Here is a 55,451-nt window from a genome sequence, read left to right as displayed (position 1 = left end):
ACAATCCCGATGGCATCGTCGGCGATCTCGGCGGCGGTTCGCTCGAACTGATCGATGTGAAGAAAAGCCGGGTCCACAGCGGCGTCACGCTGCCGCTGGGAAGCCTGGCGCTGCAAGATCTCTCGGAGAAATCCTTGAAGCGCGCCGAGCGCATCGTTCGCGACGATCTGTCCGGCGTCGCCCAGCTCAAGGCCGGCCAAGGCCGCACCTTCTATGCGGTCGGCGGCACCTGGCGCGCGCTGGCACGTATTCACATCGTCCAAAGCGGCTATCCGCTGCGCGTGATGCATGGCTATTCGTTACCTGCCGCCGACGCGCTCGATTTCGCCCGGCGCCTGCGCCGGCTGGCGGCCGCCAACATGCTCGCGGACATCGAAGTGGTTGCGGACGCCCGGCGCCCGCTCCTGACCTATGCGGCACTGGTGCTCGAATACATCATCCGCGTCGGCCGGCCGAAGACGATCGTGTTTTCCACCTTCGGTGTCCGCGAGGGCCTGCTCTACGAGATGCTGCCACCGCAGGAGCGCGCCAAGGACGGATTCATCTGCGCAGCCCAAACCTTGAACGGACTGTTGTCGCGCTCCGCACGCCACGCCGAGGAACTGGTCGCATGGACCGATCGGCTGGTGCGGGTCGTGAAGCTGCGCGAGACCGAGGAGGACCGCCGCCTGCGCCACGCCGCCTGCCTGCTTTCCGATATCGGATGGCGCGTGCACCCCGACCACCGCGGCGAGGAAACGCTGAGCCTGATCACCAACGGTAATTTCGGCTCGATCAGCCATCAAGGCCGCGCCTTTGTCGCACTGTCGGTGTTCTACCGCTATGCGGGCTTAAGCGAAGAGAACGAGCCGCCGGAACGCGTTCTCGGGCTGGTGCCGCCGGCGATGGACGAGCGCGCCCGCCTTCTCGGCGCAGCGTTCCGCGTCGCGCACCTGATATCGGCGGCGCGCACCGGTGTGTTGCCCGCGACGCATTTCCGCACGCAGGGCCGCAAGCTGATGCTGGTGTTCGAGCATCGCATGGTCGATCTCGTAGCCGACCGCGTCGGTAGCCGCTTCAAGCAACTGGCGCGGCTCGTCGGGCGCGCTGGATCGATCGTGCGAAAGTAAGACGGACGCAACAACACCCGGCTACTTCTTTTTTGGTGTCGACCAGTCTTCGTCTTCCAGGGACGGTGCCCGCCTCTGCTGTTCCAGGATTTTCTTGTACTCCTCGGGGATCACCTGACTGCGGGATGCCTCGTTCAGCGTCTGCGGGAACCAGGTCGCGATGCCGGGGAAGGCGATCATCAGCCCTATGCAGATCACTTGCAGGATCATGAACTGGAGCATGCCGGCGTAAATCGTCGCTAGACTCCAGCCCTTGACCACCTGCTTGAGATAGTACGCCGACATGGCGACCGGCGGCGACAGGAAAGCAGTCTGCAGCACCACCGCAACCAATGCTCCGAACCATATGAGGTCGATGCCCATGCCCTTCACGACGGGGTAGAAGATCGGCAGGAACACCAGGATGATGGCTGGCCACTCAAACGGCCAACCCAGCAGGAAAATGAGCAACAGCACGACGATCAGCATGAGGCTGGGCGGCAACTGGAAGCCGAGCATCGTCTCGGTGATCCAGTTCGCCGAGCCGAGGCGGGCGAACACCGCACCGAAAATGTTCGACGTGACCGCCAGTAGCAGGACCATGCTCGACGTCGCCATCGTCGAGATCAGCGCCCGTTGCAGTCCGCCGAGCGAGAACCTGCGATATGCGATGGACAGGATCAGCGCGCCGGCGCTGCCGATGCCGGCAGCCTCCGTCGGCGTCGCAAGCCCGCCGATGATCGAGCCGAGCGTCGCCGTGATGAGCCCGAGCAGGGGCAGTATGCCGATGACCACCTCGCGCGCAATGTACCCCACCGAGTAGATCCGCTCGTCCATTGGCACCGGCGGCCCCAGTTTGGGGTTCAGGAAGGCGCGGCCCATCAGATAGGCGATGTAGAGGCAGGCCAGCAGCAAGCCCGGCCCGAAGGCTGCCGCATAGAGATCGGCGACCGACACCCCGAGCACCGGCCCCATCACGATCAGCATCACCGACGGGGGAATGAGAATGCCGAGCGTGCCGCCCGCAGTGATGGTGCCCGCTGAAAGCTTGGCGTCATAACCGGCCTTCATCATGATCGGCGAGGCCATGATGCCAAGAACAGTGACGGCTGCCCCGACGATGCCCGTCGCCATCGCGAATACGGCCGAGGTCAGGATGACGACGAGGAAGAGTGCGCCGCGCACTGGCGCAAGCAGCATGCGGAACGCCGTAAAAAGGCGCTCCATGAGTCCAGCCTGCTCGGTGATGAAGCCCATGAAAATGAACAGCGGCACGGCGGCCAGTATCTCCTCCTTCATCAGGCCGATGGTCTGGAAGTAGGCAAGGTTGAAGACTGTCTCGCCCATGCCCACGTAGCCGAACGAAAAGGCGAGAAACAGCAAGGTGAACGAGATTGGCACGCCGATGAAGATCGCTCCAAGCAGGACCAGAAGCATGATGAGGCCGATGAGCGCTTCTGCGGTCATATCTCGACCTTCTCCTTGTGCTCGAGCTCGACGCCGGTGCGCACCATGTAGATGCTCTTGATCAACTCGGACACGCCCTGGATCAGCAGCAAGAGGCAGGCGAGCGGCACGACGAACTTGAACGGCCACAGCAAGGGCCGCCACGGCGTCTGGTCCGACATCTCGTTGATCTGCCAGGAGTAGTGAAACTCGTTCCAGCTGATCAGCAACAGCATAAGCATGCTCGGGAAGAAGAAAACGATATAGGAGATCGTGTCGATCAAGCCCTTCCTGCGGATGGAGAACTTCTCCCAGAAGAAGTCGGTGCGGATGTGAGCGCCCTTGTGCAGCGCGTAAGCGGCGCCGAGCATGAACAGCGAGCCGTAGAGCATGTAGGTTGCGTCGTAGGCCCAAATGGTCGGCGCGTTGAACAAATAGCGCGCCCCAACCTCGTAGGCGACGGCCAGAACAAGCGGCACCGACAGCCACGAGATGATCGTGCCAGTCCGATCCGTGAAGCCGTCGATGACCCGGATTGCAGCCAGCAGCGCCGGCGACTGCCTGTCTGTCGTCTCAGCCATCCCTCACCCCACCGCCGACCGATCGCCTTGCGGCGTGACGCAGGCCGCCCGCGCGCGAATGGAGGGCGGCCGAACCGGCCGCCCTCGGATGAAGCCCTATTTCTCGACGGGGAAGTAGTAGTTTGCCATGAAAGAGTATGGCGGGAAATAGGACCGCTTGTACGGCACCACAGCGCTGGCATAGGCCTTCTGCGAGTCGTGCACCTTCTTGAAGAACGGGTTCTTGGCGCTCTCGGCCGCCGCGATCTCGTCCCACTTCTTGATAAAGGTCAGCAGGATCTCGGGCGGCGTGCGCAGGATCTGCACGCCGTGCTTCTGCTGCATCTCAGTCAGCGCATCGGCGTTTTGGCGCTGCCACTTGGTCCACCAGACGAGGAACGTCTCGTTGGCCGCCGACTTGATGATCTCCTGGTGCTGAGCGCTGAGCTCCTTCCACACATCGCCGTTGATCACGATTTCGCCGACCGTCACGTTCTCGTGCAGGCCGGGCGAATAGTGGTACTTCCAGACGTTGTGGAAGCCGAGCCGCATGTCCTCGATGCCGCCGACCCATTCCGCGCAATCGATCACGCCGCGCTGCGCGGAGGGAATGATTTCGCCGCCCGGCATGTTGACCACCGTGAAGCCGAGCGCCTGCCACACTTCGCCGGCCATGCCGGTCTGGCGGCATTTCATGCCCTTCATGTCCTCGACCGTCTGGATCGGCCTGTTGAACCAGCCGAACGCCTGCGGCCCTGCAGGCAGGATGGGGAACACGACGACGTTGAGGTTGAGCTCCTTCTGATAGAACTCGTTGTAAAGCTCGAGGCCGCCGCCGTGATAGAGCCAGCCCATCACGTCCATGAAGTCCATGCCGAACGTGCCGCCGGGACCGCCGGTGAAAAGGATTGCGGTCTTGTTCTTGCCGGTCCAGTAGCCGGCCCACGCATGCGCTCCGTCGAGCACCTTCTTGTGGGTCGCATCCAGTACCTCGAACGCCGGCACGACCTGGCCGGCGGGCATTGCTTCGATCTTCAGCGCGCCGGCCGATAGCTTGTTCACCCGCTCTGCGAAATAGGTGAAGTTATCATAGAGCGTAAGCGACGCCGGCCATGTGGCCTGCATCTTCAGCACCTTCGTCTGCGCCATGACTGCAGTGGTGGATCCGACGAACGCCGATGCGATAAGGGCAACGGCGACTAATCCCAGAAACAAGCGTTTCATGAGCAATCTCCTCCCTTGGACGACGTGACCTTGGCGATCGCTTCTCTTTGTTTCTTGTTAGTCGCCAAGCTTGAAACCACGTCTGCCACCATTCTGCCACCATCGCCTCAGGTTGTCATCTTGCTTTCTGACCGCAGCATGCGCCGGCAGACTGCTGCAGCGTGGCTGTGCGTTTGCGCGGAGTCGCGCTGATGGATTTCACCGCTGCTTGTTGCACCGCACGATTTTCCTGCCTACGTCAGTCGTAGAGCGTGCGGCGAAAGGCCTTGGAAAACAACTTGAACAAAAGGACTTGGACGATATGTCTCTGCCGCCGCCCGGCGGAGTGGCCGGCTCTCGATGCTGCACCGGCCGCCAGCACCACGTAGACGATCCAATGTCTTGTCGCGCGAGGCGCCGACCGCGCTACAGCCCCCGCACGAACGCCTCGAGCGCCGCGTTAGTCTCCTCTGGCGCCTCCTGCTGCACCCAATGTCCGATACCGGGGATGATGGTGGATCCGCGGAAAGCGGAGCAAGCTACTCCGGGGTCGGCATAAAGATCCACGCCCGGGACGAAGGCGCGCACGGGGTCACGCTCGCCGGCGATGAAGGCCGATGGCTGCTCAATACTGCGTCCGCTCAATTCGGCCAGCTCGGCAAAGTCGAGTGTCTGTGCGCGGTATCGGTTGAGTGGACCGCGAAAGCCGCCGGCCCGAAACGCTTCGACATAGACCGCCAGATCGGTCTCACCCATCCAGCCTGGAAAGGGCTGCGGATCGACGAGCCCATCCAGCAGCCGTGCCTCCGCCAGCTTCGGCTCGAGCCACTTGTTGTGAGGCGCCGCCCCGGACAGTGCAAAATACACCTTGCGCAGGGCACCGGCGATGTCCGTCTCCAGTTCGGCCTCCGCCACGCCCTCTTGCTGGAAATAGATCTGGTAGAAGAAGCGTCCCTTGTAGATGGATCGCGCAAGTTCGATGAAGGGCACGGGTCCGCGCGGACGGAACGGCACGCTCAAACCAGCCACCGCCCTGATTTTGTCGGGGTGAAACAGCGCCGTGTGCCATACGATGGGCGCGCCCCAGTCGTGGCCGAACAGAACGGCCGGGCCATCTCCCATATGCTCGATCACAGCAACGACGTCCGAGGCGAGATGACGTAGCGTGTATGCCGTGATCTCTCTCGGCTTAGAGCTCTGTCCGTAGCCGCGCACGTCAAGCGCGGCTACCCGAAAACCTCCTGCCGCAAAGTGCGCGATCTGGTGCCGCCAGGAGTACCCGAGCTCCGGGAATCCATGTACGCAGACAATCAGCGGGCCCGAGCCGCTGACGGCCACGTTGAGCTTGATCGCTCCGTTCGTCACGGTGACAAAGTCCATCGCGGTCCCCCACATTGCCCGTCATATTAGCGACATCACGCGCGCCGCGAGCGCTGGCTCACGCAGCGCAGCCTGCGGCTTGAGGAGCTGCGAGACTTCTACGGTCAGCCGGTGCACCTCGGGATCCTGCGCGGCGAATTTGGTCAAAGCCATACCATATTGCAGGCGCTGCGCGAGATCGGCGGGCCGCACGCCGCGCGTGGCGGGATAGACAAAATCGTTGACGGCAACGCCCCATGGCGTCGCGATGGTGTCCTGGATGGCAGCGAAGAAGTCACGTGCCAGGCGCTCCATGGGGCATCTTCCGTCAACAACCGGTCCAGGATCACGGCTTCCTGCGCTGCCACGCTCATACCCTGGCCGAACACTGGATTGAAGCGGCAGAGGGCATCGTAAAATCTGACACGTGTTCCTCCTGGAAAGGAGTACGTCAATGTGATCGGAAAAAATTCAAAAGGTCACGTACGCCCGACGCAGTTGCTCGGACCGACCAAGCTTATCTGATCCTTTTTGGGGCAATAGTGAAAGGCGTCACAAGTTTGGGGTGGCAGCCCGCCACCAAGAAGCGACTCTTTGGGTCATCGCACCGCTTCGCTTGCCTGCGCACCAACTGGCCACTTTGGGGAACAGCAGCCGCCTGGGACAAGGATCGTGGCAACTACTTCCCAGTCGCCTTCCGCGCGGCGAGTCTGATCTCGTCGGATGCACCGGATCGATCGTCGGAGCTTCATCCTCGCGCGGCATGCTGCCGACCCTGTCCGCGCCTGCAACTTGAGGGACGTGGCTCGTCCGAACGCGTATCAGAAAATGTCGAAAAGGCTTTCAAGACAGTACTTTGGCGTTACAACCCAGCGCTCCAATTAGCGGCTTGGTAACGGCGGGCTGGTAGTAACGAAAGAGGCCGTCATCAAGGGGCCGCCAGCCGGAAGGTATCCCCATGCATTCGAAGCGCGAGGCCCTTTCGGGCACACTCACCGTCAAGACCACCCTCGCCGTGATCGTCGGGGTGCTCGCGGTACTGGTCCTGATCTCCTGCGCCATTAACGGCGCAGATGCCTGGCGCAGCTACACGGCCGCCGTCCGCGTTGCCGAGGTGAATGCAAACGCCGATCACCTGCTCAAGGGATTAGAGAACATTCAGCTTGAACGCGGTCAGACCAACACGGCCTTGCAGGCGCCTGCCCCGGCAAATGCTCAGACCGGCGAAGTGATCCAGAAGCGCCGTTCGCAGGGCGATGCCGTGCTGGCCCCGGCGCTCCGGCAGATTGCCGCCACCGCGACGCCGGAAGGCAAGAAGCTGATTGCCGACGTCGAGCAGACCTATGAACGTGTCAAGCAGCTCCGCCGCAGCGCAGATTCCGCCCTTCAAATTCCGAAGGAGCAGCGCGATGCCGAACTGCTCAAATCCTGGTACCCGGCCGTCTCCGACCTCCTGACCCGGATTCAATCGCTCTGGACCATTGCCTCGCGCGAAATCAGCAGGGAAGACGCCATCGTCGGCGAGCTTACGATGGTCAAGCAGAGCGCTTTCTTGATGCGCGAATATGCCGGCCGCGAACGCGCCGTTCACGCCGGCAATATCTCGGCCGGCCGCGCGCTATCGGCCGAGCAGCAGCGTGACATCGCCAATTGGCGCGGGCAGGTGCAGTCGAACTGGCAGACGATACGCGATCTAACCGCCGGTGCGGCGTCGCCGCTTGTCTCTGCCGTTGCCGCCGCCGAGCAAAACTTCCTCGGCAATTTCAAGGCTCAAACCGATACGATCTACAAGGCAGGCATCGCGGGCGCCGGTTATCCGATGACGGTCCAGCAATGGTACGACGCGTCGAACCCTGCGCTGGAATCCATCGTCCGGATCAAGGATGCCGCGGTCGACGTCACCAATGTCCACGCGGCGGCCAAGGCTGCGGCGGCAAGAACCCAGCTCATTCTCGTCGCCCTCGTCACGCTGCTCGGTATCGTTGTCGGCATGGGGTCGATCTGGATACTGTCCCGGCGCGTGATCCGTCCCCTGACCGCCATGACGGCCGCCATGCAGCGCCTTGCCGGCGGCGACCTGTCGATCGACATTCCTGCGCTGGCGCGGGCTGATGAAGTTGGCGAGATGGCGCGATCAGTCGCAGTCTTCCGCGACAATGCCGTCAGGGCGAACGCACTGGCTTCCGAACAGCGAGCGGAGCAACAGAAGAAAGAGCAACGTCAACAGGTGATGGAGACGCTGACTTCAGGCTTCGACCAGAGCGCCAGCCGCGTGCTCGATGCCGTCGCGACATCGATCATCGAAATGCGTGACACCGCCGAGAGAATGGCGGCGGTCGCAACCGAAAATACCAACAAGGCCTCGGCCGTGGCGTCGGGCGCGCAGGAAACGTCGAGCAACGTGCAGACGGTAGCCACCGCCACGGAGGAATTGTCCGCGTCCGTCACCGAGATCAGCCGGCAAGTCAGCCAGTCGGCGGTGATCGCGGCAAAAGCCGTGCAGGAAGCACAGGGCACCAACGCCGAAATTCAGGGCCTTGCAGCGATGGCCCAGCGGATCGGCGACATCGTTAAGCTGATCAACAACATCGCTTCGCAGACCAATCTGCTGGCGCTCAATGCCACCATCGAAGCGGCGCGTGCCGGCGACAGTGGCAGGGGCTTTGCCGTGGTCGCGGCTGAGGTCAAGAGCCTCGCCGAGCAGACGTCAAAAGCCACCGAGGAGATCGCCTCCCAGATATCGGCGATCCAGGGAGCCACGCAGAAATCCGTCGTCTCGATCGAGGCGATCGGCAAGACCATCGGCGAAATCAGCGAGATCGCAACAACCATCGCCTCTGCGATCGAGCAACAGGGCGCGGCAACCCAGGAGATCGCGCGCAATGTGCAACAGGCTGCGGCCGGCACCCAGGAAGTGTCCGCCAATGTCGGCGGCGTCACCGAGGGCGCGGCAGCCACTGGCGCAGCGGCAAGCCAGGTCGAGACCGCCGCCGGCAATCTGTCGCGGCAGTCGCAGCAACTGCGCGAGCAGGTCGACGCGTTTCTTGATCAGGTGCGCGCGGCATAGGCTGGCTAGTTCGGCCGGGCGCTGCCTTCATACATGAAGGTCATCGCCTTCGGTCCTGGCATATAGCCGGTCTCCACCCGATCAATCCTGAAGCCTGCAGCTTCGATCATCGTGCTGATCGGTCGATTGAGGTGACAACCGCCGCTGATGCATTTCCAGGCCGGCGTCAGCCAGTCCTGCCATCGCCTCACATTCTTGTCCGGCGCCATGCCGTGCTCCACGAACAAGAGCTTGCCGCCAGGGCGAAGCACGCGCCGCATTTCGGTGAGCGCCATGGCGGCATCCGGAATGCTGCACAAGGTCCAGGTCGTCACCACCGTATCGACGCTGCGGTCATCGAGCGGAATGGCTTCCGCCGAAGCCTCGATGAAGTTGACCGGCGTACCCGGATGCAGAGCATCGCGGGCCATTGCGATGAGCTTCGGGGCCGGCTCCAGCGCCAAGAGCTCCCTCACCGGCGGCCGATAGAACGGCAAGTTGCGGCCCGAACCGATCCCGATCTCGAGCACTCGACCTTCGGCCGCGCCGATCACCCGCTCGCGATATGGCCGAAGCTGCTTGTTGCGCATCGCAAGATCGCAAACCCGCGGCAGGATGATGTCGTTGTAGAAGCCCATAACTCGTCTCCATCAGTTCTGCTCGCGCGTCCCATCAGGCCGGCGCGTAACCCCGATGATGGATTTCACGGAGCTTGTCAGGATCGTGATTGGCCAATGAATATGCAACGCAACTCTCGCACTGCTCCAGGGTCAACTGTCGCTCTCCTGGTCGCGCAATTGTGTAACACGAACTTGCGTACTACCTTCCTTGGATGGCCGATGCTTGTTGCACACCTCCGCCCCTGAACTTGGACCGGAACCGCGGCAATCCGGCTTATCGCCGGGTTCTTTGGGTGGTCCTTGGCATTAATGCCGCCATGTTCCTCGCAGAGGTCGTCGCAGGCTTGGCGGCGGGATCGGCTTCGCTCCAGGCCGACGCGCTCGATTTTCTCGGCGACGCGGGAAACTACGTGATTAGCCTCTTTGTGGTTGGGATGGCACTACGCTATCGCGCATCAGCAGCGCTTGCCAAGGGCGCTACCATGGGAGCCTTCGGCTTGTGGGTGATTGCCATGGCCATCTGGCACGCCGCACAAGGGACGCTGCCGAGTGCACTCACCATGGGTGCGATCGGTGTCATTGCCCTTGCCGCCAATGCTGCGTCATTCGGACTCCTATGGGCCTATCGCAACGGCGACGCCAATATGCGCTCGGCCTGGATTTGTACGCGTAACGACGTTCTGGGCAATCTCGCGGTACTGCTGGCCGCGCTCGGCGTGTTTGGCACCGGTACCGGTTGGCCGGATGTGATTGTCGCTTCCTGCATGGCCGGACTTGCGCTTCAAGGCGCATTCGTGGTGGTGCGCCAATCCGCTGGTGAATTGAAGGCTCAGCCAGCGTAGAAATGCGGCGTGCAAAGTGTCCGTCCTCACTCAGACAGGCGGCAGCCTCGGAAAAGCTCGGCTGCCGGTTACAGGTTCACAGCGACGTGAAAGTGCGGCGCGATAAAGCCCGACGCGCCCCTGCGCCCGTCCAACACCGCGGAGGTACCAAAGAGGAACCTTTTTCTCGGGTGCTCGTTAGACGCTGTTATTTATCGGAAAGGGCTGGGTCACTCGGCTTGCTCGCAGCTGCGACATTCACCGCATTTGGAGTCCGGTCATGATGGATCTGATGTCCGGCGGAATGATGATAGGCATGGGCCTGATCTGGCTTCTCGTCGTTGTTTTTCTGATTCTTGGGATCGCTGCGGCGGTCAAATATCTTCGCTCCCATTGAGGCTGAAGTGCTGTAAGTTACCAGCGCAACAGTCGCCGCCCAAACACCGCGCCTGCCAACGTGCGTAACCCGATCGTGCCACCCGCTCGGTTACTGCCACGAACGCTTTTGTTCGCAATCGACTAAGGAAAGCCGCGGCCGAACGGTACAGTGGTCTGTCCGGAAGTCTAGCAGCGGCGTTCAACGAACTTCATGATTTCCTCCGGCGCCGAAAAGATCACGGCAGCCCGATCACCCATCATTCCAGCGCCCAAGAGAGCCGGCGCGTCCTTCCCGGGCCCATCCTTGCTGGTATCGGTCCTGAAGCGGAGGTTACGCTCCCAGAAGGCGCGTGTTTTTCCGTCGGCTGTGGTGACACGATAGGTGTCGCGGCAATAACTGATGGTTTTGACATGAATGCCCGGTTCGAGCGCCTTGAGATTTGGATCGGCGCCACCCATCATGCCACCCATCATCCCTCCCATGCCGCCCCTCTGGCCCTGTTGCGCACTTTGGCTCGGCGCCGCGCTGGGTTTAGTGGCTTCCTTCAGGAATGCCAGGAGGTCTGCTCGGGCGGGATCTTCCTTGATGCCCTCAAACGTCATCTCGTTGCCCGGAACGAGATGCTTCGGATCGGTCAGCCATTGATCGAGCGTTCGATCATCCCACGTCAACCCGGACGATTTCAACGCATCGGAAAAGCGATCGAAGCTTGGCAGCGTACCGGCCCTGCGCCCCCATAGATCGGCAAGGCTCGGTCCCGTCATGTTGCGATCGCGCTCCAGCGAATGGCATGCTGCGCAGGCCCTGAAATTACGTTCGCCGCGAGCAGCATTGCCTTGTTGCGCATGGAGAGAAGAGAAGCTGAGAACAGCCATAAGGGCCGAAGCAGCCGCCAACCTGAAGCTCGGCATCGTACGGGAGATCGCTGCGCAAATCATGGCTCACCTCATTCGGCTGGCTCCACAACACGTGAGACTTTTTTCGTTGCAATCGCCGCGACTGACTTGCCGCTTTCGGGATCGCCAGGCAGTCCAAAGCCCTTGATGATGCCGAATACCGCCGGGATCACGATCAGCGTCAGCAATGTCGAGGAGATCATGCCGCCGATCATCGGCACCGCAATGCGCTGCATGATCTCCGAGCCGGTGCCGGTGCTCCACATGATCGGGAGCAGGCCTGCCATGATGGCCACCACCGTCATCATCTTTGGCCGCACGCGTTCGACCGCGCCCTCCATGATGGCGTCATAGAGATCGCTTCGCGTCAGCGCCTGGCCTTGGACCTGACGTCGCTTCGTGATCTCGGCCAACGCCTGATTGAGATAGATCAGCATGACGACGCCGGTCTCGGCGGCGACGCCGGCGAGTGCGATGAACCCGACTGCAACCGCGACCGAGAGGTTGAAGCCGAGCCACCACATCAGCCACAGCCCGCCGACCAGCGCGAACGGCAGCGACAGCATGACGATCATGGTCTCGGTTACCGAGCGGAAATTGAGATAGAGCAGGAGGAAAATGATGAGAAGCGTCACCGGTACGACGATCTTGAGCCGCGCGATCGCACGCTCCAGATATTCATACTGGCCGCTCCAGACCACGTAATAGCCAGCAGGAAACTGAATGCTCGCCTGCACCGCGCGTTGCGCCTCGGCGACGTAGCCGCCAAGGTCGCGGTCGCGAATATCGACATAGATGTAGGTCGCCAGTTGTCCGTTCTCGGTCCGGATCGAGCTCGGCCCACGCGCCGGTGCAACGCTGGCGACCTCGCCGAGCGGGACCGCCCCGCCGGCCGGCATCGGCACCAGGATGTCGCTTGCGATCGCCTTCGGATTGTCGCGGAGATCGCGTGGGTAGCGCATATTTACGGAGAAGCGCTGGCGGCCCTCCACGGTCGTGGTCACGGTCTGGCCGCCGAGTGCGGTAGCGATGGTGTCCTGCACGTCCTGCACCATGATGCCGTAGCGCGCCAGCGCCTCGCGGTTCGGCGTGATCTCGAGGTAGTAGCCTCCGAGGCCGCGCTCGGCATAGGCCGAGGACGTGCCCGGGACGGCTTTGAGCACCTGTTCGATCTGCTTGGCGAGCGTCTCGATCCCGGCGAGATCGGTCCCCATGACCTTAACGCCAATCGGCGTGCGGATGCCGGTCGAGAGCATGTCGATGCGCGCCTTGATGGGCATGGTCCAGGCGTTGGAAACGCCGGGAAACTGCAGCGCCTTGTCCATTTCGGCGATCAGGCCGTCGATCGTCATGCCATTGCGCCACTGCTCCTTCGGCTTGAGATTGACCACCGTCTCGAACATTTCGGACGGCGCCGGATCGGTCGCGGTCGCCGCCCGTCCAGCCTTTCCGTAGACCGAGGCGACCTCGGGAAACGATCGGATGATCCGGTCTTGCGTCTGCATCAGTTCGGACGCTTTCGTCACCGAGATCCCCGGCAGGGTTGTCGGCATGTAGAGCAGCGTGCCCTCGTTGAGATTTGGCATGAACTCGGTGCCGAGCTGGCGCGCCGGCCAGATAGAGGCAGCGAGCACGCCAAGTGCAAGCAGGACTACCAGCGTCTTGGCCCGCAGCACGGTCTTGATCACGGGTCTATAGACCCAGATCAGAAAACGGTTGATCGGGTTCTTGTGCTCGGGGACGATCTTGCCGCGAACAAAGATCACCATCAGTGCCGGCACCAGCGTGATCGATAGCAATGCTGCCGCCGCCATCGCAAAGGTCTTGGTGAAGGCGAGCGGACTGAACAGCCGGCCTTCCTGCGATTCCAGCGTGAAGATCGGCATGAAGGACACGGTGATGATCAAAAGGCTGAAGAACAGCGCGGGGCCGACCTCGGCGGCCGCCTCGATCAGGATTGTGACGCGCGATTTGCCCGGCTCGGCGCGCTCGAGATGCTTGTGCGCGTTCTCGATCATGACGATCGCCGCGTCGACCATGGCGCCGATTGCGATCGCGATGCCGCCGAGGCTCATGATGTTGGAGCCTAAGCCTAGGAGCTTCATGGCGCCGAACGCCATCAGCACGCCGACCGGGAGCATCAGGATCGCGACCAGCGCGCTACGGACATGCAGCAGGAACACAATGCACACCAACGCGACGACGATGCTTTCCTCGACCAGCGTGTGCTTCAACGTATCGATCGCAGCGTAAATCAGGTTCGAGCGGTCGTAGACCGGCACGATCTCGACCGATTTCGGCAGGCTGGTCGCGATCTCCTTGAACCGCTTCTTGACGTTCTCGATGACATCGAGCGCATTCACGCCGAAGCGCTGCAGCACGATGCCGCTCGCCACCTCGCCCTCGCCGTTGAGGTCGGCGATGCCGCGCCTTTCGTCCGGACCAAGCTCGACGCGCGCAACGTCGCGCACCAGCACCGGCGTTCCGTTGTCGGTCTTCAGCACGATGTTGCCGAGATCATTGATGCTCTTCAGGTACCCCTTCCCGCGGATTACGTATTCGAATTCCGAGAGCTCGACAGTGCGGCCGCCCACATCGGCATTGGAGGCGCGGATCGCCTCGCGCATCTTCTGCATGGTGATGCCGCGATCGCGCATCCGCTGCGGGTCGAGTATCACGTTGTACTGCTTGACGAATCCGCCGACGCTTGCGATCTCGGCCACACCCTCGGCCTTCGCTAGCGCGAATTTCAGGTTCCAGTCCTGGATCGCGCGAGTATCCGCGAGATTCAGTTCCTTGGATATCACCGCATATTGGTACACCCACCCCACTCCGGTCGCGTCGGGACCGATGCTCGGCGTGACTCCGGACGGCAATCGCGAAGCGGCGCTGTTGAGAAACTCCAGCACACGCGAGCGCGCCCAGTAGATGTCGGTACCATCCTCGAAGATGACGTAGACGAAGGAGACGCCGAAGAAGGAAAAGCCGCGCACCACCTTCGATTTCGGCACCGTCAACATCGCGGTGGTGAGCGGATAGGTGACCTGGTCTTCGATCACCTGAGGCGCCTGCCCCGGATACTCCGTGTAGACGATCACCTGAGTGTCGGAGAGGTCCGGAATGGCATCCAATGGCAGATGGACGAGAGCGTAGATGCCGGCCGCAGCGGCGAAGCCGCTGCCGAATAGCACCAGCAGGAGGTTACGAGCCGACCAAGCGATCAAGCGGGCAATCATGGCTGAGCTCCCTCGGCGAAGCCCTTGAGTGCCGCCTTCAGGTTGCTTTCTGCATCGATTAGAAAATTGGCCGAGATGACGACGGGCTCTCCGTCTTTTAGCCCGCTGCGGATTTCGACGAGTCCGTCTCCCCGACGGCCGATCTTGACCTCGCGGGGCTCGAATCGTCCCTCACCCTTGTCAACTAGAACGACCTGGCGCGCCCCCGTATCTAGCACCGAGCTGTCGGGAACGGCCAAAACAGGCTCCGCGCCGCCAATCTCGACGTCCGCGTCCACATACATGTCCGGCAGCAATGCGAGGTCCGAATTTGCGAGTTCGATGCGAACACGGGCTGTCCGTGTCTCGCGGTTGACCTGGGGATAAATGACCGAGATCTTTCCGGAGAAGTCCCGCCCCGGGAAGCTGCGCGCGCGCACGGTTACGCCTTGTCCGACCGCAAGCGAGCCGAGATCACGCTCGGCTATGTCAATTATCGCCCAGACCACCGACGTATCCGCAACGCGGAAGAGCACGTCGCCCGGTTGAGCTCGCATACCCTGGACGGCGTTGCGTTCCAGCACGATGCCGTCCCGTGGGGCCGACCAGGCGACAGTCACCGGGACGACCCGCGTTTTCTCGACCTCGCTGATTACCGCTTCGGGCACGTCAAGGTTCATCAACCGCTGCCGTGAACCGCGTCCGTAGGAGGGTTCGCCCGCCGTCGTCTTGGACGTCAATGTCGTCACATACTCTGCGGCCGCACTGGAAACAGCCGGACTGTAGACCTGCATCAGCGGCTGCCCCTTCTTGACAAAGGTGCCAGTCGTGACGTCGGCAACTGTTTGCAGGTAGGTTTCCGCGCGCATCGCGATGACTGAGACTCGACGCTCGTCGAGTTGGATCGTGCCTGGCGCCCGCACGACCGTCCGGATCGGGCGAGTGGCCGCCGGCTCCGATTTGACGCCGGTGCGCTGAATCTTTCCCGGCGAGACCTTGACCGATCCGTCATCGCTGTCCTCGCCCTCATAGACGGGGATGTAGTCCATCCCCATCGAATCCTTCTTGGGCGTCGGCGAAACATCCGGCAGCCCCATCGGGTTACGGTAATACTTGACCTTGCGGTCGGTGGGCGGAGCCGCGGCGCTTTCCAGCGGCGGATCGTCAAAACTGATGTCGGCGCCCCGCGGGACGGCGCGGTAGTCGCGGCCATCGGCCGTCTTCTTCGGCGTCAGCGAGTAGAACGGCTTGCCGTCCGGATCCTGATAGTAGATCGCGGCGCCCGCCGGTTCGCTCGCCTGGGCCATGACGTGGGCATGCTCGGTCTCGCCGCGCGGCCAGAGATAGGGACGCGCGAAAACGCCAGCGATCACGGCAGCGGTGACGGCAGCAGCGAGCGCTATCTGAGCTGACCGGTTCATTTGTCGGCCTGAATGACGAGCTTGTTGTCGACCGTGCCGGTTTCGCCCTGCACTTTTGCGCCGAGCGACAATTGCCAGCGCCCGGCCATGCTGAAATCGGCCTTGAAGCGGTAGGTGCCCGGCTCCGATCCCGGCAGCGGCGTAAGCTCGGTCACCATCTCTTGCATCGCATCCGGCGCCATATCGAGACGCGTCGCAAAGATCACCGCGTCCGGAACGGCCTTGCCGGTTGTCTTGTCGACGAGCTTGACGGCGAACGTCCTGTCGCGACCGGTCTTCACCGTCGGTTCGACGAGCTTGAACTCGTAGTTTTTGATATCGGCGAGCGCGACGGTCGCGGCGCATGTCAGGGCAGCGCCGGTCAGCGCAACCCGCAGGCCGCGCGAAAACTGATTAGCCTTCATCATGGTATCCTCGATCTACTGGTCAGCCGCTATGGCGGCATGGCGCGGACGCCACGAAGCGCCGCGAGATTCCGGCGTTACGCCGAAAGGACCAGGAACCGGGGAGGTTTTGGCGGAGGTGAGTACCCGAGGCTTTCCACTTCCGGATCGCTGCCAGGCAGCAGCGTGCGAAGAGTCACGGGTTGGATTCCGGCAATGCCGGCCTGCAGCGGCGCCTGCAACGTCGTCGATACGCAAAGCGCCATCAACGGGCACTGGTCGCAATCGACCGGCGCCGACTTCTCCGGGCAGCACGGCATGTCGTCTGACATGGCCGCGTCATCGGACGTCGCCGTCATGGCCATTGGTGCCATGGCGCCCGTATTCGCCCGCGCCGTGAGCGGGGCGATGACGAGGCTGATGATCACAAAAATCGCCAGCAGCTGGCAAAGGTGAATTGAGTATTTCACGGATCCAGTTTCGCACATCCCGGCCCATGATGGGAAGCGGAGTTCCATCACGAAACCGCGGGTTTCGTTAACGTATGCCAGCGGACGAAGATCGCATTGCGATGAATCAAAGCCCCTGCCCCCCAATTCATATTGGCCGGCTGCCCAGAACATTTTTCAACGCTGCGACTTGAGCCAGCGACCGCCCCCGGCGGTGGTCTGTCCTCAGCAAGGAGCCCAGCCATGTACGCCCGTGAAATGATTGGCACCCACCCGGCCGTCCAAGGCCAGATCAGCGACGCCCTGATCCGTTGCATCGAGGAATGCTACTCCTGCGCCCAGACCTGCACCTCCTGCGCCGACGCCTGCCTGTCGGAGCGCATGGTACAGGACCTTACCCAGTGCATCCGGCTCGACCAGGATTGCGCCGATATCTGCAATATCACCGGCCGCATCATGACCCGCCGAACGGGTTTCGACGACGAAGTGATGCGCCGCATGCTCAGCGTCTGCGCCGCCGCCTGCCGGCTATGCGCGGAGGAATGCCAGCGGCACGCAGCCATGCACGAACATTGCCGCATCTGCGCGGAAAGCTGCCGCCGCTGCATGGAAGCTTGCCAGGAGGTCTCACGCGGCATGGCGCACTAGCGCGGCGATCAGCCCTCGCGCCGGAACACGCTGAACTGAAAAGCCTGCCGGGACTCCCAAGGGGTAGCGTGCTCGTGCCGCTGCGTATGGACCAGCTTGAACGCGGCGCCGAGCGTCCGTCCGAGACTCTCGCTGTCGTAGCGCGCGACCGGGAGGCCGCTGCACTTTTCAGGGCCGTCGAGCGCAAAAGTGGCGATGATGGCGTGCCCGCCGATCTTCAGGCCCCGCTTGAGGCGCTCAATGTAGGCGGCGCGATCGGCTGGGTCGGTGAGAAAGTGGAACGCTGCCCGATCGTGCCAGATGTCGTAGGGCCTCCCCGGCTCCCAGGTCGTTGCGTCCGCGACGATCCAGCTAACCCGCTCGGCGCTGGCGCCAAGGTGGCTCTCCAGGCGGCGCTTGGCAGCGGCCAACGCCGCGGCGGAAAGATCGAGCACGGTGACATCCTCAAATCCCTGCTCGACGAGACTGTCGACCAGCCGCGAGGCGCCGCCGCCGATGTCGATGATGGCCGACTTGTGCGTCACCCCCGCCCGCACGATCAGGTCGAGCGAAGGAGCCGGGCTTTGCTGAAACCAGCTAACCTCGTTCTCGCCCTTTGTCGTGTAAACGTTCTCCCAATGGGCCTGGCGGCCGGCGTCTTTCATGAGCCCTCACCTCCTCGCTCATAAGTGGCCATGGGTCCCGTCCTCGACAATGAGCCGATGGTCAGGTCGTCGGCGCGTTTGTACCCGCAGCCCCGGGCCACAGGTAGCGATGACGCATAACCAATGGGTCTCATAATTTCACAAGCAGGCGCCGCGCTTTCGTGCCGTATTGAGGCTCAAGTTCCCGCTTGACCAATTCATATCTCAGCGGTTATGCATTAATCCATAACCAAGAGGTTATCGATTCCAGATGCCGAACGCCCACGATATGCTGTTTCGAACCCTCGCCGACCCTACCCGTCGGGCGATCTTCGAGCGGCTGTGCCGCGAAGGGGAGCAGACGGTCGGGGCCCTGACGGCCCGGGCCGGGATCTCGCAGCCGGCGGTCTCGAAGCATCTTGGCGTTCTGAAACAGGCGGGACTGGTGCGCGATCGCCACGAAGGCCGCCAGACGCATTATAGCGCGCAGCTCGGCGCCCTTGCCCCGCTGATCGACTGGACAAGCGAGATGGCCGGCTTCTGGCAGAGGCGGTTCGACGATCTCGAAGACCTACTCAAACGGATGGACCAATGACCAATCGTGCGACCGAAACGCGTTCCGTCGTTGTCGAACGCGAAATAGCTCATCCGCCGGAAAAGCTGTGGCGCGCGCTGACGCAACCGCACCTGATCGAGGAGTGGCTGATGAAGAACGACTTCAAGCCGACTGTTGGCCATCGCTTCAATCTTCGCGGCGAATGGGGCGGCGTGCTCGACTGCGAGGTCCTCGCCATCGAGCCGAACAAGACGCTCTCCTACACCTGGAATTTCAAGCACGACGATGCGGCCTACGATCTGCAGAGCGTGGTGACGTTTACGCTCACGCCAACGCGCACGGGGACCCTCCTGCGCATGGAGCAGTCGGGTTTCCGGCCGGATCAGAAGCAGGCCTATGGCGGCGCCCACGCCGGATGGCAGCAATTCTTCGCGAAGCTGGAAGAGCTCGTCGCGCGGACGGACTGAAATCCGCAGCGTTACGCTTCCACTCGCTTTCAAAGGAGGTCGCATTGAATTGGAATAACTGGGTTCGGCAAATCCACCGCTGGCTGTCGATCGCCTTTACGGCGACCGTCATCGCCAACTTCGTCACCATGGGATTGGGGGAACCTCCGACCTTGGTTGTCTACTCGCCGCTGCTCCCGCTGTTTTTGCTCCTGTTCACGGGTCTGTACATGTTCGTGCTACCCTATGCCGCCAAATGGCGCAGCGGCTGACGCAGCGGCGACAGGGATCAACGCGATGGCGCAAACGACATCGAGAAGGCCGGCGAAGGCCGCGAAGAAGGCCGCGGCCAAGCGGCCCGCAGCAACAAAGCCTACCCTCCTCTCAGGCGGCAATCCTCAGATCGCAAAGGGATACGGCGATGCCCCCGTGCAGGCCTACATCGCGGCCATGCCGGGTTGGAAACGCGACGTCGGGCGCCACCTCGACGCGCTGATCGTCCGCACCGTCCCCGGCGTGCACAAGGCGGTCAAATGGAACACGCCCTTTTATGGCGTCGAGGACCAGGGCGGCTGGTTCATCGCCTTCCATTGCTTCACCAAGTACGTCAAAGTGACCTTCTTCCGCGGCACGTCGCTCCACCCTCTTCCGCCCGGCGAGTCCAAGCACAAGGAAGTGCGCTATCTCGACATCTATGAGGACGGCCTTGACGAAGCGCAGCTTGTTGCCTGGGTGAAGCAGGCGAGCCAATTGCCCGGCGAACGATTGTGAGCGTATGACAACAGCCAAGAAGAAAGCCACAATGAAGAAGAGCGGCGCGAGCGAAGCAAAAGGTGGAAGCTCTCCCTCTCAGCACATCGATGCGCGGATCAAGGAGTTGGGCGATTGGCGCGGCGAGATGCTTGCGCGGATCCGAAGCATCATCAAGCAGGCCGATCCCGAAGTGGTCGAGGAGTGGAAGTGGCGCGGCGTTCCGGTGTGGGAACACGACGGCATCATCTGTACCGGAGAGACCTACAAGGCGGCCGTGAAGATGACCTTCGCCAAGGGCGCCTCGCTGGAGGATCCGTCAGGCCTCTTCAACTCCAGCCTGGAGGGCAATACCCGGCGCGCCATCGATTTCCATGAAGGCGACAAGATCGACGAAAAGGCATTGAAGGCGCTCATTCGCGAGGCCGTGGCACTGAATACGTCGAAGCGTCCCGCCAGCGCTCGGAAGAAATCAAAGAGCGCTTGAGCAAGCGAAGGCGGCTCGCGCCTTTTCGGTTCTGATTGAATCAGAACCGGGCTCTAGATTCTTGTTCTGACGCGTTTTCCTGACACGAACCGGTGTCCCACCCCGGATCAAGTCCGGGGCAGGCTTTCGCTGAAAAACGCTATAGCTATCATCGAGGATGAAGCTGCAGTTCCAGCAAAGCGAGCCGTTGCAGGACAACCGGGTCACGCTCTCCGCTGTGAGCGGCGCGCAGGATCGCCTCCGCGATCAATTGAACGTGGTGGGAATGGACGGGCTCCGGGAGCGTAGCGACGGCGGCGTCAAGCGCCTGCTCCATCACCGAGATGACCTCGGGCGGGAACGACGCGTTTGCAAAATCCTTCATGGCCTGCGGCTAAAAGAAAGCGGTCGCCGATGCGCCCTGTAACGGGACTGCATCGGCAGCCGCTCGAGTTCATGTGTCTATCCCTGACACAGATTGCATAATTTTCCCGAGTTTAAATCGTTCCAATGACGCGAACAAAATCGCTGCGTCGATCGACCCAAGCGCGGCTGGACCAGCGGCTGGACCACCGCCACCGCACGATCGGACGCTTCAGGCGGCTGGATCCTGGTGCAGGTAACGGTCGTCAAACTGCGCCAATTCCGCAAGCCTTGTTTCGTCGAGCACGTGCACTTGCCCCCGGCTGACGTCGACGATCCCGTCCTCGCGCAGTTGCCTGATGATGCGGTTCGCATGCACTGGCGTGATGCCCAGCGCCTCGCCAATCTGCTCCTGGGTAAGCGGGAATTCGAACGTGGCAGGCTCCGTGCCTCCCCTGACTGAAAGAAGGCGCCTGCGAAGTTCGAGCGCGATATGGACAAGTCGGGCCGGCGCCGGCCGCTGGCCGACATTGACGATCCACTCCCGAAATATCGCGGCATCGATCAAGGTGTCGCGCCAGAGCGCATCCGCGACATTGGGTCTCGCATGCGTCAGGGTTCGCAGCGAAGCATGGCTGATGAACCCCAGCGTCGAGGGGACCAGCGTGGAGAGATCATGATCCATCCTGTGCAGGTGCAAGCTCTGAAGGTCGGGAATATCGCCGGGGATATGGATCGAGAGAATTTGCCGCTGGCCGGCCTCCGTCGATTTGGAGCGGATACAGAAGCCCTCGATGATCAGACAGCATTCCGACGGACGTTCGCCGTCAGATACGATTGCTCTTGCGCCTGCCCAGTGACGAACTGCAATCGGAAGCGAACGGATCGCGGCAATGTCGGCCGGATCGAGTTTCGAGACGGTTTCGAGCCGCCGCAACAAGCTTGCCACTACCGAATCCCGATCCACGCGCCTGTCCTGTTCGATTGAATGATCTCCTGCCTCTGAGACGAACGAAACCTGCCCGATGCCGGTTCCAAACAAAGGTTAAGGATAGGATTGCCGAGACGTGGGAGGGTCGAAGCCAGCAAGGAGATCCGTCCATGAAGAAAAAGCGTAATCGCAGCCGCCCGGCACTTCCGCTTCAGGAGCGCCTCAAGCAACTTGCCTTTCGCGCCCGCGAAAAGGCCGAGAGCTCACCGCCAGGACAGGAGCGTGATCGCTTGATACGGGCGGCGGTCGCGACCGAGTCGGCAGCGGTCATCGAACGCTGGCTGACGTCGCCTGGATTGCAGCGCCCGAAATAGCGCTGCGGTCTTCCGGCCTATCTGGATTTGTCGGCGCAGACGTGAATGACGTACAGCGGATTTGCGAATTCGTCGGTGACCTCCATCCGCCAGTCCTTGCCCGGACGCAGCCTCCCATCGAGATCCTGGATGATCTGCCCCGCCGTCACGATCGCCTCCCGCCAGGCGGCTTGCAGATCGGGCAGTTCCTCGCCTTCTTTATCGAGTTCTGCCCTGTCGTGATACACGTTGAAGAAGTAACGCGGCATGAGGACTGTTCCTTAATGTTGGGCCGCCTTTCGCTCGATCCGTACGCCTTTGAGCTTCGCGGTCGCTTTTTTCGGGCTGGCTTCCTCACCGCCATGTCCGTCTTCTACGTCGGCTGCATGACACAGTAGTGAAGTCACGACCCTGCTAAATGTTCCTGTGCCGGAACGCAGCCGCGGCGCGTGCTTGCGATGGCAAGAACAGCGGTGCGCTGTGCGGCCGTCCGCCTATCGGCCCGATATGGAACGAATCGAAAAAAGCGGGCTTGATTCCCCGTTCTGCAGTCCGGGAGTTGTTGATGCGTACCGCCGGCTCGGGTCCGTCGATTGTGCCACACGGTGACGAGCACAACGTCTATATCGTCGAGCATGACTCCCGCGAGCACGGCCGGGTCTGGGCAGAAGTCAGTTCCGAGAGCCCGGGATTCGAGCCGGTTGTAATGTACCTGCTCACCGGCCAGTACACCAATCCGATCCGGGTGGTTGCTTTCAACATCGCCGCGGGGTGGTGTCGTGACGCTTCGGTGGAAGTCGCGCACGAGCTGCGGCGACGCTGCGACCTCCAGCTACGCGACATTCCGTTTTTCCTGCAGGATTTTGTCGATCGCTACGAGGGTCGCTATCAGGACATCCAGTTGCCGCTGCCGATGCGGCTGTACTAAGGCCTGTTGGGATTCATGGTGATGCGATGACGGTGGCGGCGAGATGGATGTCCGACCGGATCGGACCAGATTAACCATCTGACTGCGAAACTCCGCCTGCTACGGCGATCGACGCCGAGGCATGGAACTCCTCCCTCAACGGAAAAGGTGTCCACGCAACCGGGTCAAGTACACGCTGGCCAGCGCCTCCACACACACGTTTTTGTCCAGCTTGCGACGTGCCGATCGTCTATCCGCCTTCCAGGTAGTGTGCCTTCTGCGACGGGTAGTAATCTTCGAAGGACGGCAGCGCCTTGCCTTCACGCGCGGCGACCAGCATGTCGAGGTAGTACTCCCAGCCAGGCCCTACGTCGCCCGCGAGTTTCCGGTCGCTCAGGTGCTGCACAAAGCGCAGCTCGGTCGTGTCGTCCGTCTGCGTCAACGTCAGCTCGATGCGCCACTCGCCGTAGTCATCCTTCATCGTGACGACTAGGCGGCGCGGCGCCTCGCATTCTTCGATCGTCACGTTGGTCCACGGCTGGCCCTTCTCATGGACCAGTTGCAGCCGCACGATCTTGCCCGGGCCGGCGTCGCCTTCCCAACTGCCGAACCAGAGCGCGGTGTTCTCGGACTTCGTCACGCTCGTCCAGACGTCATCGATGGGTGCGCGGAACGTGCGCGTGAGGATCAGATCGTTGCCACGAACGTGGCCGGTGGGCTTGGGGCTCATGCCGTCTCCTTTTTCTTGTCGTTCGCGGATTCGCGAGCTTACAGCACACGCCGCCGCGCACCTACCTGTACACGGCAACTGCTCTCTCTGCGAGAGCGATCGTCACCCGTATGGGCGGAAGCCGCTCGCGGATTCCGGTCGCATCGCGACTAGAGCATGATGATTAGTTGAATCGCGACCACGAAGAAGGTGCGCTCCCTCTCCCGCCCGGGGGAGGCATAGGCGGCCCATGCCCGCCGTCCTTAGTTTAAGAACGCCGATGCGGAGCATCGGCTATGGGCGGGGGTGCCTCCGCGGGCGATACTGCCCGAGTGGAGAGAGCCCCACCCGGCGTTTCGCGCCGACCTCCCTCGCAAGCGGGAGAGGTGAAGCGCGTCTGCGGCAATCGATCTAACCAAAAATCATCATGCTTAGGTTCAGGCAATTTCGTATACCTCTCCCCGCGAAATTATCCGGGCGGCATTCGCTCGAACTTCTGCAACGAGGAATCCATTATGTCCCAGGCATGGCCGCGGATGCCGTACGTGATCAGTTGCGGATTGAATTGGCTTGGGTCGTCCAGGCTGGTCGCGTGGACCGCTATCGGCTCCGGCTTGGCGACGAATGTCAGGTAAACCGGCGTTCCACAGGTCGGGCAGAAGGCGTGGACCTTTTCATTCCCATTGTCGTCCGCCACCCGCCATTCTTTCGCTTCGCCGGTAATTGTCACATCGGCTCGCCGGGGGAAGACCAGGTAGGATCCATGGCCCGTGCCGCTTCGTTTCTGGCAATCGCGGCATTGGCAGTGGCTCTCGACGAGAGGTGCGCTGCTCGTCTCAAAACGGATCGCGCCGCACGCACACCCGCCGATAAAGGGCTTGGTCATGGCATTCTCCTTCTGATTGACCTGCAAGAGATCAGGCCGATTTCGGCTTGGCGAAGACGTCGAGGCCGTGGCCGGTTTCCAGCAAGGATTTCAGGCTGGCGAGCACGACCGGCCAACCTTTCTTGATGCCGTTCGCCATCCCGCTGCCGGCTGCGAGTTCGTCATGTGTGACCGTCAGCCGGACCATGTCCTCGTATTCCTCGGTCTCGAACGTCACCCGGCTGTAGGCGGAAGGATCGGAGGCCTGCGACGCATTCGCCCAGGTGATGACGAGACGGGTTGGTGGCGAGACCTCAACGACCTTGCCGACCAGTTCGACGGTCCGTTGATCATTGGCGCGGACGTGCTCCCATTTCGATCCGGGATTCCAGTCAGAGACGTTCTCGTGGCCCCAGTATCGCCTTGCGATGTCCGGTTTCGTGATGGCCTCGAACACCTTTTCCGGCGTCGAGCGAATATAGGTCACGTAGACAAAGCTGGTCGTCTCTTTGGTCATTGTCATTCTCCTTCGAGTTCTTTCTTCAGATCGTGCAGCAGGCTGAGCCGCTGTCGTTCGAATTTCCGCACCCACCGCTCGTAGACCTCATGAAGCGGCACCGGGTTGATGAAGTGCAACTTTTCCCGGCCGCGCCTGACCGTGCTCACCAGATTGGCCGCCTCCAGGATTTCGAGGTGCTGCGTGGCGGATTGCCGGGCCATGTCCAGGTTTTCGCAAAGCTGGCCGAGCGTCTGCCCGTTCTTTTCACAGAGAAGATCAAGCAGCTTTCTGCGTGTCGGGTCGCCCAGCGCTTTGAAAACCTTGTCGGCCTGCATCGATCTCACTCTATGAAGAACATAATATGCAGGTAAATACCTGCATGTCAAGCAAGAGGCAAACCCGTCATCAACTCATTCGTCACCTTGCTGTGATTAGGGAAGGACGATCAGAACTATTGATCGGCGGACGTGGTGTCCGTGCGCTGACGCGATCGCGCTTCTGCCGCCTGGATCGCGCGCCAGATGCGCGAAGGCGTTGCGGGCATGTCGAGATGACGCACGCCGAGCGGCGCCAGCGCGTTCATCACGGCGTTCATGATGGTGGCGGGTGCTGCGATGGCGCCGGCCTGACCGCTTCCCTTGACGCCGAGCCGGTTGGCACGGCTTGGAAAATCAGGCGTGAGATCGCCCTCGAACGCGGGAAGATCGCCTGCGCGGGGCAGCGCATAATCCATCAGCGAGCCCGAGAGAATCTGTCCTGTCTCCGCGTCGAACAGTGCGTGCTCGAACAACGCCTGCCCAATGCCTTGCGCCACGCCGCCATGCACCTGCCCCAGCGTCTGTCGGCGATCGAGCAGGCGGCCGTAATCATCAAAGATGACGTAGCGGTCGAGCCTCACCTCGCCCGTCTCAGGGTCGATCTCGACTTCCGCGACATGGCAGCCGTTGGGAAACGTATAGCGGTCGCACAGATGGGTCGCCCTGTGCGCCAGGCCGGGTGCGAGATCCTCGCCGGCTAGCTGATAGGAAGCGCGCGCCACCTCATCGAGGCCGATCTCCTGCCCGGTCGCAGCCACGCGCAGCATGCCTGCTTCGTACTGAACCGCATCCACGCCGGCCTGCAGCAGGCGAGCAGCGAGCCGCCGCGCATTTTCGATCAGACCTTCCGCCGCCATCAACAGCGCGGTGCCGCCCTGGTGCATGGAGCGCGCGCCGCCATGGCCGCCGCCGGAATCGAGATCGTCCGTATCGCCCTGCCGAAACCGGAAGCGCTCCAGCGGCAGGCCGAGCGCGTCGGCTGCGATCCGGGCGTAGGTGGTCTCATGGCCCTGGCCGTTGGAGTGCGTGCCGACCTTCAGGTCGATCAGGCCATCGTCACCGAACTGCACTTCCGCCACTTCGTTGGGCTGGCCGCGCGCTGTCTCGAGAAAGCAGGCAAGCCCGAGGCCGCGCAGCCGGCCCAGCTTGCGTGATCTTTTCTGGCGCGCCTTGAAACCCTCAGCGGAAGCGGCGGCGTGATCGATCGCGTGGGCAAAGCTGCCCTGCTCGACCGAAAGCCCCATCGCGCTGCTGTAAGGGAAGCGACGCATGATGTTCTTGCGCCGCAGCTTCAGCGCATCCATTCCGAGCTGGTGGGCTGCAATATCGATGCAGCGCTCGATCAGATAGTTCGCCTCCGGCTTGCCGGCGCCGCGATAGGCATCGACCGGCGTCGTATTGGTGAACACGCCCTTGGTCTCGAATGCGATCAGCGGAATGTCGTAGACGCCGCCCATCGCGCTTGCCATCGCCATGGTGGGCACGGCCGGCGCCACCGTCGAGACATAGGCGCCGAGATTGGCGAACACCCTGGTGTCGAGCGCGAGGAAGCGGCCATCGCGATCGAGCGCCAGGCGTGCCCTAATGATGCTGTCGCGGCCATGCGCGGAGCCGGTAAAGTCCTCGCTGCGATCGCCGATCCACGTGACGGGACGGCCGAGGCGGCGCGCCGCCCACAGCACCAGCACCCATTCCGGATAGAGCACGTTCTTCATCCCGAAGCCGCCGCCGACATCGGGAATGCTGACGCGGAGTTTTTCCCGGCCGATACAAAAGACGCCGTCGGCGAGCAGGTCGCGGATGGCGTGGGCGCCGGCGGCCGAGGCGATCAGGTGCAGGCGGCCGCTCGCCGCATCGAGCTGCCCTATCGCGCCGCGTGTCTCCAGCGGCGCGGCGACGACGCGGTTGTTGACCAGCTCGCATTGCACGACGTGCGCGGCGTCGCGGATCGCCGCTTCCACCGGGCCGACCTCGCCGCGGTTGAACTGGAACGCGATGTTGCCGGTAGCCTCCGGCCAGATCGAGGGGGCATCAGGCAGAATCGCCGCTGCGATCGAGACCACCGGTGGCAGCGGCTCATAGTCGACGACGACGGCCTCGGCGGCATCGCGCGCGGCTTCGACTGTTTCCGCGACCACGAACGCGACCGGCTCGCCGACATGGCGCACCACGCCGCGCGCCAGCGCGTGATAGAGCGGCACCACGAGCGGCGTGGTCATCGGGATACTGGTCACCGCGCACGGCAACGGGCCGATGTCGTCGGATGCCAATTCGGCCCCCGTGAGCACGGCCGCGACGCCGGGCATCCTGCGCGCCGCCTCGATGCCGATCGCGGTGATGCGTGCATGCGCGTGCGGCGAGCGAACGACGACGCCATGAAGCGCGTCTGGCGCCGCGAGATCGGCGACGTAGCGCCCGCGCCCCTGCACGAAGCGCGCGTCTTCAAGGCGGTCGAGGCTACGCCCCAATAACGGTTCGGTCATGGGGAGCTGTATGGAACCGGTCGACGGAAAAGGCAATCGCTAGCCCGCGACAGAACCCGCATCTACCGCGGATTGCACGTGCACTGGGTGCCCGCCTATGCAGCTCGCCGGCACTAGGCAGACTTGCAGCGCGACAACTCCTGCAGCGCACGCTGGGCAACGGATTTCAATCCGTCCAGGGTATCGTTGCCCCGTCTGGCAGCTTTAATGAGTCGACTGGCGATGTGCTTGCCAGAGCGTGGTCCGCCAGGCGGCACACCTCTTCCAAGACGACGTCCGTTTGCGGCCGTTTCGCTGATCCAGCTTGATCATCCTGTACATCATTCGACGGATTCTACTCGCACAATCGCCCGGTCGACTTTGACATCAATGCTGTCCGTCTTCCCTGAGCTTCGCGTTTGCGACCTCGCTCACCAATCGCGCGCTCGACCTCGCCGGCCAGAACGGCCAGGTGATCGGCCAATCTTGCGAACAACTCACGTTTATGAGGATTGGTCGCCAGCTTGCTGATCAATGCGCAATCCTCCGCATCGGTGCGCAGCCTTTCGAGTTGCGCCTCCATGTCATTCATGACGTGATTCCTCCCCTCGAAGCGGGCTTACGGCGCTCGCAACCGGCGACCAAGCCATTCGATCACACGGGACGCAGCTTCGATTTGACGGACTTTTCGCACCAGGCACTCTCGTTAGAGGATTGGCAAAAGCGCAACTGGCGTTCTCATCACCGATACCTGCCGTGGAATGACGGTGACACTCAAAGCGTGCGGCTGATGCAGCCAAGTCGCCATAACAAAAGTCATGAGATGATCGATTTATTGCTGCGCGGCAGGAGGGGCTTGGTTCAAAAGCTGGGCGACGGCGGTCGCGATCTGCGCGGGAGCAAAGGGCTTGTTCAAGAGGATGCTGTCAGGCACCCCGTTTGATGCCCACTGATCGGCGGCCGCGCCGGTGATGTAGATAACCGGCATCTGCGGATGCACCTCTCTGGCGCGCTTGGCCACTTCCCAGCCGTTGAACCGGCCTGTGAGATTGATATCTGTCACCAAGGCGCGGTACTCGTCCTGTCGATCTTGCAGAAGCGTGACCGCCTCCTCGCCGGTGGCCGCAATCGCCACATCAAAACCACCGTCCGAAAGAGCCTCCTCGATTACACCTTGGATCGACTGATCGTCCTCGACGACCAGGACCACGATCGGTTCGTTCCTCACGCCCGTCTCCCGCGCGCCACACGCCGTTGGGGCGCTAAGCAGGACTAAGAACGCGCAATCGGTTTCGGTTCCTACAGGAGCTCGGAGCTGAACTTAAGTCTGATCAGCCACGGCCCAATGCAAGCAATTGAGGGCGCGGCACCGTACCACAGGAACCGGCGGTCCCCTCACGCGTCAGATATGCTTCCGGTTTATCCCCCGTCATCGGAAGCATGGAATGTGGCATAGACGCTCTCCCCCGGGCGCTGGGGCCGTTGCGTTCCACGAGCCGATGTGGTCGGCGCCTTGTCATACGATCGAGAGCATGCACAACCTCATCTCGATCGAGAACGGCTAGCAGCCGCTGTATCGTACTCGTTGCGTCCGAGGGCGACTCCGGCGCGATGTATCCTCCAAGGATGCGCCGGGCATCTTCAGTTGCCCTCAGTACGACGTCTTCATCCGGGGTGTTCATGTTATGCGCCTCAGCGAGCGCCGACTCAAACCGGGAGGATGAACTTCGTTCCTGCGCTGCTCGTTCGCAATCGGAAAATTGCCGCCGCAGGTTAGGCAGTCCAACGGGCAAAGATGGCGATGTCTGATGCGTCACCATGGAAGGATCTTGCACCGACTGCGAGCGGGTATGGGTGAGAAACTGTTGCGCGGCGATAGCGCGGAGATGTCGCACCATGAGGATGACCCCACCCTGGGGCCGTTCTCGAAACCGTACCGACCGGCGGCTCTGGTCGACACAGACTGCTAACGGCCTGTAGGCAAGCTCATTCCTATTTGCCAATTGTGCACTAGTGCACCGACAGCGGCGGTAAGGAAGCGTAAGCTGTTGCACATCACCGCAAGGTACTAGGCAGTTATCGATGACGAGAACGCCGGTTGCGCTCCCGCCTTCCCTGCAAGGAAAGGAACAGCGCATGCAACGGCGCCGCCGATTCAAACAAACGACATCACTGGCCGAGCGATTGACCGAAGAGGCGAAACGCCTTCGAAAGGAAGCGCGAAGCTCCCCGCCGGGGCTCGCGCGGGAGCGACTAATCCGGAGAGCCAGGCAGGCTGAAACAGCCGTACACATTCAGGAGTGGCTTACATCGGCAGGACTGCGACCGCCAACCTAAGCCGGAAGAACGCCTAGATTGAGCAGATCAACCTGGAACAGACGGGTCCCACTTAGGTTGTTGTGCACGCCGAGCGACTCGGAGCAGCGGCCGTCGAAGACCTTGCTTATGCCTCGCCTCTCGAGCGCTCTCGGCAATCGCGCGTTCGACCTCGCTGGCGAGCACGTTGAGATGAGCTGCAATCTTTTCGAATAGCTCGCGCTTGCGTGGATTACCGGCAAGTTTGTTGATCAACGCGCAATCCTCCGCCTCGACGCGCAGCTTTTCCAGCTGTGGGGGCATGGCGGCTCCCCGTTTATTGCCGAGTGGAGCTTAGGTCCGGCCGTGAAACCGGTCAGGAAAAAACGGCAAAGTGCTAAATCATCGGTTTCAAGGTGATTGGATCCGTGTTCCGAGATCGAATCCGGGATTTCAGGAACATTGGCTGTTGGCCGAAATTGATCCTTCTCCACGCGGAGGATCATGAGATGTTCTCGATTTCATCTGGCGAACGAACGACTGCTAAACTCGCAGCCACGCTGGCCGCCCTCGCCCTCTTCCCGGGCGAACTCGCGGCGCAAGGACAGCCTGTCGAAACTGCCTCCCATCTTCCAGTGGCACTGTGGTTCATCGGTGCGGGTGTGCTTGGTCTGGTGCTGGCCTACGGCATCATGCGCAACAGACGCAGGACTCGCGCTGAAAAACAGATCACCGAACAGGCAACGAAAGACCTTTACGCGCGGGAGAACCGTGGCCCTTAACTGACCGCTTCTGATTCAAAGTGAGATTTCTCGCGCTGCGGTCTACGAGCAGGGGTGCGGCTGAAGCCGCCCCAATGTCGAGGCACAAATCAGAACGACCCTAAAGGGCCTGTTCAACTAATCTAGCGATAGCCCCTGCACTTCACTTCTTCTTTGTATTCGCCGTTGCGCTCCCACTTGCGCTCGATCTTGCAGGGGCCTCGGTAGAACTCCTGTTTGTAATCGCGGTCGTAATTGTAGGCGCGGTAACCGGCACGATCATGCCTCCAGCGGCCATTGCCGCTCTCGTCTTTCCATGGATCTGCAAGAGCCGGCCCGACCAACGTCGCGAGCACAGCCATTGCCCGCGATAGCGCATTTCATTAGAAACGCCTCCTACATAGCGAAAAGGCCCGGCCGGTTTCCCGGCGCAGGCCGCCGCAATCCGCTACTGTACTACACGAAGAAAATAATAGCCGAGACCACCGACTACGATGACGGTGGGGACGGCCCAGAGCAGTAGTACTGGCATGATCTCCTCCTCCTTCTAACCTGCATAAACAGACGAAGGAACGAGAAGGTTCCGGAACCGAGACTTTGGTTCTTGCGCAATTCGTCTGCCCTTAGTCCCGCCGTTCCGGACGAAGCGCATTCTTTTGCTCCTCAAGTTTCCAGATGACGGCGGCCGTCATGCGCGCGTCGCTTCGACGCGAAATCCTCCGCATCGACGCGCAGCTTTTTCAGCTGCCTGCCCACGCAGATAGCTTTCCGTTTATTGCCAATGAGATTTGTTGCGGCTCTGGAACTAGAAGGAAAAAGTAGCAATTTGAAATGAACCAACAGTTCTAGATCGATTTGAATTCATTGCGGCGTGGAGTTTTATTGTGGCGTTTCAGCGTAAGAAGCCGGCGGCGGGGACCAAGGCGCCCTATCCGGGTTTCATCGAACCCGCGCTAGCCGCTTCGATCGAGAGAGTGCCGGGCGGCGATCGCTGGATTCACGAGATCAAGTTCGACGGTTACAGGGTACAGGTTCATCTCGCCAACGGCACCGTCAAAATTTTCACCCGCCGCGGCAACGACTGGACCCGGCGATTGCGCAAGATCGCCGACGACGCCTGGCATGTCGTCGCCGGCAGTGCGATCCTCGACGGCGAGGTCGTCGTTCCCTCCAAGGACGGCACGACCGATTTTTCCGTGCTGCAGAACGAACTGAAGGGGAAATCCGACCGGATTGTGCTGGTTGCCTTCGACCTGCTTTATCTGAACGGCAACGATCTGCGGACGCTGCCGCTGCACGAGCGCAAGGCGCTGCTGAGAAAGACCATCGACGGCACCGACGTCCAGTTCAGCGAAAGTTTTGAGATCGACGGCAGCGAGATGTACGCGCACGCCTGCAAAGTCGGGCTCGAAGGCGTCGTCTCCAAGGTGCGCGACAGCCGCTATGTCTCCGGGCGCATCAGGGATTGGGTCAAGAAGACCTGCGCGCAACGCGAGACGCTGACCATTGCGGGTTTTGCGCTTGACGGCAAGGATTGGGACGGCATCTATCTCGGCCGCCGCACCGGTAGCGACCTGATTTATGCCGGCAAGTGCGACCGCGGGTTCGACAAGGCGTCGGCCGGCGAATTGCGCAAGCGTCTGACGCCGCTGATCCGCGAGCGCCAGCCCTACACCAAGAGGATCGCGCATAAGGGCATCTGGGTAGAACCAGAGCTGCTGGTGGAGATCGAATACCGAGCCAAATCGGCCGAGGGCAAAGTCCGGCATCCATTCTTCAAGGGCCTGCGCGAGGACCTGTGATGCCCAAGGACGCCTTCGATCAATGGTGGGAGTGGGTCGAGAAACCACCTGACAGCAAGCTCACAATCCCGGCTGCGATCCACGAGCCCATCATGCGGCTCGCGCCGGACGAGCGGCGCGATCGTGACAAGGTCAACGAGGCGGTACGGCAATGGCAGAGAGATGAAAATTCCTAAGCCATAACCAGCGCGACCTCGACGGCGTTACATGAGCTGGAACTGTGCAAATGACCTATCGGACGAGAAGCCGCCGCGGCGCAACGTGCGCCACGAGATCGCAGATCGTCGCCTTACGCCGTCGCCGAGTGCTCCGCGCCCTGCAGCCTGCGCTTGCGCCAGACCGAGCCCACCAAAAGCACCACGGCGATGCCGATGAGTAAGGATCACCTCGCCGCCATGGCCGCCATTGGCGAACTGCGGCGCCATGCCGATCGATTTGAGGACCCCATCGAGGCCGACACCGACCGGACCGTTGAAGAATGCGTGCAGAGACGGTTGCAGCGCCGGGTCGGTTGCCATCACCTCGCCTGCGACCCAGCCCAGCAAGCCTGCGCCGGCCCACACCAGAGCGGGAAAACGCGTCAGCAACGCGGATCAGCGCAGCGCCTGCGATGATCAGGGGAACGCTGATGGCAAGCCCGATGACGAGCAGCGGGATGCTGCCATTGGCGGCCGCGGCGACCGCGATGACGTTGTCGAGGCTCATGACGATGTCGGCGATCGCCACGATCTGCACCGCTGCCCATAGATGCGCAGCCGCGTCGACGTCGCCCTCGTCTTCGTGTTCGGGCACCAGAAGCATCGCCGCGATAAAGAGCAGCGCCAGACCGCCAACCAGCTTGAGGAATGGCAGCCCCATCAGCGTCACGACGATGCCGGTGAAGATGATGCGCAGCAGCACGGCGACGCCGGCGGCAAGGATCATGCCCCAGAACCGCTAGCGCGGCGGCAGCCCGCGGCACGCCATCGCGATGACAAGCGCGTTGTCACCCGACAGCGGGATGTTGATCCACATGATCTTGCCGAGCGCGACCCAGAAGGCGGGTTGCTGCATCTCGGCCTGGAACTGGGTGAAGAATGCCGAGATCGTCGCAGGATCGAAGATTTGCAGGAGCCAGTGCACAGCGTTTCCCGCCAGGCCTCTTCAGCCGTTGCGCACGGCTACCACGGCCGCTCTTCCAATCGATTATCCGACGATTTCGTTACCGGAAAAGAACTGCGCGATTTCGATCGCGGCGGTCTCCGGCGCGTCCGAACCATGCACCGAGTTCTCGCCGATCGACTTCGCATGGACCTTGCGGATCGTACCCTCCGCCGCCTTCGACGGATCGGTGGCCCCCATGACGTCGCGGTATTTGGCAATAGCGCCCTCGCCTTCCAGCACCTGCACGACGACCGGGCCGGAGGTCATGAAGTCGACCAGTTCGCCGAAGAATGGACGCGCCTTGTGAACGGCATAGAAGGTTTCCGCCTGTTCGCGGGTCATGCGAATGCGTTTCTGGGCGACGATCCGCAAGCCGGCCTTCTCGATCAACGCGTTGACGGCGCCGGTCAAATTGCGCGCGGTCGCGTCCGGCTTGATGATCGAGAAAGTGCGTTCAATCGCCATTGTTTACGTCCTTGCAAAACACGCTGATTGGAGGGTTGCGGGGGCTTATATCGGCGTCACCTCGCGACGGCAAGCGACCCGTGACGCGCCTGCCACCCCTTTTGAGCATCCTTTTGTGCGGCACGTCACCCCTTAGGGGCGAAGATTACCGCAATTTCAGGGAGGTGAACCCACTCTGTAACCTGCGTCACGCCGCCATTCAGCTTCGCAGTCGTAGATTTTCCGACGATCGGACACCGGGCGCACATCCGCGAGGCCCGGGGCGTTACGGGAGGCGATCTCACCGATGGCGCGCATTTTCGCGCCTGAATCTTGAGGAGACGATCATGTTACGTAAACTCTCGCTCGTTGCAGTGGCCGCGGCTTCGCTGGGCGCGGCCGCGCTGGCGCCGACATCGGCCTCGGCCGGCGGCTGGCGTCACGGCTGGCACCATCATCATCACCATCACGGCTGGCATCACCGCCATCACGGCTGGGGCCCGCGCGTCGTCATCGGCGGCCCGGCCTATTTCGGTGGCTATGGCGGCTGTTACGTGCGGCGTCTGGTTCCGACTCCTTGGGGCCCGCGCTGGCGGCTGGTGAACCGCTGCTACTGAGCTGATTGAGCTTCTCCCTGACTGACGCCCCGGCCGCCGCGCCGGGGCTTTTTGTGCGGAAGCGAACAGCCAGCCGCGATTCGACCACCTGCACGCGAAGGCATGGGGCTCTGCACGGGAAACAAATTTCGCGGTTGTGACTTGATCCTTCATGAATGTTATCACCCAAGCCTTGCGAACGCCGCGAGGTGGAACTCGCGAAGAGACCGCCGATGGATGGCCGAACCATCAGAGATTTCGAACAACTCGATCATAGGACATGTGTGTCGATCTGCGACGCCATCGGCGAACGGCTTCAGCAAAACTTCCGTCCTGAAACTGAACTGCCACCGCGTCTACGAGAACTCGTCGACGAGTTGCGCCGCCGCGACAGCGAGCTGCATTGAGGGCCGCTGGATAGCTGATTTTACCGATAAATGGGTTGCGTTTGACACCGGCTCCGGTGACAACGCCGCATGCTTTCCATCACAGACATTTCGATCCGGATTGCCGGGCGGCTCCTGATCGACAACAGCACGGTGCAGATCGTGCCCGGTGCTCGCGTCGGCTTCGTCGGGCGCAACGGCGTCGGCAAATCGACGCTGTTTCATGCGATCCGGGGCGACCTGCCGACCGAGTCCGGCAGCATTAAGCTACCGCCGCGCTGGCGCGTCGGCAGCCTGGCGCAGGAGGCGCCGGACGGCCCGGAGAGTCTCATCAATGTCGTACTGAGGGCCGATCTGGAGCGTGACGCGCTGCTCCGTGAGGCCGAAACCGCCACCAATCCGCATCGCATCGCCGAAATCCAGACCCGGCTGGTCGACATCGACGCGCACTCCGCGCCGGCGCGCGCCGCGGCAATCCTGAGCGGCCTCGGATTTTCCGCCGCGGACCAGGCGCGGCCGTGCTCGGAATTCTCCGGGGGCTGGCGCATGCGGGTGGCGTTGGCGGCGACGCTGTTCTCGGCGCCGGATTTGCTGCTGTTGGACGAACCGACCAACTATCTCGACCTCGAAGGAACGCTGTGGCTAGAAGACCATCTTGCGAACTATCCACGCACCGTCATCGTCATCAGCCACGACCGTGACCTGCTCGACACCTCGGTCGACCAGATCCTGCACCTCGATCGCGGCAAACTGACCCTCTACAAGGGGACCTATTCCTCCTTCGAGGAACAGCGCGCCATGCGCGAAATGCTGGATGCCAAGCACGCCAAGCGCCAGGCCGACGAGCGCAAGCGGCTGCAGGCCTTCGTCGATCGCTTCAAGGCAAAAGCCTCGAAAGCCCGACAGGCGCAATCCCGCGTCAAGATGCTGGAACGGATGAAGCCGGTTACCGCGCTGGTGACCCAGGATGTGCGCGAAATCACGTTCCCGACGCCGGAGAAGATGCTGTCGCCGCCGATCATCGCCGTCGACGAAGTCTCGGTCGGCTACGACCCGAAAAAGCCGGTGCTCAGCCGCGTCACGCTGCGCATCGACACCGATGACCGCATCGCCCTGCTCGGCTCCAACGGCAATGGCAAGTCGACGCTGGTCAAGCTATTGGCGGGCAAGCTGCAACCCTTCTCCGGCCGGATCACACGGGCGGAAAAGCTCTCGGTCGGTTATTTCGCGCAGCATCAGGTCGACGAGCTCAACCTTGATGCGTCGCCCTACGATCATGTCCGCAGGCTGATGCCCGATGCGCCGGAAACCAAGGTGCGCGCGCGCACCGGCGCGATCGGATTTTCCGGAAAGGCCGGCGACACCTTGGTCAAGAGCCTTTCGGGCGGCGAGAAGGCGCGGCTGTTGCTCGGGCTCGCCACCTTCTTCGGCCCGAACATGATCATCCTCGACGAGCCGACCAACCACCTCGACATCGATAGCCGCGCGGCGCTGGCCGAAGCGATCAACGATTTTCCCGGCGCCGTCATCATGGTCTCGCACGACCGCTATTTGATCGAATCCTGCGCCGATCAATTGTGGGTCGTCGCCAATCAGACGGTGACAACCTATGACGGCGACCTCGACGATTACAGGCGAATGGTATTGTCGATCGGGGATAAGCGCGAGCGCGGCAGCGAGCGTGTCAAGGAAAGCGTGAAGCCCGAGCGCGCCAGGAGCGAAAGGCGAACGCCGCTGAAGCAGCGGATCGTCGAAGCCGAGGCCGAAATCGAGCGCATCAGCGGCATCATCGCCAAGATCGACGCTGCGCTTGCCCTGCCGGATCTGTTCACGCGCGATCCCAAGCAGGCCGCCCAGCTCAGCAAGGCGCGCGCCGGTGCCGAAAGCGCGCTGCGGCGGGCCGAGGAAGATTGGCTGGAGGCCAGTTCGGAATTTGACGAAGCGGCAGGCTAGCTAAAACGGATCGTCGTCGGCGAATTTACGCAGCCGGCTTCTTCTTCGGCTTTGCGCCTCTTGCCGGCGCCGCCGGCTCCGGTGCACGCTCGATTGACGTCAGGCGTCCGGCGGTGAAGGTGTAGATGCCGGCCCGCTGGCCGCGCGAATAGTTGACGACCGCCACGCGGTCGCCGCGCGGGTTGTTGGAAAGGCTGACATTGTCGGGCGCACCGATGCCGCGCACGACGTCGCATTCGGTATGGCCCAGCGCCACCGTTCCAGTCGTCGATGGAGGCGGGTTACCTGCAGCGCCATTCGCCAGCGCATTGGCGTCGGTGCCCGGTCCCGCCATGCCCGGACAAGCGCCGTCGGCACTGACGAGTTCATCCGGCGTGACCGGTTTGGTCGGGGTGAGCGGAGGCGTTTCGATCGAGACGTTGCGGATGAACACGCGTCCGGACCGCGAAAACCAGTCCGCATCCTTCGACAGCAGGTCTGTACCCGAGCAGCCCGCAAGCGCAGGTCCGAGCAGCAATAACGTCAGCAGTGGCTTTCGATCAATTGTTCCGCGTCGCACGCTAAACCCCAGGCCCCCACCCTTACTGTAACCATTTGTCCGACCATCACTTTGCGGCACGACCATGGCTACCCGCAAGGTCCAGCGCAGAAACCGCTGATTATCATTAATTCCTGTGGATCGCTATTGCCGCCGCTGCCACCGGCCCCGCTCGTCGGCCTGCCAGTAGGTCACCTCGAATCCCCGCGCCTTGCAATCGGCCCAGGCCCCACGCGCAGCCGTCAGCGCATCGGCATCGTCACCGTTGAAGACCAGCACCACCCGCTCGTAGCTGTCGCAGTCGGCCGGCAACGCCGCGTTGTCGATCAGGAACCTGACATTGGCCCCGTTCGGATTGCTCTCCTCGATCGAGAGAATGATGGGCTGGTCCTGGGCATCGCCGGCGCGCCATGTGGCATGCGGCAGGAACGAATCGTCGCTGTAGGTCCACAAATGCGCATCGAGCGCCTCGGTCCGCTCCGGCGAAGTCGATTGCACGACCACGCGCCAGCCGCGCTCGAGCGATTTTTCCAACAGCGGCGGCAATACGCTTTCGAGCGACATGGCCTGCAAATGGTAGAACAGGACTTCCGTCATCGCCTGCAACCGAACTATTTGGTGGCTTCGTAATATTCCGCGACCAGCCGGTCCAGCAGACGAACGCCGTAGCCGGATCCCCAACTGTGGTTGATGTCGGTTTTCGGCGCGCCCATCGCGGTCCCCGCAACGTCGAGATGCGCCCACGGCGTGTTGTCGACGAATCGCTGCAGGAACTGTGCGGCGGTGATCGAGCCGCCGTGGCGCCCGCCGGTGTTCTTCATGTCGGCAAACTGCGAATCGATCAGCTTGTCGTATTCAGGACCGAGCGGCATGCGCCAGACCCGCTCGCCGGTTTCATTTCCGATCTTGCTCAGCCTATCAGCCAGTTCGTCATTGTTGGAAAACATGCCGGAATACTCGGTTCCGAGCGCGACCATGATCGCGCCGGTGAGCGTTGCGAGATCGACCATGAATTTGGGTTTGAACTTCTTCGCCACGTGCCAGAGCACGTCGGCCAGCACGAGTCGGCCTTCGGCATCAGTGTTGATGATTTCGATGGTCTGCCCCGACATCGAGGTGACGATATCGCCGGGACGCTGGGCGTTACCGTCGGGCATGTTCTCGACGAGGCCGATGGCACCGACCGCGTTGACCTTCGCTTTGCGCGCCGCGAGCGCATGCATCAGCCCGACCACGCAGGCCGCGCCTCCCATGTCGCCCTTCATGTCCTCCATGCTGGCGGCGCCCTTGATGGAGATGCCGCCGGTATCGAAGCAGACGCCCTTGCCGACGAAAGCAACGGGCTGATCGCCCTTCTTGCCGCCGTTCCAGCGCATGATCACGGTGCGGCCGGGCTGGGCCGAGCCCTGTGCGACGCCGAGCAAGGCGCCCATGCCGAGCTTCTTCATCGCCTTGACGTCGAGCACTTCGACATCGACACCAAGCTTCTTGAGCTGGCTCGCACGGCGCGCGAATTCCACGGGGTAGAGTACGTTCGGCGGCTCGTTGACGAGTTCGCGCGCAATGATCACGCCGTCGACGACATGGGACGCGGGCGCAAGCGCCTTTCGCGCGGCGGCGACATCGTCAACGGCAATCGAAACGTCGGCGCGCAGCGCACCGTTCTCGCCGTCCTTCTTCTTGGTCTTGTAACGATCGAACTTATAGGCGCGCAACCGAATGCCCGACGCGATCGCGGCGACCGAATCGGGCTGCATCGCCCCCTCCGGCAATTCGGCGATCACGGTGACCGCTGTGCTGGCGGTGTTGAGCTGGCCCGCCGTCACCCCGCCGAACTTGAGAAAATCCTTCTCCTTGATATCCGCCGTCTTGCCGACACCGACAACGATCAGGCGCTCTGCCTTGATTCCATCCGGCGCCGGAATGTCGAGCGTCGATCCGCTCTTGCCCTTGAACTGATTGGCCGCCGCCGCCCGCTTGACCGTATCGGCCGCCTTCCCCAGCGCCTTCCGCGTCACCTCTCCGAACTTCAATGCCTCGTCGCAAAACACCACGAGAACGGCGCGGGGGACAGCGGAAAAAGCGACAAAGCCGACCTTGACGGCGTCGGTCATAGGTAAATCCTCCAGAATTCAGGGCTGTCTTGCGCGGCCGGAATCGGTCCGCATTATGGAATGTTCTCTTCGGTAACGGCCCAAATCGTTCAGGACCTGATGTTTTCGGCACTATGGCCTGTCTGCCGCACCACTGCCAAGCGCCGCAGTGGCTGGAACGCCACATGAGATGAATTCTTAACCGTATCGAGGGGGCGCCACGGCCCGGCCATTTTGTTGACGGATCAAAGGGATGGTAGTGAGAATGTAGATGGCTGACGATTGGCGGCCCGACCATGGGGAACCCTCAAACAGGGATTGGTCGGAAGCTGCCCTTTGGGCGTGCAAGAGTGGGATCGTGCGGTAGCGATGGGGTCGATCGACAGGTACATTTTCCGCACGACGCTCGCGTCGTTTGCGCTGGTCCTGGTCAGCCTCACCGGCGTGATCTGGATTACGCAGGCGTTGCGCGGCATCGACCTGATGACCAGCCAGGGCCAGACCATCATCACCTTTCTCGGCATCACCAGCCTGGTGATTCCGGCGCTGGTTTTGATCATCGCCCCGATCGCGTTGATGATCGCGATCTCCCACACGCTGAACAAGCTCGCCACCGATTCTGAAATCATCGTGATGAACGCCGCCGGCTTCTCGCCTTTCCGGCTGTTCCGCCCATTTTTCTATGCCACCTGCGTGGTGGCGCTGATGGTTGCCTTCATCGGCTCCTATCTCGCCCCCGACGGCATGCGCCGGATCAAGCAATGGGATGCCGAAATCACGGCCGACGTGCTGACCAATATCCTGCAGCCCGGCCGCTTCGCCCAGCTCGACCAGAACCTGACGATTCGGATCCGCGAACGCCAGCCGGGCGGCGTGCTCGCCGGCATTTTCGTCGACGACCGCCGCGATCCCAAGGAGCGCGTCACCATCATCGCCGACCACGGCACGGTGCTGAAGAACGAGAACGGCTCCTATCTGGTGCTGGAGGACGGCAATCTCGAACGTTTCGAGGCGGGAAAGCGCGATCCGGCCTTTGTGGCGTTCGTTCGTTACGCTTTCGACATGTCGAAATTTTCCAATCGCGGCCGCGACGTCGCACTGGGGATTCGCGAACGCTATCTCTGGGAGCTGATCTCGCCCTCGGAGAACGATCCGGTTTTCAAGCAATTGTCCGGACAGTTTCACGCCGAGCTGCATGACCGTTTCCTGGCGCCGGTCTATCCCTTCGCCTTCGCAGTGCTGACCTTTGCGTTCCTCGGCACGCCGCGCACCACGCGCCAGAGCCGCAATTTCTCGATCGGCGGCTCCATTGTGGCGGTGTTTGGCCTGCGCATGGCGGGATTCGCCTGCTCGGTAATGACGGTGAAGACGCCAAGCATGGCTCTCGTGCAGTATTCGATGCTGTTCGGCGCGATCGCCGTCGGGCTGTGGATGATCATCGGCGGCATCGTGGTGGAGCCGCCGGCCGCGCTGATGGAGGCCATCAACAGGTCGAACGCACGCCTCGCTCGGCTCTTTGGACGGCCCGCCACCGCATGAGCATGATGACCAACACGCTCGGGCGATATTTTGCCGGCCGCTTCCTGATCTCGGCGGTGGGCGTGTTTGCGAGCATTTTCGTGCTGCTCGTGCTGGTCGATTACATCGAAATGGTCCGCAAGACCTCCGGGCTGATATCGGCATCGGCGATAACGGTGGCGCAGACGTCGCTGTACCGGGTACCGCAACTGCTCGAAAAGCTGATGCCGTTCTGTGTGCTGATCGGCGCGATGACCTGCTATCTCGCGCTGTCGCGGCGGCTGGAGCTGGTGGTGGCGCGTGCTGCCGGCGTATCCGCCTGGCAGTTCATTTCGCCGGCGCTGGCAAGCTCGATCATTCTCGGCACCCTGGCGACGGTTGCCTACAACCCGATGTCGGCGAACCTGCGCGAACTGTCCAAGCGGATGGAAGCCGAACTGTTCGGCTCGGCGCCCGGCGGCGGCATTCAGGATGCATCCGGCTTCTGGCTCAACCAGATCAACAGCGACGGCCAGTCGATCATCAATGCGGCCCGCAGTGAGCAGCAGGGTGTCCGGCTGACGGGCCTGACCGTGTTCCGATTCGATACCGATCTCCAGTTCAAGGAGCGAATCGAGGCGCGCGAAGCTTCCCTCGAAGAGGGCCGCTGGGCCTTCAGATCGGTACGCAGATACTCCCTGGATAAACCTCCGGTTGATCAGGAGACCTATTACCTCTCAACGACCCTGACCCCGGCCCAGGTTCGCAACAGTTTCTCGACCCCGGAAACCGTGTCTTTTTGGCAACTTCCCGGCTATATCCGCTCGTCCGAAAGCTCCGGCTTCGCGACCGCGGGCTACCGTCTGCAGTATCATAAGCTCATCGCACAGCCATTTTTGCTGGCTGCAATGGTGATGTTGGCGGCTTCTGTCAGCCTTCGCTTCTTCCGGATGGGCGGCGTGCAAAAGATGGTTTTAAGTGGCGTGGGCGCAGGGTTTCTGCTCTACGTTCTATCGAAAGTTACTGAGGATTTGAGCAAGGCTGAGTTGATGCATCCCATCGCTGCGGCGTGGTTGCCTGTCTGTGTGGGCGGCCTCACCGGCTTCTTAGCCTTGCTGTACCAGGAGGACGGGTAGTGGCCGTTGTCGCCGCCCGCCAGTTGAGGTCGCCTGCGTTCAGGCGGCGCACCACCGTGCGCCGCTATCGAGCCCGCTTGGCCGCCGTTGGCGTACCTATGTTTGCCCTACTTGCCGGACTGGTTTTCGGCGGCACGATTGAGCTTGTCCTGACGGGCCCCGCCGCGGCGCAGAGCTTCACCTACAATCCGCGTCCGCCGAAGCCGCCGCCACGCCCTGCCAACAACGACGGCAGGATGCTCGTGCAAGCCGTCGAGGTAGACTACGACTATAACAACCAGCGCGTGTCGGCGGTCGGCAACGTGCAGATGTTCTACAACGGCACCAGCGTGGAGGCCGACAAGGTCATCTACGACCAGAAGACCAAGCGGCTGCATGCAGAAGGCAACATCCGCCTGACGGATGCGGAAGGCAAAGTCACTTACGCCAACATCATGGATCTGAGCGACGACTACCGTGACGGTTTCGTCGATTCGCTGCGCGTCGATACGGCTGACGATACGCGCATGGCGGCGACGCGCGCCGACCGTTCCGCCGGCAATTACACGGTGTTCGAAAACGGCGTCTATACCGCCTGCGCGCCGTGCAAGGACAATCCGAAGAAGCCGCCGCTATGGCAGGTCAAGGGTGCGCGCATCATCCACGACCAGACCGACAAGATGCTGTACTTCGAGAATGCGCAGCTCGAATTCTTCGGCGTGCCGATGGCGTATCTGCCGTATTTTTCGACGCCCGATCCGACCGTCAAGCGCAAGACGGGCTTCCTGATGCCCGCCTACAGCAGCAACTCGACCTATGGCTACGCTGTCGAGACCCCGTTCTACTGGGCGATCGCGCCGGACTATGACGCGACGTTCAATCCGCGCTTCACGACGCGGCAAGGCGTGCTGTTCCAGGGTGAATTCCGCCAGCGCCTGATCAACGGCTCGTATCAGATCCGCGCCTACGGCATCAATCAGCTCGATCCCGGCGCGTTCGCCGGTCAGCCCGGCGATCGTGACTTCCGCGGCGGCGTCGACACCAAGGGCCAGTTCGCCATCAACGACAAATGGGTCTGGGGTTGGGACGGCGTGCTGCTGTCGGACTACTACTTCTTCTCTGACTACCGGCTGGCCCAATACAGGGATCCGCTGGGCTCGTTCCTGACCCTGCCGACGGAAGCGATTTCGCAGCTCTATCTGACCGGTGTTGGCAATCGCAGCTTCTTCGATGCGCGCACCATCCATTACCTCTCCTTCTCCGGAAACCAAGACAAGGTGCCGGTGATCCATCCGGTCGTCGACTATTCCAACGTGATCAACCACCCGATCCTCGGCGGTGAGGTCAGCTACAAGACGAACTTCACCAGCCTGTCGCGCACGACCGCGGCGTTCGACCCGATCACGACGCTGGCAAACACCAACGGCCTGTGCCTCACCGCATCGGCCGATCCGCTGGCCCGGATTCCCTCGCAGTGCCTGCTGCGCGGCATGCCCGGCACCTACACGCGGCTGACGGCCGAAGCGCAGTGGCGGCGCTCGTACACCGATCCGATCGGTCAGATCTGGACACCTTTTGCAATCCTGCGCGCAGACGCCATCAACGCCTCGATCTCGAACCAGCCGGGCGTTTCGAACTTCCTGCCCGTGGGCGACACGCAGGCGGTCCGGCTGATGCCGACGGTCGGCCTCGAATATCGCTACCCCTTCATCAACGTTCAGCCGTGGGGCACCACCACGATCGAGCCGATTGCGCAGATCATCGCTCGTCCGAACGAGACCTTCGCCGGCCGGCTGCCGAACGAAGACGCGCAGAGCATGGTGTTCGACGCCAGCAACCTGTTCGCGATCGACAAGTTCTCCGGCTACGACCGCGTCGAGGGCGGCGGCCGCGCCAATGTCGGCGTGCAGGCGACCACGCAGTTCGACCGCGGCGGCAGCGTCAATGTGCTGTTCGGCCAATCCTACCAGTTGTTCGGCCTGAATTCGTATGCGGTGCAGGACCCGACTAACACCGGCCTAGAATCCGGCCTGCAGAACACCCGCTCCGACTACGTCGCCCGCGTCAACTATTCGCCGAACCGGACCTATACGTTCAGCGTGCGCTCGCGCATGGATGAAGCGACGATGAACGTCAATCGCTTCGAAGCCGAAGGACGCGCCTCGTTCGACCGCTGGTCGGTCAGCATGATGTACGGCAACTATGCCGCCCAGCCGGAACTCGGGTATCTGACCCGGCGCGAAGGCCTGCTCGGCAGCGCATCCATCAAGCTGGCCTCGAACTGGGTGGTTTCGGGAGCCGCTCGCTGGGATCTTGAAGCCAACAAGCTGAACCAGTACATCATCGGCGCCGGCTATGTGGATGACTGCTTCGTGCTGGCCGCCAACTACGTCACGTCCTATAGCTACTCCGTCGGGACGACGCCGCCGGTGCTCAATCACGCTTTCATGGTGCAGATCGGCCTACGGACCATTGCGAATTCGTCCTCGTCGTCCGGCACCAGCGGCCTTCAGTAGCGTGAGGCCCGACCTTGCCGGAGAATACCCAGCGCCGCGCGGTACGAATTGGTTGAAACGACTGATATGACCATGACGACCATTACGCTCCTTCCTCGCCGATTTTGGTCCCTGATCGCCGGCGGCGCCGTTGCGCTTGCCGTTCTGGCCGGCGGCGCTTCACCGCTGCAAGCGCAGTCCGTGGCGGTGATGGTGAACGGTGAGCCCATCACCACTCTCGATATCGAGCAGCGCACCAAGCTCAACTTCCTGACGACGCGGAAGCAGATGCCGCGGAAGGAGGTGATCGAGGAACTGATCGACGAAAAGGTGAAGATCAAGGAAGCCAAGCGGTTCGGCGTCGACCCTTCGGCGAGCGATATCGACCAGGCCTTTGCCGGGATGAGCCAGCGGATGCGTATCACGCCCGAACAGTTGACCAAGTCCCTGGAGAGCCAGGGGGTCCGGCCGGAAACGCTGAAGGCCCGCCTCAAGGCCGAGATGGTCTGGGGCAGTCTGGTGCGCGGCCGTTTCAAGGAGAGCCTCCAGGTCGGCGAGAAGGACGTTGCCGATGCCGCCCAGCAAAGCGGTGAACCGACCCAGGCCGACGCGTTCGAATACAGGCTACAGCCAATCGTGCTGATCGTGCCGCGCGGTTCGGCGCCAAGCGCGATCGACTTGCGGCGCAAGGAGGCAGAATCCTTGCGCGAGCGCGTGCAGAGCTGCGAGCAGGCCAACTCTTACTTCAAGTCGATGCAGAATGCCGCGATCCGCGGCATCGTCACCAAGACTTCGGCCGACATACCCGGCCCGCTTCGCGAGCTCCTGGACAAGACGCCGATCGGTCGCCTGACCCCGCCCGAAATCACCAAACAGGGCGTGGAGATGGTGGCGTTGTGCGACCGCAAGCCGACCAAGATCGATACGCCGAAGAAGCGGGAAATCCGGGAAAAGATGTACACGCAGAAGTACGAGGCAAAGTCGAAGGCTTACCTGGCCGACATCCGCAAAGCTGCGATGATCGAATATCGTTGATGCATGGCAAAGCCCCTTGCGCTGACATCCGGCGAACCTGCGGGCATCGGCCCCGACATCGCCCTTGAAGCGTGGCGGCGGCGCGGTGAACTGGACCTCCCGCCGTTCTACCTGCTCGGCGACCGCGCCTTCTTCGCCGAGCGGGCGAAAATCCTGGGATTGACGATCGACCTCGCCGACGCTGTGCCCGAGGAAGCGAGCGCGGCATTTGCGAGAGCCCTGCCCGTGGTCGCAACCGGCGAAATCGCAACCGCGCGCCCCGGACAGCCCGACCAGACCAGCGCGACCGCGGCACTTACCTCGATTCGCCATGCGGTCGACCATGTCAGGGCCGGACGCGCGGGCGCCATCGTCACCAACCCGATCGCCAAGAGCGTGCTCTACCGCGCCGGATTCCGTCATCCCGGCCATACCGAGTTTCTCGCCGAGCTTGCCTCCGATGGCGGCCGCGTGCCGCAGCCCGTGATGATGCTGTGGTCGCCGGCGCTCGCCGTCGTTCCCGTGACCATCCATCTTTCGCTGCGCGAGGCGCTGGCCCAGCTCTCGGCCGAGCTGATCGTCACGACTGCCCGGATTGCGGTTGCGGATCTGAAAGCCCATTTCGGCCTTGCCCAGCCACGCCTTGCAATATCGGGCCTCAACCCGCATGCTGGCGAAGACGGCTCGCTCGGCAGCGAAGACATCGACATCGTAGCACCCGCCGTCGAAGCGCTGCGCGCAAAAGGCATCGACGCCAGGGGCCCGCTGCCCGCGGACACCATGTTCCACGCGGCGGCGCGCAGGACCTATGACTGCGCCATCTGCATGTATCACGACCAGGCGCTGATCCCGATCAAGACCATTGCGTTCGAGGACGCCGTCAACGTCACGCTCGGATTGCCGTTCATCCGCACCTCGCCGGACCACGGCACCGCCTTCGACATTGCCGGCACCGGCAAGGCCAACCCGTCGAGTCTCGCCGCGGCACTGCGGCTCGCCGCGCGCATGGCGGCAACATCAGTGCCGCCGATCTGAAGTTCCTGCACGGCATGCGGCGAGTTCGTCCCAGGAACTTCAGATCGACAAGCGGCACTGAAATGTTGACTCCCTTGGTGCCCTTGGCTTTACGAAGTTCGCACAGAGGGTGCCGCGGGCCATGACGAACTTCGTAAAGCCAAGGGCACGGCCTTCATGAGCGCGATCGACGATCTGCCGCCGCTGCGCGAGGTCATCCGCGAACATTCCCTGTCGGCCCGCAAATCGCTCGGCCAGAATTTTCTGCTCGACCTCAACCTCACCGCGCGGATTGCGCGCGCCGCCGGCCCGCTCGAAGGCGCAACGATCATCGAGGTCGGTCCCGGCCCAGGCGGCCTGACGCGCGCGCTGCTGGCGCTCGGCGCCAAACGCGTCATCGCGGTCGAGCGCGACGAGCGTGCGCTGGCTCCACTCGATTACATTTCCAGGCGCTATCCTGGCCGGCTTGAGATCGTGCACACTGACGCACAGCGCTTCGATCCCCGTCCGATGCTGGGTGGCGAGCAGGCAAAAATCGTCGCCAACCTGCCCTACAATATCGCAACCGCGCTTCTCGTCGACTGGCTCTCGATCGAGCCATGGCCACCCTGGTACGACATGATGGTCCTGATGTTTCAGCGCGAGGTCGCCGAGCGGATCGTCGCCAAGGAGAACGACGAGGCCTACGGCCGGCTCGCGGTGCTCGCCAACTGGCGCTCGGAGACCAAAATCCTGTTCGACATTTCCCCTGCGGCGTTCGTGCCGCAGCCGAAAGTGACCTCCTCGGTAGTGCGGCTGGTGCCGCGTGAGGCACCCGAGCCGTGTGACCGCCGGGCTCTCGAACAGGTGGCGGCCGCGGCCTTCGGTCAGCGCCGCAAAATGCTGCGGCAGAGCCTGAAATCGCTCTCGGTCGATCCCGCCCGGCTGGCCGAGGCCGCGCATATCGACGCGACCAGGCGCGCCGAAACCATTCCAATCTCCGGCTTTGTTGCCATGGCCCGCGAATTGACCGATATACGAAGCATAAAAGCGTTAACGCCCTGAAGAAACTGCTCGAGGAGATGATGCCATGGCGCTGATGCGTCGCCAGTCCCTGGTCAAGTTCGATGCGCCGTTGTGCGAAACCATCGTCGACACGCCAAAGCCGAAAGGCAGCGAAGTCCTCGTCCGCATCGAGCGCTGCGGTCTCTGCCATTCCGACCTGCACATCCAGGACGGCTATGCCGATCTCGGCGGTGGCAAGCGGCTCGACACCACGCGCGGCATGACGCTGCCGTTCACGCTCGGGCACGAGATTGCCGGCATCGTCGATGAAGTCGGTCCAGATGTTTCGACGGACCTGATCGGAAAGAAGCAGGCGGTATTCCCCTGGATCGGCTGCGGCCAATGCCGCGACTGCGCCAATGGCGACGAGAACCTCTGCGTCAAGCAGCGCTTCCTCGGCGTCTCCATCGACGGCGGCTTCGCCACTCACGTGCTGGTGCCCGACGCCAAATATCTGCTGGATTACGATCCGCTTCCGGTCAACCAGGCGGCGACGCTGATGTGCTCGGGCGTCACCGCCTATGGCGCGCTGAAGCGGCTGGTCGACCGCCCGCGGCAGCGCAACCTTTTGCTGATCGGGCTCGGCGGCGTCGGCATGATGGGGCTTTCATTCGCGCAGGCGATGTTCAAGCAGAACATCACGGTCGCCGACCTCTCTCCTGCCGCGCGCGAGACCGCGCTGCAGAACGGCGCAGCGGTGGCCTACGATCCGGCCGAGCCCGAGGTCATAAGGCGCATCCTGAAAGAAACCGAGGGCGGCTTCGACGGCGTCGTCGATTTTGCCGGCAATGAGAAGTCGATGGCGTTCGCCGTTGCGACGGTCGCACGCGGCGGCAAGATCGTGGTGTCCGGCTTGATGGGCGGCAATTTCAGCCTGCCGATGGTGCAGTGGGTCTACAAGCGCATGACCATCGAAGGTTTCATGGTCGGCACCCTCGCCGAGGCCAAGGAATTGATGGCCCTCGCCCGCGTCGGCAAGATCAAGCCGACGCCGATGAAGGAAGAGCCGATGGCCGACGTCCAGAAATGGATCGACGAGCTGCGCGCCGGCAAGGTCGTGGGACGTATCGTGCTGAAGAACTGAGGCGGGCGACCGTTATGCCGATTTCGGCTTCGACAGTTCTTGAACGGCCCGGTGCGCGACAACGTCCAGTCCGCCCAAGGTGGTATTTCCATCCTCTGCACTCTGCATCAGCTTTCGGGCGACGTATTTGCGGCTTTCATGATCGCCGCCGTTGGGAAAATGGCTGCAGGCTTTTTCCAACGCAACTTCCATGTTTGCAATCGTGCGGTCATCCAATTTAGCCACGACGTCACCTCCCCGGGGTGAACAAAGCCAACCGACATCCCTTGCGAGTACAACGATCATTGAATAATAGCACTTTCGGGAAAAAGCGGGAATAGCGGATGGCACCTCGCCGAGAGGCGACGTGTCGCCTCCTTGCAAACTTCCCGGGACGATCACGGCCATCTGATGGTATGCCTAATGCCTATTTCCCGAGCGCCGCCTGCGGCGTGTTGCGAAAGCTGATTGCCATGCGGTTGTAGGCGTTCATCAGGCCGATCGCGATCGTGAGGTCCACGAGCTCGCGCTCCTCGAACACGGCGCGGGCGGCCTGATATGCTTGATCCGGCACGCCGGTATCGGCGACGCGCGTCACCGTCTCGGCCCATGCGAGCGCGGCGCGTTCACGCTCGTCGAAGAGATTGCCGGCTTCCGCCCACGCCTGCACCAGCGCGAGTTTTTCGATCTTCTCTCCCTTCTTGAGCAGGTCGCGCGCGTGCATGTCGAGGCAATAGGCGCAATTGTTGATCTGGGAAATTCGCAGGTAAACCAGTTCGACCAGCGCAGGAGGAAGTCCGCTCTGCATGACGTAGCCGTAGACGCCGCCCAGTGCTTTCAAGCCTGCCGGCGCGATCTGGTTATAGTCGAGACGCTTGCTCATTTTGTTGCTCCTTGATGACTGTTCTTGCTGAATGGAAGTAGTCACTTTCTTTTCTCGGGGCGCCGAGCGGGCGCTCACCTGCGAACCACCGCCTTCAGAGAGTCGACGAATACCCAGAACGAAGCGGCGAACAGGCCGACATCCTTCAGGAGGAACTGACCCGGCGCGACGGTGATCGCGGGCAGCCCGAGCTCCGGCACCACGACGCCTGGCGTCGAGATCATGAAGCTTATTGTCGTGACGAAGAGTCCGGCCGAGAGAAGGCCGCCTGCTGCAGAAAAGATCGGGCTTGCCAGTCTGAGGACGATCAGCAGTCCGATGCCGAGTTCGACGAAGCCGAGGAAATTGGAGAAGCCGCGGACCGAAAGCAGAGCATAGAACCAGCTCACGAGCGGACTGTTCTCCACCAGCGGCACCAGTCCCTGGGCCTCATAATCGGTGAACTTCATCCCGCCGAACCAGGCGTAGATGATCCCGAGCGACAAATAGAGACCGGCTCGGCTGATCGGCTCAGCGTAGGCGATCAGGCGTTCGGCTTGATCGCGCCATCGGACGATAGAGCCCGGTGCGAGGATCGGCGCCGGGAGCTGGGTGATAATGCGTGACATGGTAACCTCCGTTTTCATGGGTCAAGGTTCAATCCGATATCCGGCTGCACGACTTGTCGTGCGCCGGCCGGGTGCTCACGCATTCACGCGCTTGCGCAAATTGTAGCGAGGGGCCGGGATGGCACTCGAAAGCCTGTCCGACATGGCGAGGCGCGCCGTCTCATGACGGTCCCACTCTGCCTTGTCCGGCAGCGACGGGATGGTCACGGTCTCGTCGAGGTCGAGACCGGCCAGCGCGGCGTCGACCAAGTCGTCGGCCGACATCACGATCTGCGCCGGAAGCTGATGAACCGGCGTGCCGGCGACGTCCCAGAATTCGGTGGCGGTGGCGCCCGGCAGCACCGCCTGCACGCGGATGCCCTTGTCGGCGAGCTCGTGAACGAGCGAGCGGCTGAATGCGAGCACGAACGCTTTGGTGCCGCCATAGACGCCATTCAGCACCTCCGGCGCGATCGCGACGACCGACGAAATGTTGATGATCGTGCCGTTGCCGCGGGCAACAAATCCCGGGACCGCCGCAAAGGTCAGCCGCGTCAGCGCAGTGACGTTCAGGCGGATCATGTCCTCCATCTTGTCGACGTCGGAAGCGAGCAGCGGGGCTGCCGCGCCGACGCCGGCGTTGTTGACCAGCAGGGAGATACCCGCATTGGTCTTGAGGAGGTCCTCGACGCGCTGCAGGTCCGCCGGGGACGTGAGATCGGCCTCAACCGTCTCCACGTTCCGGCCCGTCTCGTTGGCGAGCGGGCGCGCCAGCGATGCAAGCCGCTGCTTGTTGCGCGCAACGAGAATGAGGTCGTGGCCGCGCTTCGCCAGACGATCGGCGTAGATCGCGCCGATGCCAGTTGATGCGCCGGTAATTAGAGCAGTGCCTTTGGTCTGGGTCATGTCCATCTCCGTTGGTTGGGTTCGCTGCTTCGCGCTGATGGATAGGCCCTTCCGGAATTGATGGGTATCTGGCAAAATCGAGATATATCCTTCCAAAAAATGGAAGCATCCGATGGACCGTCTCGAGGGCATGTCGATTGTGTTGGCGGTCGCGGAGGCCGGAAGCCTGTCGGCTGCGGCGCGCCGGCACAAAATGCCGCTGGCCACCGTGAGCCGAAAAGTATCCGAGCTCGAAGCCCACCTGCGCACCAAGCTGTTCAACCGCTCGAGCCGCGCGCTCGTCCCAACGGAGGCAGGCCGCTCCTACATCGCCGCGGCAAAAAGGATCATCGCCGACGTGACTGAGGCCGAACGCGCCGCATCCGGCGAGTACGCGACGCCGCGCGGCGAGCTGAGCGTGTCGGCGCCCTTTGCGTTCGGCCGGCTACACCTAGTGCCGGTGCTGGCGGAATTCGTGGCGACGTTTCCGGAGGTGGATATTCGCCTCGATCTGCTGGACCGGCCGGTCAACCTTCTGGAGGAGCATGTCGATGTCGCGCTTCGGATCGGAACGCTGGCCGACAGCAGCCTGATCGCGATCCGGATCGGCGAAATCCGCCGCATGCTGTGCGCGAGCCCGGCCTATCTGAAATGGCGCGGGACGCCGAGATCCCTTGACGACCTCTCCAAGCACGACTGCATCAGTTTCGTGCCGTTGCAGTCACCAGCCGAATGGACGTTCAAGAAAGACCAGACCGATTATGTCGTGCCGGTGCGGTCGCGGCTCGTGTTGAACCATCTTGAATCGACGTGCGATGCCGCGCGCAGCGGCATGGGCATCGCAACGGTGTTCTCCTATCAAGTGGCAGAATCGGTCAAATCCGGAGAGCTTGCGCTGCTGCTGCAGGATTTCGAGCCGCCGCCGATACCCGTCAGCCTCGTCTATCCGCCCAATCGCTTCATGCCGGTCAAGTTGCGCGCCTTCCTGGACTTCGCGCTGCCACGCCTCAAAGCACGCATCGCCGATCTGCCGAAACGCGCCGCGCCGCGAGGGCGAACTGGGCCTCCACTGTCACCGTAATGCCTAAGAGTCCCGGGCTCTGATTTCCCGGAACGACACCAAACGGCGCTGCGCCTCGTCCCACAACACAAGTCGTACACACCGAAAGCTCTCAAGGAGCGTTATGTGGCCGACATCCCGCAGCTCCGGGTGGTCACGCAGCACGTGCGGCAGCCGGTAATAGGGAATCCGACTGGAGAGGTGATGCACGTGGTGAATACCGATGTTGGCTGTGAACCAGCGCAGCAGCGCCGGCAGCTCGTAATGTGAGCTGCCGTGCAGAGCGGCTTGATGCAGGTTCCAGCTCTCGTCGCGATCCCACGTCGTGTGCTCAAATTGATGCTGCACGTAGAACAGCCATACGCCGGCCGTGGCGGCCAGGAGCGTAATCGGAAGATGCACGAGCAGGAACGCCTTGATCCCGATAAACCATGTGAGCGCAGCGACGATGACGGCAATCGCGAGATTGGTTGCCATTGTACTGGCCCAAGGCTGCCAGCCATTGCGCATCAGCCCGACCGGAATCCTCTGTTGCAAGAGAAACAGATAGGCCGGCCCGAGGCCGAACATGATCAGCGGGTGGCGATAAAGACGGTATCTCAGACGACCCCACCAGGGAAGGGCCCGGTATTCGCGCACGGTCAGCGTATCGACGTCGCCGATGCCGCGGCGATCAATGTTGCCGGTGGTGGCATGATGAATCGCATGCGTGCGGCGCCAATAGTCGTAAGGCGTGAGTGTGAGCACGCCAATGACGCGGCCGACCCAGTCATTCGCCAGGCGACCGGCAAAAAAGGTGCCATGGCCGCAGTCGTGCTGGATCATGAACAGGCGTAAGAGAAAGCCAGCGGCCGGGACCGCTATAAGCAATGAAGCCCAGGCATAGCCAAGGGAGAACGTGAACCAAGCCGCGGTCCACAGCATCACGAGCGGCAAAGCCGTGATCGCCAACTCGGCCAGGCTCCGCGGCCGACTTGGGGTGCTGTAGTTGCCCAAAATGCGCTTCCAACGCCGTGCGTCGGGGACGTCATCGCTGCCATTGGGAGTCTTAATGAGGCCAAAGTCTTTTTGCCCATTAGACCCCTGCACAGTTCTCTGATGCACGGATATCCCCTTCTGACAGTACACGTAAGATCGAGGCACCGATGGATCGGCTCCTACGTCCGTTGATCGATTTTTGGAGAAGAGTCTGAAACGTGCGTGCCTGTCAGCAGCGAGGCAAAGCGGGCCCAGTCGTTCGGCCAAGTGTCGATTCCCTCGCATATGGACACAAACTGGGGGAACGTCAAGGACTGCAGCACCGCGTTACCCGTGTCCCCTTGCGCGTCATTTCCGGACTCGGCTGATGCCTGCGAAATCCGCTTCGCCCGATGAGCCGACTTCCCTGCCTTGGCCACTGGCTCACATTGAGCGCATCACGGTGCTGGGGCTAAGCAGTCAACCGCCAGCAACGCTGGCTTCCCTCAGAATGAGGAATTGGGACAGTGGAATTACGGTGTACTCAATCCTCTCGTCCCGATGAGTTAAATGTACTGGACTGCACCCCTTAAGTGAGACACGATAATTCCTGTGACAGTGCGGTTGCCACGATACGTTACCGGACCTTGTTTTGCGCGAACGCAGTTTCGAACTCAAGGGGCGACTGATATCCGAGCGCCGAGTGCCGACGCTCTTTGTTGTAGACGTCCGCGATGAAGCTGTCGATGCGGCGACGGGCGTCGTTGAGGTCGGTAAATGCCTTGCCGTTGACCTCTTCGGCCTTGAGCGTCTTCATGAAGCTTTCGGCCTTGGCGTTGTCGAAGGGATTGCCGGGCCGGCTCATGCTGATGGTGATGTCGCGATCGGCCAACCGCTGGCGATAGGCAATGGATGCGTATTGCACGCCGCGATCGGAGTGGTGGATCAGGCTGCCCGGTTGCGGCCTTCTGACGTCGAGGGCCTTATCGAGCGCGGCGATGGCGAGTGAGGCATCGAGTGTGTTCTCAAAGGCCCAGCCGACGGCCTTGCGCGAGAAGGCGTCGAGTATGACAGCGAGATAAGCAAAAGTCCTGGCGAGATGGACATAGGTGATGTCGGCGACCCAGATTTGATCCGGGGCGGACGGCACCAGGCCGCGCACCAGATTGGGGACAACGAGAACGCCCGTTGGTCGCTCCGCAGGTGGCTTCAGGAACGGCGCCTTGCGCTGCGCAAGAAGATTGTCTTCGCGCATAAGCCTCAGGATTTTCTTCGCATTTACGACCATGCCTTGGCGCCGGAGGGTGGCTGCCACACGTCGATAGCCGTAGAAGGGATGCTTGAGGCAAGTGCGCTGGATCTGGTCGCGCAGCTCGCACTCGGCCGTCTCACGACTGCGCCTGTTGAGATGCCGGTAATAGGTCGCGCGCGGCAGGCCCGCCAAATCGCAAAGTCGTTGCACGTCGGCATGAGCCTCGGATGCCTCCGATGTCATGGCTTGGATGACTTCGATGATGCGGATGCGGGTTTGCCTTGCGCTGCCGGCCGCTCCAATGCGCGCAAGGCTTTGCGAAAAAAATCGATGTCCATCTGCTGGCGGCCGACCAGCCGTTCGAGCTCGGCGATGCGGGCATTCGCGCGCGTGAGCGCAGAACGCTTGTCGTCATACGTAGCCAGAGGTTTGAGCTTACGGGCACCTGGCTTGGGTCCAGGCTTGCGATTCAGCCCCTCCGGCCCATGCGCCTTCCACGCCTTGATCCAGTCGTGAACAATCTTGCGCGATATCCCGAGCTCGCGAGCCACAGGCAGAACGCCTTCGCCTCGCTCAACGCGCTTGATCGCTTTCAATTTGTACGCCGTCGGAAACTGACGGTTCTTTCCTCTTGCTGCCACAGGTCATCCTCGAATGCCTGTCACAGGAATTATCGTGTCTCACTTAAGGGGTGCAGTCCACCACTGTCACCGTAATCCGGATTCTGAAGCCAGAAGTGCGAAATCACAGTGCATTAACTTGCTAGCGAAGCCTTGTGCACAACGTCAATTGC

General features: G+C 62.1%; 59 protein-coding genes and 1 pseudogene (1 of these 60 only partly in view). 25 read left to right on the top strand and 35 right to left on the bottom strand.

Going from position 1 to position 55,451, the window contains the following annotated elements:
- Positions 1-1,109, top strand: partial view of an exopolyphosphatase gene (ppx, locus tag CQ13_RS30280; protein ID WP_057846467.1) — the 3' portion only. The gene continues 394 nt to the left of window position 1, outside the view; 1,109 of the gene's 1,503 nt are visible here — the last part of the coding sequence; its start codon lies off the left edge, out of view; the stop codon is at positions 1,107-1,109.
- A gap of 21 nt (positions 1,110-1,130) precedes the next feature.
- Here ppx and CQ13_RS30275 read toward each other — a convergent pair whose 3' ends face one another.
- The 5 genes from CQ13_RS30275 to CQ13_RS30255 form a co-directional block, all read right to left on the bottom strand.
- Positions 1,131-2,555: a TRAP transporter large permease gene (locus tag CQ13_RS30275; RefSeq protein WP_063800181.1), complete on the bottom strand. Its 1,425-nt coding sequence runs from the start codon at positions 2,553-2,555 to the stop codon at positions 1,131-1,133.
- On the bottom strand, positions 2,552-3,115 hold the full coding sequence (locus CQ13_RS30270) for a TRAP transporter small permease subunit (protein ID WP_057846466.1): 564 nt from the start codon (positions 3,113-3,115) through the stop codon (positions 2,552-2,554). Before CQ13_RS30270 ends, CQ13_RS30275 begins: the two co-directional genes overlap by 4 nt.
- Before the next feature lie 96 nt (positions 3,116-3,211).
- Positions 3,212-4,318 (bottom strand): TRAP transporter substrate-binding protein, encoded by a 1,107-nt coding sequence (locus CQ13_RS30265; RefSeq protein WP_057846465.1) that lies wholly within the window; start codon positions 4,316-4,318, stop codon positions 3,212-3,214.
- A 405-nt stretch (positions 4,319-4,723) separates the two neighbouring features.
- Positions 4,724-5,677, bottom strand: coding sequence for an alpha/beta fold hydrolase (locus CQ13_RS30260; RefSeq protein WP_057846464.1), 954 nt, complete (start codon positions 5,675-5,677; stop codon positions 4,724-4,726).
- A 21-nt stretch (positions 5,678-5,698) separates the two neighbouring features.
- A complete protein-coding gene (locus tag CQ13_RS30255) occupies positions 5,699-5,971 on the bottom strand; it encodes a hypothetical protein (RefSeq protein ID WP_057846463.1) in 273 nt (90 codons plus the stop codon).
- 643 nt (positions 5,972-6,614) lie between these two features.
- Between CQ13_RS30255 and CQ13_RS30250 the strand changes: the two genes are divergently transcribed.
- Positions 6,615-8,723 (top strand): methyl-accepting chemotaxis protein, encoded by a 2,109-nt coding sequence (locus CQ13_RS30250; RefSeq protein ID WP_057846462.1) that lies wholly within the window; start codon positions 6,615-6,617, stop codon positions 8,721-8,723.
- Between the two features lie 5 nt (positions 8,724-8,728).
- Here the strand turns inward: CQ13_RS30250 and CQ13_RS30245 are convergent, their stop codons facing one another.
- On the bottom strand, positions 8,729-9,340 hold the full coding sequence (locus CQ13_RS30245; protein WP_057846461.1) for a class I SAM-dependent methyltransferase: 612 nt from the start codon (positions 9,338-9,340) through the stop codon (positions 8,729-8,731).
- 194 nt (positions 9,341-9,534) lie between these two features.
- On the opposite strand from CQ13_RS30245, the gene CQ13_RS30240 reads away from it, so the two are divergent.
- A complete protein-coding gene (locus tag CQ13_RS30240; RefSeq protein WP_057846460.1) occupies positions 9,535-10,164 on the top strand; it encodes a cation efflux transmembrane domain-containing protein in 630 nt (209 codons plus the stop codon).
- A 543-nt stretch (positions 10,165-10,707) separates the two neighbouring features.
- On the opposite strand, the gene CQ13_RS30235 is transcribed toward CQ13_RS30240, so the two are convergent.
- The 5 genes from CQ13_RS30235 to CQ13_RS43555 form a co-directional block, all read right to left on the bottom strand.
- A complete protein-coding gene (locus tag CQ13_RS30235) occupies positions 10,708-11,286 on the bottom strand; it encodes a c-type cytochrome (protein WP_347337068.1) in 579 nt (192 codons plus the stop codon).
- 182 nt (positions 11,287-11,468) lie between these two features.
- The gene (locus CQ13_RS30230) at positions 11,469-14,654 is read right to left on the bottom strand and encodes an efflux RND transporter permease subunit (RefSeq protein WP_057846458.1); all 3,186 of its coding nucleotides are present in this window, start codon (positions 14,652-14,654) and stop codon (positions 11,469-11,471) included.
- Positions 14,651-16,054, bottom strand: coding sequence for an efflux RND transporter periplasmic adaptor subunit (locus tag CQ13_RS30225; RefSeq protein ID WP_057846457.1), 1,404 nt, complete (start codon positions 16,052-16,054; stop codon positions 14,651-14,653). The genes CQ13_RS30230 and CQ13_RS30225 overlap by 4 nt, the downstream gene beginning before the upstream one ends.
- A complete protein-coding gene (locus CQ13_RS30220; RefSeq protein ID WP_057846544.1) occupies positions 16,051-16,458 on the bottom strand; it encodes a FixH family protein in 408 nt (135 codons plus the stop codon). Before CQ13_RS30220 ends, CQ13_RS30225 begins: the two co-directional genes overlap by 4 nt.
- Before the next feature lie 77 nt (positions 16,459-16,535).
- Entirely contained in the window at positions 16,536-17,060 is a 525-nt protein-coding gene (locus CQ13_RS43555) for a hypothetical protein (protein ID WP_197427486.1), read from the bottom strand.
- 69 nt (positions 17,061-17,129) lie between these two features.
- Between CQ13_RS43555 and CQ13_RS30210 the strand changes: the two genes are divergently transcribed.
- The gene (locus CQ13_RS30210; protein ID WP_057846455.1) at positions 17,130-17,534 is read left to right on the top strand and encodes a four-helix bundle copper-binding protein; all 405 of its coding nucleotides are present in this window, start codon (positions 17,130-17,132) and stop codon (positions 17,532-17,534) included.
- 8 nt (positions 17,535-17,542) lie between these two features.
- Here CQ13_RS30210 and CQ13_RS30205 read toward each other — a convergent pair whose 3' ends face one another.
- Complete coding sequence (locus tag CQ13_RS30205; RefSeq protein WP_057846454.1) at positions 17,543-18,178, bottom strand: class I SAM-dependent methyltransferase; 636 nt, start codon at positions 18,176-18,178, stop codon at positions 17,543-17,545.
- Positions 18,179-18,428: 250 nt separating this feature from the next.
- Between CQ13_RS30205 and CQ13_RS30200 the strand changes: the two genes are divergently transcribed.
- Genes CQ13_RS30200 through CQ13_RS30180 form a run of 5 tightly spaced genes read left to right on the top strand, consistent with a single transcriptional unit; the run spans position 18,429 to position 20,396 of the window.
- Positions 18,429-18,752, top strand: a complete 324-nt coding sequence (locus CQ13_RS30200; protein ID WP_057846453.1) for an ArsR/SmtB family transcription factor — start codon at positions 18,429-18,431, stop codon at positions 18,750-18,752.
- Positions 18,749-19,180 (top strand): SRPBCC family protein, encoded by a 432-nt coding sequence (locus CQ13_RS30195; RefSeq protein ID WP_057846452.1) that lies wholly within the window; start codon positions 18,749-18,751, stop codon positions 19,178-19,180. The genes CQ13_RS30200 and CQ13_RS30195 overlap by 4 nt, the downstream gene beginning before the upstream one ends.
- A 44-nt stretch (positions 19,181-19,224) precedes the next feature.
- Positions 19,225-19,431, top strand: a complete 207-nt coding sequence (locus CQ13_RS30190; protein WP_057846451.1) for a hypothetical protein — start codon at positions 19,225-19,227, stop codon at positions 19,429-19,431.
- 25 nt (positions 19,432-19,456) lie between these two features.
- The gene (locus tag CQ13_RS30185) at positions 19,457-19,930 is read left to right on the top strand and encodes a DUF1801 domain-containing protein (protein ID WP_057846543.1); all 474 of its coding nucleotides are present in this window, start codon (positions 19,457-19,459) and stop codon (positions 19,928-19,930) included.
- A gap of 4 nt (positions 19,931-19,934) precedes the next feature.
- On the top strand, positions 19,935-20,396 hold the full coding sequence (locus CQ13_RS30180) for a DUF1801 domain-containing protein (protein WP_057846450.1): 462 nt from the start codon (positions 19,935-19,937) through the stop codon (positions 20,394-20,396).
- Positions 20,397-20,544: 148 nt separating this feature from the next.
- Here the strand turns inward: CQ13_RS30180 and CQ13_RS30175 are convergent, their stop codons facing one another.
- On the bottom strand, positions 20,545-20,760 hold the full coding sequence (locus CQ13_RS30175) for a hypothetical protein (RefSeq protein ID WP_057846449.1): 216 nt from the start codon (positions 20,758-20,760) through the stop codon (positions 20,545-20,547).
- Between the two features lie 210 nt (positions 20,761-20,970).
- Positions 20,971-21,687, bottom strand: coding sequence for a Crp/Fnr family transcriptional regulator (locus CQ13_RS30170; RefSeq protein WP_245309408.1), 717 nt, complete (start codon positions 21,685-21,687; stop codon positions 20,971-20,973).
- Positions 21,688-21,839: 152 nt separating this feature from the next.
- On the opposite strand from CQ13_RS30170, the gene CQ13_RS30165 reads away from it, so the two are divergent.
- Positions 21,840-22,043: a hypothetical protein gene (locus tag CQ13_RS30165; RefSeq protein WP_057846448.1), complete on the top strand. Its 204-nt coding sequence runs from the start codon at positions 21,840-21,842 to the stop codon at positions 22,041-22,043.
- Between the two features lie 17 nt (positions 22,044-22,060).
- On the opposite strand, the gene CQ13_RS30160 is transcribed toward CQ13_RS30165, so the two are convergent.
- On the bottom strand, positions 22,061-22,291 hold the full coding sequence (locus CQ13_RS30160; RefSeq protein WP_057846447.1) for a DUF6894 family protein: 231 nt from the start codon (positions 22,289-22,291) through the stop codon (positions 22,061-22,063).
- Between the two features lie 296 nt (positions 22,292-22,587).
- On the opposite strand from CQ13_RS30160, the gene CQ13_RS30155 reads away from it, so the two are divergent.
- A complete protein-coding gene (locus tag CQ13_RS30155; RefSeq protein WP_057846446.1) occupies positions 22,588-22,950 on the top strand; it encodes a hypothetical protein in 363 nt (120 codons plus the stop codon).
- A gap of 229 nt (positions 22,951-23,179) precedes the next feature.
- On the opposite strand, the gene CQ13_RS30150 is transcribed toward CQ13_RS30155, so the two are convergent.
- The 7 genes from CQ13_RS30150 to CQ13_RS30120 form a co-directional block, all read right to left on the bottom strand.
- Positions 23,180-23,659 (bottom strand): SRPBCC family protein, encoded by a 480-nt coding sequence (locus CQ13_RS30150; RefSeq protein ID WP_057846445.1) that lies wholly within the window; start codon positions 23,657-23,659, stop codon positions 23,180-23,182.
- A gap of 448 nt (positions 23,660-24,107) precedes the next feature.
- The gene (locus CQ13_RS30145) at positions 24,108-24,524 is read right to left on the bottom strand and encodes a GFA family protein (RefSeq protein WP_057846541.1); all 417 of its coding nucleotides are present in this window, start codon (positions 24,522-24,524) and stop codon (positions 24,108-24,110) included.
- 31 nt (positions 24,525-24,555) lie between these two features.
- The gene (locus CQ13_RS30140; RefSeq protein ID WP_057846444.1) at positions 24,556-25,020 is read right to left on the bottom strand and encodes an SRPBCC family protein; all 465 of its coding nucleotides are present in this window, start codon (positions 25,018-25,020) and stop codon (positions 24,556-24,558) included.
- Between the two features lie 2 nt (positions 25,021-25,022).
- Positions 25,023-25,337, bottom strand: coding sequence for an ArsR/SmtB family transcription factor (locus CQ13_RS30135; protein WP_028346460.1), 315 nt, complete (start codon positions 25,335-25,337; stop codon positions 25,023-25,025).
- A gap of 116 nt (positions 25,338-25,453) precedes the next feature.
- On the bottom strand, positions 25,454-27,802 hold the full coding sequence (locus tag CQ13_RS30130; protein ID WP_057846443.1) for a xanthine dehydrogenase family protein molybdopterin-binding subunit: 2,349 nt from the start codon (positions 27,800-27,802) through the stop codon (positions 25,454-25,456).
- Between the two features lie 334 nt (positions 27,803-28,136).
- Positions 28,137-28,373 carry a hypothetical protein gene (locus tag CQ13_RS30125; RefSeq protein ID WP_057846442.1) on the bottom strand — a complete coding sequence of 79 codons (237 nt, stop codon included), beginning with the start codon at positions 28,371-28,373 and terminating at the stop codon, positions 28,137-28,139.
- Between the two features lie 240 nt (positions 28,374-28,613).
- Positions 28,614-29,009: a response regulator gene (locus tag CQ13_RS30120; RefSeq protein WP_057846441.1), complete on the bottom strand. Its 396-nt coding sequence runs from the start codon at positions 29,007-29,009 to the stop codon at positions 28,614-28,616.
- Positions 29,010-30,585: 1,576 nt separating this feature from the next.
- Between CQ13_RS30120 and CQ13_RS30115 the strand changes: the two genes are divergently transcribed.
- Positions 30,586-30,858: a hypothetical protein gene (locus CQ13_RS30115; RefSeq protein WP_156433988.1), complete on the top strand. Its 273-nt coding sequence runs from the start codon at positions 30,586-30,588 to the stop codon at positions 30,856-30,858.
- A gap of 122 nt (positions 30,859-30,980) precedes the next feature.
- Here the strand turns inward: CQ13_RS30115 and CQ13_RS30110 are convergent, their stop codons facing one another.
- Entirely contained in the window at positions 30,981-31,199 is a 219-nt protein-coding gene (locus CQ13_RS30110; RefSeq protein ID WP_057846439.1) for a hypothetical protein, read from the bottom strand.
- A gap of 522 nt (positions 31,200-31,721) precedes the next feature.
- Here CQ13_RS30110 and ligD point away from each other — a divergent pair.
- Together ligD and CQ13_RS44665 are read left to right on the top strand one after the other, a co-directional pair.
- Entirely contained in the window at positions 31,722-32,639 is a 918-nt protein-coding gene (gene ligD, locus CQ13_RS30105; protein ID WP_057846438.1) for a non-homologous end-joining DNA ligase, read from the top strand.
- Positions 32,639-32,815, top strand: coding sequence for a hypothetical protein (locus tag CQ13_RS44665; protein WP_197427485.1), 177 nt, complete (start codon positions 32,639-32,641; stop codon positions 32,813-32,815). The genes ligD and CQ13_RS44665 overlap by 1 nt, the downstream gene beginning before the upstream one ends.
- 113 nt (positions 32,816-32,928) lie before the next feature.
- Here CQ13_RS44665 and CQ13_RS30100 read toward each other — a convergent pair.
- Positions 32,929-33,761 (bottom strand): annotated as a pseudogene (locus CQ13_RS30100) (YjbE family putative metal transport protein).
- Between the two features lie 63 nt (positions 33,762-33,824).
- Positions 33,825-34,247: a nucleoside-diphosphate kinase gene (gene ndk / locus CQ13_RS30095; RefSeq protein ID WP_057846437.1), complete on the bottom strand. Its 423-nt coding sequence runs from the start codon at positions 34,245-34,247 to the stop codon at positions 33,825-33,827.
- 326 nt (positions 34,248-34,573) lie between these two features.
- Between ndk and CQ13_RS30090 the strand changes: the two genes are divergently transcribed.
- From CQ13_RS30090 to abc-f, 3 genes are all read left to right on the top strand, one after another.
- Positions 34,574-34,843: a hypothetical protein gene (locus CQ13_RS30090; RefSeq protein ID WP_057846436.1), complete on the top strand. Its 270-nt coding sequence runs from the start codon at positions 34,574-34,576 to the stop codon at positions 34,841-34,843.
- Positions 34,844-35,055: 212 nt separating this feature from the next.
- Positions 35,056-35,229 (top strand): hypothetical protein, encoded by a 174-nt coding sequence (locus tag CQ13_RS44660; protein ID WP_197427484.1) that lies wholly within the window; start codon positions 35,056-35,058, stop codon positions 35,227-35,229.
- A 69-nt stretch (positions 35,230-35,298) separates the two neighbouring features.
- The gene (gene abc-f, locus CQ13_RS30080; protein ID WP_057846434.1) at positions 35,299-37,161 is read left to right on the top strand and encodes a ribosomal protection-like ABC-F family protein; all 1,863 of its coding nucleotides are present in this window, start codon (positions 35,299-35,301) and stop codon (positions 37,159-37,161) included.
- 25 nt (positions 37,162-37,186) lie between these two features.
- Here the strand turns inward: abc-f and CQ13_RS30075 are convergent, their stop codons facing one another.
- The 3 genes from CQ13_RS30075 to CQ13_RS30065 form a co-directional block, all read right to left on the bottom strand.
- The gene (locus CQ13_RS30075; RefSeq protein WP_082637716.1) at positions 37,187-37,720 is read right to left on the bottom strand and encodes a hypothetical protein; all 534 of its coding nucleotides are present in this window, start codon (positions 37,718-37,720) and stop codon (positions 37,187-37,189) included.
- 123 nt (positions 37,721-37,843) lie between these two features.
- Complete coding sequence (locus CQ13_RS30070) at positions 37,844-38,296, bottom strand: DNA polymerase III subunit chi (protein WP_028346466.1); 453 nt, start codon at positions 38,294-38,296, stop codon at positions 37,844-37,846.
- A gap of 14 nt (positions 38,297-38,310) precedes the next feature.
- Positions 38,311-39,813, bottom strand: a complete 1,503-nt coding sequence (locus tag CQ13_RS30065) for a leucyl aminopeptidase (RefSeq protein WP_057846433.1) — start codon at positions 39,811-39,813, stop codon at positions 38,311-38,313.
- 348 nt (positions 39,814-40,161) lie between these two features.
- Here CQ13_RS30065 and lptF point away from each other — a divergent pair, with 348 nt between their 5' ends.
- From lptF to CQ13_RS30030, 7 genes are all read left to right on the top strand, one after another.
- Positions 40,162-41,331, top strand: coding sequence for an LPS export ABC transporter permease LptF (gene lptF / locus CQ13_RS30060; protein WP_057846432.1), 1,170 nt, complete (start codon positions 40,162-40,164; stop codon positions 41,329-41,331).
- Positions 41,328-42,425, top strand: coding sequence for an LPS export ABC transporter permease LptG (lptG, locus tag CQ13_RS30055; RefSeq protein WP_057846431.1), 1,098 nt, complete (start codon positions 41,328-41,330; stop codon positions 42,423-42,425). The genes lptF and lptG overlap by 4 nt, the downstream gene beginning before the upstream one ends.
- A gap of 98 nt (positions 42,426-42,523) precedes the next feature.
- Positions 42,524-44,920: an LPS-assembly protein LptD gene (locus CQ13_RS30050; RefSeq protein ID WP_082637715.1), complete on the top strand. Its 2,397-nt coding sequence runs from the start codon at positions 42,524-42,526 to the stop codon at positions 44,918-44,920.
- A 72-nt stretch (positions 44,921-44,992) separates the two neighbouring features.
- Positions 44,993-45,934, top strand: a complete 942-nt coding sequence (locus CQ13_RS30045; RefSeq protein ID WP_057846538.1) for a SurA N-terminal domain-containing protein — start codon at positions 44,993-44,995, stop codon at positions 45,932-45,934.
- Between the two features lie 3 nt (positions 45,935-45,937).
- Positions 45,938-46,948 carry a 4-hydroxythreonine-4-phosphate dehydrogenase PdxA gene (pdxA, locus tag CQ13_RS30040; protein WP_057846430.1) on the top strand — a complete coding sequence of 337 codons (1,011 nt, stop codon included), beginning with the start codon at positions 45,938-45,940 and terminating at the stop codon, positions 46,946-46,948.
- A 156-nt stretch (positions 46,949-47,104) separates the two neighbouring features.
- The gene (gene rsmA, locus CQ13_RS30035) at positions 47,105-47,971 is read left to right on the top strand and encodes a 16S rRNA (adenine(1518)-N(6)/adenine(1519)-N(6))-dimethyltransferase RsmA (protein WP_057846429.1); all 867 of its coding nucleotides are present in this window, start codon (positions 47,105-47,107) and stop codon (positions 47,969-47,971) included.
- Positions 47,972-47,996: 25 nt separating this feature from the next.
- Entirely contained in the window at positions 47,997-49,055 is a 1,059-nt protein-coding gene (locus tag CQ13_RS30030; protein ID WP_057846428.1) for an alcohol dehydrogenase, read from the top strand.
- Between the two features lie 12 nt (positions 49,056-49,067).
- Here the strand turns inward: CQ13_RS30030 and CQ13_RS30025 are convergent, their stop codons facing one another.
- The 4 genes from CQ13_RS30025 to CQ13_RS30010 form a co-directional block, all read right to left on the bottom strand.
- Entirely contained in the window at positions 49,068-49,280 is a 213-nt protein-coding gene (locus CQ13_RS30025; protein ID WP_245309406.1) for a hypothetical protein, read from the bottom strand.
- A gap of 181 nt (positions 49,281-49,461) precedes the next feature.
- On the bottom strand, positions 49,462-49,917 hold the full coding sequence (locus CQ13_RS30020; protein WP_057846426.1) for a carboxymuconolactone decarboxylase family protein: 456 nt from the start codon (positions 49,915-49,917) through the stop codon (positions 49,462-49,464).
- A 74-nt stretch (positions 49,918-49,991) separates the two neighbouring features.
- The gene (locus tag CQ13_RS30015; protein ID WP_057846537.1) at positions 49,992-50,525 is read right to left on the bottom strand and encodes a YkgB family protein; all 534 of its coding nucleotides are present in this window, start codon (positions 50,523-50,525) and stop codon (positions 49,992-49,994) included.
- Positions 50,526-50,600: 75 nt separating this feature from the next.
- The gene (locus tag CQ13_RS30010) at positions 50,601-51,410 is read right to left on the bottom strand and encodes an SDR family NAD(P)-dependent oxidoreductase (RefSeq protein ID WP_057846536.1); all 810 of its coding nucleotides are present in this window, start codon (positions 51,408-51,410) and stop codon (positions 50,601-50,603) included.
- 112 nt (positions 51,411-51,522) lie between these two features.
- Here CQ13_RS30010 and CQ13_RS30005 point away from each other — a divergent pair, with 112 nt between their 5' ends.
- A complete protein-coding gene (locus CQ13_RS30005; RefSeq protein ID WP_057846425.1) occupies positions 51,523-52,470 on the top strand; it encodes a LysR family transcriptional regulator in 948 nt (315 codons plus the stop codon).
- A 3-nt stretch (positions 52,471-52,473) separates the two neighbouring features.
- Here the strand turns inward: CQ13_RS30005 and CQ13_RS30000 are convergent, their stop codons facing one another.
- From CQ13_RS30000 to CQ13_RS29990, 3 genes are all read right to left on the bottom strand, one after another.
- Positions 52,474-53,502 carry a fatty acid desaturase gene (locus CQ13_RS30000; RefSeq protein WP_057846535.1) on the bottom strand — a complete coding sequence of 343 codons (1,029 nt, stop codon included), beginning with the start codon at positions 53,500-53,502 and terminating at the stop codon, positions 52,474-52,476.
- A gap of 541 nt (positions 53,503-54,043) precedes the next feature.
- Complete coding sequence (locus CQ13_RS29995; protein ID WP_057846424.1) at positions 54,044-54,901, bottom strand: IS3 family transposase; 858 nt, start codon at positions 54,899-54,901, stop codon at positions 54,044-54,046.
- Complete coding sequence (locus CQ13_RS29990; protein ID WP_057846423.1) at positions 54,898-55,299, bottom strand: helix-turn-helix domain-containing protein; 402 nt, start codon at positions 55,297-55,299, stop codon at positions 54,898-54,900. The genes CQ13_RS29995 and CQ13_RS29990 overlap by 4 nt, the downstream gene beginning before the upstream one ends.
- Between the last annotated feature and the right edge of the window lie 152 nt (positions 55,300-55,451).

The organism is Bradyrhizobium retamae, from assembly GCF_001440415.1.
Classification (GTDB): domain Bacteria; phylum Pseudomonadota; class Alphaproteobacteria; order Rhizobiales; family Xanthobacteraceae; genus Bradyrhizobium; species Bradyrhizobium retamae.
This window is presented reverse-complemented; position numbering and strand designations above follow the sequence as displayed.

Excerpts from the sequence above, each read along its gene's own strand:
- CQ13_RS30275 (WP_063800181.1), bottom strand. The coding sequence starts at position 2,555 with ATGACCGCAGAAGCGCTCATCGGCCTCATCATGCTTCTGGTCCTGCTT.
- CQ13_RS30270 (WP_057846466.1), bottom strand. The coding sequence starts at position 3,115 with ATGGCTGAGACGACAGACAGGCAGTCGCCGGCGCTGCTGGCTGCAATC.
- CQ13_RS30265 (WP_057846465.1), bottom strand. The coding sequence starts at position 4,318 with ATGAAACGCTTGTTTCTGGGATTAGTCGCCGTTGCCCTTATCGCATCG.
- CQ13_RS30260 (WP_057846464.1), bottom strand. The coding sequence starts at position 5,677 with ATGGACTTTGTCACCGTGACGAACGGAGCGATCAAGCTCAACGTGGCC.
- CQ13_RS30255 (WP_057846463.1), bottom strand. The coding sequence starts at position 5,971 with ATGGAGCGCCTGGCACGTGACTTCTTCGCTGCCATCCAGGACACCATC.
- CQ13_RS30250 (WP_057846462.1), top strand. The coding sequence starts at position 6,615 with ATGCATTCGAAGCGCGAGGCCCTTTCGGGCACACTCACCGTCAAGACC.
- CQ13_RS30245 (WP_057846461.1), bottom strand. The coding sequence starts at position 9,340 with ATGGGCTTCTACAACGACATCATCCTGCCGCGGGTTTGCGATCTTGCG.
- CQ13_RS30240 (WP_057846460.1), top strand. The coding sequence starts at position 9,535 with ATGGCCGATGCTTGTTGCACACCTCCGCCCCTGAACTTGGACCGGAAC.
- CQ13_RS30235 (WP_347337068.1), bottom strand. The coding sequence starts at position 11,286 with ATGACGGGACCGAGCCTTGCCGATCTATGGGGGCGCAGGGCCGGTACG.
- CQ13_RS30230 (WP_057846458.1), bottom strand. The coding sequence starts at position 14,654 with ATGATTGCCCGCTTGATCGCTTGGTCGGCTCGTAACCTCCTGCTGGTG.
- CQ13_RS30225 (WP_057846457.1), bottom strand. The coding sequence starts at position 16,054 with ATGAACCGGTCAGCTCAGATAGCGCTCGCTGCTGCCGTCACCGCTGCC.
- CQ13_RS30220 (WP_057846544.1), bottom strand. The coding sequence starts at position 16,458 with ATGAAGGCTAATCAGTTTTCGCGCGGCCTGCGGGTTGCGCTGACCGGC.
- CQ13_RS43555 (WP_197427486.1), bottom strand. The coding sequence starts at position 17,060 with ATGTTCTGGGCAGCCGGCCAATATGAATTGGGGGGCAGGGGCTTTGAT.
- CQ13_RS30210 (WP_057846455.1), top strand. The coding sequence starts at position 17,130 with ATGTACGCCCGTGAAATGATTGGCACCCACCCGGCCGTCCAAGGCCAG.
- CQ13_RS30205 (WP_057846454.1), bottom strand. The coding sequence starts at position 18,178 with ATGAAAGACGCCGGCCGCCAGGCCCATTGGGAGAACGTTTACACGACA.
- CQ13_RS30200 (WP_057846453.1), top strand. The coding sequence starts at position 18,429 with ATGCCGAACGCCCACGATATGCTGTTTCGAACCCTCGCCGACCCTACC.
- CQ13_RS30195 (WP_057846452.1), top strand. The coding sequence starts at position 18,749 with ATGACCAATCGTGCGACCGAAACGCGTTCCGTCGTTGTCGAACGCGAA.
- CQ13_RS30185 (WP_057846543.1), top strand. The coding sequence starts at position 19,457 with ATGGCGCAAACGACATCGAGAAGGCCGGCGAAGGCCGCGAAGAAGGCC.
- CQ13_RS30180 (WP_057846450.1), top strand. The coding sequence starts at position 19,935 with ATGACAACAGCCAAGAAGAAAGCCACAATGAAGAAGAGCGGCGCGAGC.
- CQ13_RS30175 (WP_057846449.1), bottom strand. The coding sequence starts at position 20,760 with ATGAAGGATTTTGCAAACGCGTCGTTCCCGCCCGAGGTCATCTCGGTG.
- CQ13_RS30165 (WP_057846448.1), top strand. The coding sequence starts at position 21,840 with ATGAAGAAAAAGCGTAATCGCAGCCGCCCGGCACTTCCGCTTCAGGAG.
- CQ13_RS30160 (WP_057846447.1), bottom strand. The coding sequence starts at position 22,291 with ATGCCGCGTTACTTCTTCAACGTGTATCACGACAGGGCAGAACTCGAT.
- CQ13_RS30155 (WP_057846446.1), top strand. The coding sequence starts at position 22,588 with ATGCGTACCGCCGGCTCGGGTCCGTCGATTGTGCCACACGGTGACGAG.
- CQ13_RS30150 (WP_057846445.1), bottom strand. The coding sequence starts at position 23,659 with ATGAGCCCCAAGCCCACCGGCCACGTTCGTGGCAACGATCTGATCCTC.
- CQ13_RS30145 (WP_057846541.1), bottom strand. The coding sequence starts at position 24,524 with ATGACCAAGCCCTTTATCGGCGGGTGTGCGTGCGGCGCGATCCGTTTT.
- CQ13_RS30140 (WP_057846444.1), bottom strand. The coding sequence starts at position 25,020 with ATGACCAAAGAGACGACCAGCTTTGTCTACGTGACCTATATTCGCTCG.
- CQ13_RS30135 (WP_028346460.1), bottom strand. The coding sequence starts at position 25,337 with ATGCAGGCCGACAAGGTTTTCAAAGCGCTGGGCGACCCGACACGCAGA.
- CQ13_RS30130 (WP_057846443.1), bottom strand. The coding sequence starts at position 27,802 with ATGACCGAACCGTTATTGGGGCGTAGCCTCGACCGCCTTGAAGACGCG.
- CQ13_RS30125 (WP_057846442.1), bottom strand. The coding sequence starts at position 28,373 with ATGAATGACATGGAGGCGCAACTCGAAAGGCTGCGCACCGATGCGGAG.
- CQ13_RS30115 (WP_156433988.1), top strand. The coding sequence starts at position 30,586 with ATGTTCTCGATTTCATCTGGCGAACGAACGACTGCTAAACTCGCAGCC.
- CQ13_RS30110 (WP_057846439.1), bottom strand. The coding sequence starts at position 31,199 with ATGGCTGTGCTCGCGACGTTGGTCGGGCCGGCTCTTGCAGATCCATGG.
- CQ13_RS44665 (WP_197427485.1), top strand. The coding sequence starts at position 32,639 with ATGCCCAAGGACGCCTTCGATCAATGGTGGGAGTGGGTCGAGAAACCA.
- ndk (WP_057846437.1), bottom strand. The coding sequence starts at position 34,247 with ATGGCGATTGAACGCACTTTCTCGATCATCAAGCCGGACGCGACCGCG.
- CQ13_RS30090 (WP_057846436.1), top strand. The coding sequence starts at position 34,574 with ATGTTACGTAAACTCTCGCTCGTTGCAGTGGCCGCGGCTTCGCTGGGC.
- CQ13_RS44660 (WP_197427484.1), top strand. The coding sequence starts at position 35,056 with ATGGATGGCCGAACCATCAGAGATTTCGAACAACTCGATCATAGGACA.
- abc-f (WP_057846434.1), top strand. The coding sequence starts at position 35,299 with ATGCTTTCCATCACAGACATTTCGATCCGGATTGCCGGGCGGCTCCTG.
- CQ13_RS30070 (WP_028346466.1), bottom strand. The coding sequence starts at position 38,296 with ATGACGGAAGTCCTGTTCTACCATTTGCAGGCCATGTCGCTCGAAAGC.
- CQ13_RS30065 (WP_057846433.1), bottom strand. The coding sequence starts at position 39,813 with ATGACCGACGCCGTCAAGGTCGGCTTTGTCGCTTTTTCCGCTGTCCCC.
- lptF (WP_057846432.1), top strand. The coding sequence starts at position 40,162 with ATGGGGTCGATCGACAGGTACATTTTCCGCACGACGCTCGCGTCGTTT.
- lptG (WP_057846431.1), top strand. The coding sequence starts at position 41,328 with ATGAGCATGATGACCAACACGCTCGGGCGATATTTTGCCGGCCGCTTC.
- CQ13_RS30050 (WP_082637715.1), top strand. The coding sequence starts at position 42,524 with ATGTTTGCCCTACTTGCCGGACTGGTTTTCGGCGGCACGATTGAGCTT.
- CQ13_RS30045 (WP_057846538.1), top strand. The coding sequence starts at position 44,993 with ATGACGACCATTACGCTCCTTCCTCGCCGATTTTGGTCCCTGATCGCC.
- pdxA (WP_057846430.1), top strand. The coding sequence starts at position 45,938 with ATGGCAAAGCCCCTTGCGCTGACATCCGGCGAACCTGCGGGCATCGGC.
- rsmA (WP_057846429.1), top strand. The coding sequence starts at position 47,105 with ATGAGCGCGATCGACGATCTGCCGCCGCTGCGCGAGGTCATCCGCGAA.
- CQ13_RS30030 (WP_057846428.1), top strand. The coding sequence starts at position 47,997 with ATGGCGCTGATGCGTCGCCAGTCCCTGGTCAAGTTCGATGCGCCGTTG.
- CQ13_RS30020 (WP_057846426.1), bottom strand. The coding sequence starts at position 49,917 with ATGAGCAAGCGTCTCGACTATAACCAGATCGCGCCGGCAGGCTTGAAA.
- CQ13_RS30015 (WP_057846537.1), bottom strand. The coding sequence starts at position 50,525 with ATGTCACGCATTATCACCCAGCTCCCGGCGCCGATCCTCGCACCGGGC.
- CQ13_RS30010 (WP_057846536.1), bottom strand. The coding sequence starts at position 51,410 with ATGACCCAGACCAAAGGCACTGCTCTAATTACCGGCGCATCAACTGGC.
- CQ13_RS30005 (WP_057846425.1), top strand. The coding sequence starts at position 51,523 with ATGGACCGTCTCGAGGGCATGTCGATTGTGTTGGCGGTCGCGGAGGCC.
- CQ13_RS29995 (WP_057846424.1), bottom strand. The coding sequence starts at position 54,901 with ATGACATCGGAGGCATCCGAGGCTCATGCCGACGTGCAACGACTTTGC.